42 protein-coding genes and 5 pseudogenes are annotated in these 57671 nt (G+C 38.0%); 11 read left to right on the forward strand and 36 right to left on the reverse strand.

The window, feature by feature from the left end:
• Window positions 1-367: 367 nt before the first annotated feature.
• The 5 genes and pseudogenes from ACFX4I_RS15830 to ACFX4I_RS15850 all read right to left on the reverse strand — a co-directional run bounded on the left by ACFX4I_RS15830 (window position 368) and on the right by ACFX4I_RS15850 (window position 7988).
• Window positions 368-1801, reverse strand: coding sequence for an alanine/glycine:cation symporter family protein (locus tag ACFX4I_RS15830; protein ID WP_309518931.1), 1434 nt, complete (start codon window positions 1799-1801; stop codon window positions 368-370).
• A 151-nt stretch (window positions 1802-1952) separates the two neighbouring features.
• Window positions 1953-2948: an asparaginase gene (locus ACFX4I_RS15835; protein WP_309518930.1), complete on the reverse strand. Its 996-nt coding sequence runs from the start codon at window positions 2946-2948 to the stop codon at window positions 1953-1955.
• Between the two features lie 676 nt (window positions 2949-3624).
• A complete protein-coding gene (locus ACFX4I_RS15840; RefSeq protein WP_377421676.1) occupies window positions 3625-4758 on the reverse strand; it encodes a zinc-dependent alcohol dehydrogenase in 1134 nt (377 codons plus the stop codon).
• A gap of 626 nt (window positions 4759-5384) precedes the next feature.
• A pseudogene (locus ACFX4I_RS15845) lies at window positions 5385-6141 on the reverse strand (GTP cyclohydrolase II).
• A gap of 701 nt (window positions 6142-6842) precedes the next feature.
• On the reverse strand, window positions 6843-7988 hold the full coding sequence (locus tag ACFX4I_RS15850; protein WP_377421678.1) for a glycerate kinase: 1146 nt from the start codon (window positions 7986-7988) through the stop codon (window positions 6843-6845).
• A 976-nt stretch (window positions 7989-8964) separates the two neighbouring features.
• Here ACFX4I_RS15850 and ACFX4I_RS15855 point away from each other — a divergent pair.
• Window positions 8965-10572, forward strand: a complete 1608-nt coding sequence (locus tag ACFX4I_RS15855; protein WP_230303355.1) for an FMN-binding glutamate synthase family protein — start codon at window positions 8965-8967, stop codon at window positions 10570-10572.
• 81 nt (window positions 10573-10653) lie between these two features.
• Here ACFX4I_RS15855 and ACFX4I_RS15860 read toward each other — a convergent pair.
• Window positions 10654-11463: pseudogene (locus ACFX4I_RS15860) on the reverse strand (MFS transporter).
• A 206-nt stretch (window positions 11464-11669) separates the two neighbouring features.
• Window positions 11670-12608, reverse strand: coding sequence for an MBL fold metallo-hydrolase (locus ACFX4I_RS15865; RefSeq protein ID WP_230303354.1), 939 nt, complete (start codon window positions 12606-12608; stop codon window positions 11670-11672).
• A gap of 159 nt (window positions 12609-12767) precedes the next feature.
• Between ACFX4I_RS15865 and ACFX4I_RS15870 the strand changes: the two are divergent.
• Window positions 12768-12929, forward strand: a pseudogene (locus tag ACFX4I_RS15870) (IS1595 family transposase); the annotation flags it as partial.
• Window positions 12930-13079: 150 nt separating this feature from the next.
• Window positions 13080-13574: a DinB family protein gene (locus ACFX4I_RS15875; RefSeq protein WP_230303353.1), complete on the forward strand. Its 495-nt coding sequence runs from the start codon at window positions 13080-13082 to the stop codon at window positions 13572-13574.
• Between the two features lie 452 nt (window positions 13575-14026).
• Here ACFX4I_RS15875 and ACFX4I_RS15880 read toward each other — a convergent pair whose 3' ends face one another.
• The gene (locus ACFX4I_RS15880) at window positions 14027-14620 is read right to left on the reverse strand and encodes a branched-chain amino acid aminotransferase (RefSeq protein WP_377421680.1); all 594 of its coding nucleotides are present in this window, start codon (window positions 14618-14620) and stop codon (window positions 14027-14029) included.
• Window positions 14621-14792: 172 nt separating this feature from the next.
• On the opposite strand from ACFX4I_RS15880, the gene ACFX4I_RS15885 reads away from it, so the two are divergent.
• Window positions 14793-15911: an NAD(P)/FAD-dependent oxidoreductase gene (locus ACFX4I_RS15885; protein WP_230303351.1), complete on the forward strand. Its 1119-nt coding sequence runs from the start codon at window positions 14793-14795 to the stop codon at window positions 15909-15911.
• 699 nt (window positions 15912-16610) lie between these two features.
• Here ACFX4I_RS15885 and ACFX4I_RS15890 read toward each other — a convergent pair.
• The 5 genes from ACFX4I_RS15890 to ACFX4I_RS15910 form a co-directional block, all read right to left on the reverse strand.
• Entirely contained in the window at window positions 16611-17372 is a 762-nt protein-coding gene (locus tag ACFX4I_RS15890; protein WP_377421682.1) for a hypothetical protein, read from the reverse strand.
• A gap of 380 nt (window positions 17373-17752) precedes the next feature.
• Window positions 17753-18691: a glutarate dioxygenase GlaH gene (glaH, locus tag ACFX4I_RS15895; protein WP_377421684.1), complete on the reverse strand. Its 939-nt coding sequence runs from the start codon at window positions 18689-18691 to the stop codon at window positions 17753-17755.
• A gap of 328 nt (window positions 18692-19019) precedes the next feature.
• Complete coding sequence (locus tag ACFX4I_RS15900; RefSeq protein WP_283933022.1) at window positions 19020-19361, reverse strand: DUF3870 domain-containing protein; 342 nt, start codon at window positions 19359-19361, stop codon at window positions 19020-19022.
• A 29-nt stretch (window positions 19362-19390) separates the two neighbouring features.
• On the reverse strand, window positions 19391-20608 hold the full coding sequence (gene lhgO / locus ACFX4I_RS15905) for an L-2-hydroxyglutarate oxidase (RefSeq protein ID WP_309518924.1): 1218 nt from the start codon (window positions 20606-20608) through the stop codon (window positions 19391-19393).
• 14 nt (window positions 20609-20622) lie between these two features.
• Entirely contained in the window at window positions 20623-21297 is a 675-nt protein-coding gene (locus tag ACFX4I_RS15910; RefSeq protein WP_283933024.1) for a GntR family transcriptional regulator, read from the reverse strand.
• A 325-nt stretch (window positions 21298-21622) separates the two neighbouring features.
• On the opposite strand from ACFX4I_RS15910, the gene ACFX4I_RS15915 reads away from it, so the two are divergent.
• On the forward strand, window positions 21623-22018 hold the full coding sequence (locus ACFX4I_RS15915; protein ID WP_230302682.1) for a GyrI-like domain-containing protein: 396 nt from the start codon (window positions 21623-21625) through the stop codon (window positions 22016-22018).
• A gap of 348 nt (window positions 22019-22366) precedes the next feature.
• Window positions 22367-23077 carry a Dph6-related ATP pyrophosphatase gene (locus tag ACFX4I_RS15920; protein ID WP_283933026.1) on the forward strand — a complete coding sequence of 237 codons (711 nt, stop codon included), beginning with the start codon at window positions 22367-22369 and terminating at the stop codon, window positions 23075-23077.
• 596 nt (window positions 23078-23673) lie between these two features.
• Here the strand turns inward: ACFX4I_RS15920 and ACFX4I_RS15925 are convergent.
• On the reverse strand, window positions 23674-24246 hold the full coding sequence (locus ACFX4I_RS15925) for a site-specific integrase (protein ID WP_194719377.1): 573 nt from the start codon (window positions 24244-24246) through the stop codon (window positions 23674-23676).
• Between the two features lie 517 nt (window positions 24247-24763).
• Between ACFX4I_RS15925 and ACFX4I_RS15930 the strand changes: the two genes are divergently transcribed.
• Window positions 24764-24952, forward strand: a complete 189-nt coding sequence (locus tag ACFX4I_RS15930; RefSeq protein WP_309518923.1) for a hypothetical protein — start codon at window positions 24764-24766, stop codon at window positions 24950-24952.
• Window positions 24953-25062: 110 nt separating this feature from the next.
• Here ACFX4I_RS15930 and ACFX4I_RS15935 read toward each other — a convergent pair whose 3' ends face one another.
• The 11 genes and pseudogenes from ACFX4I_RS15935 to ACFX4I_RS15985 all read right to left on the reverse strand — a co-directional run bounded on the left by ACFX4I_RS15935 (window position 25063) and on the right by ACFX4I_RS15985 (window position 40545).
• Window positions 25063-25341 (reverse strand): M20/M25/M40 family metallo-hydrolase, encoded by a 279-nt coding sequence (locus tag ACFX4I_RS15935; protein WP_377421746.1) that lies wholly within the window; start codon window positions 25339-25341, stop codon window positions 25063-25065.
• Window positions 25342-25726: 385 nt separating this feature from the next.
• Window positions 25727-26698: a UV DNA damage repair endonuclease UvsE gene (uvsE, locus tag ACFX4I_RS15940; RefSeq protein ID WP_377421688.1), complete on the reverse strand. Its 972-nt coding sequence runs from the start codon at window positions 26696-26698 to the stop codon at window positions 25727-25729.
• 177 nt (window positions 26699-26875) lie between these two features.
• Window positions 26876-27379, reverse strand: a complete 504-nt coding sequence (locus ACFX4I_RS15945; RefSeq protein WP_377421690.1) for a PCYCGC motif-containing (lipo)protein — start codon at window positions 27377-27379, stop codon at window positions 26876-26878.
• 648 nt (window positions 27380-28027) lie between these two features.
• Window positions 28028-28549, reverse strand: a pseudogene (locus tag ACFX4I_RS15950) (helical membrane plugin domain-containing protein); the annotation flags it as partial.
• Window positions 28542-31505, reverse strand: a complete 2964-nt coding sequence (fdhF, locus tag ACFX4I_RS15955; RefSeq protein WP_377421692.1) for a formate dehydrogenase subunit alpha — start codon at window positions 31503-31505, stop codon at window positions 28542-28544. The gene fdhF and the pseudogene ACFX4I_RS15950, both read right to left, overlap by 8 nt.
• A gap of 189 nt (window positions 31506-31694) precedes the next feature.
• Window positions 31695-33575: pseudogene (pulA, locus tag ACFX4I_RS15960) on the reverse strand (type I pullulanase); the annotation flags it as partial.
• Window positions 33576-33961: 386 nt separating this feature from the next.
• Window positions 33962-36091: an ATP-dependent Clp protease ATP-binding subunit gene (locus tag ACFX4I_RS15965; RefSeq protein ID WP_377421694.1), complete on the reverse strand. Its 2130-nt coding sequence runs from the start codon at window positions 36089-36091 to the stop codon at window positions 33962-33964.
• 629 nt (window positions 36092-36720) lie between these two features.
• Complete coding sequence (locus ACFX4I_RS15970) at window positions 36721-37164, reverse strand: C40 family peptidase (protein WP_283931715.1); 444 nt, start codon at window positions 37162-37164, stop codon at window positions 36721-36723.
• 215 nt (window positions 37165-37379) lie between these two features.
• Window positions 37380-38006, reverse strand: coding sequence for a metal-dependent hydrolase (locus ACFX4I_RS15975; RefSeq protein WP_377421696.1), 627 nt, complete (start codon window positions 38004-38006; stop codon window positions 37380-37382).
• A gap of 499 nt (window positions 38007-38505) precedes the next feature.
• Entirely contained in the window at window positions 38506-39411 is a 906-nt protein-coding gene (locus tag ACFX4I_RS15980; protein ID WP_230302671.1) for a hypothetical protein, read from the reverse strand.
• Between the two features lie 243 nt (window positions 39412-39654).
• Window positions 39655-40545: a selenium metabolism-associated LysR family transcriptional regulator gene (locus ACFX4I_RS15985; protein ID WP_230302670.1), complete on the reverse strand. Its 891-nt coding sequence runs from the start codon at window positions 40543-40545 to the stop codon at window positions 39655-39657.
• Between the two features lie 134 nt (window positions 40546-40679).
• Between ACFX4I_RS15985 and ACFX4I_RS15990 the strand changes: the two genes are divergently transcribed.
• Window positions 40680-41705, forward strand: coding sequence for a YeiH family protein (locus tag ACFX4I_RS15990; RefSeq protein ID WP_377421748.1), 1026 nt, complete (start codon window positions 40680-40682; stop codon window positions 41703-41705).
• A 24-nt stretch (window positions 41706-41729) separates the two neighbouring features.
• On the opposite strand, the gene speD is transcribed toward ACFX4I_RS15990, so the two are convergent.
• The 10 genes from speD to ACFX4I_RS16040 all read right to left on the reverse strand — a co-directional run bounded on the left by speD (window position 41730) and on the right by ACFX4I_RS16040 (window position 52495).
• Window positions 41730-42566: an adenosylmethionine decarboxylase gene (gene speD, locus ACFX4I_RS15995; RefSeq protein WP_283931717.1), complete on the reverse strand. Its 837-nt coding sequence runs from the start codon at window positions 42564-42566 to the stop codon at window positions 41730-41732.
• A gap of 160 nt (window positions 42567-42726) precedes the next feature.
• On the reverse strand, window positions 42727-43389 hold the full coding sequence (locus ACFX4I_RS16000) for an ABC transporter permease (protein ID WP_377421698.1): 663 nt from the start codon (window positions 43387-43389) through the stop codon (window positions 42727-42729).
• Window positions 43390-43405: 16 nt separating this feature from the next.
• Window positions 43406-44323 (reverse strand): osmoprotectant ABC transporter substrate-binding protein, encoded by a 918-nt coding sequence (locus ACFX4I_RS16005; protein ID WP_377421700.1) that lies wholly within the window; start codon window positions 44321-44323, stop codon window positions 43406-43408.
• Window positions 44324-44334: 11 nt separating this feature from the next.
• Window positions 44335-44988 carry an ABC transporter permease gene (locus tag ACFX4I_RS16010; protein WP_377421702.1) on the reverse strand — a complete coding sequence of 218 codons (654 nt, stop codon included), beginning with the start codon at window positions 44986-44988 and terminating at the stop codon, window positions 44335-44337.
• Between the two features lie 12 nt (window positions 44989-45000).
• Window positions 45001-46155, reverse strand: a complete 1155-nt coding sequence (locus tag ACFX4I_RS16015; RefSeq protein ID WP_377421704.1) for a betaine/proline/choline family ABC transporter ATP-binding protein — start codon at window positions 46153-46155, stop codon at window positions 45001-45003.
• A 208-nt stretch (window positions 46156-46363) separates the two neighbouring features.
• Entirely contained in the window at window positions 46364-47539 is a 1176-nt protein-coding gene (locus ACFX4I_RS16020; RefSeq protein ID WP_377421706.1) for an acyl-CoA dehydrogenase family protein, read from the reverse strand.
• Between the two features lie 1073 nt (window positions 47540-48612).
• A complete protein-coding gene (locus ACFX4I_RS16025; protein ID WP_230304146.1) occupies window positions 48613-48840 on the reverse strand; it encodes a hypothetical protein in 228 nt (75 codons plus the stop codon).
• An 882-nt stretch (window positions 48841-49722) separates the two neighbouring features.
• Complete coding sequence (locus ACFX4I_RS16030; RefSeq protein WP_377421708.1) at window positions 49723-50736, reverse strand: bifunctional metallophosphatase/5'-nucleotidase; 1014 nt, start codon at window positions 50734-50736, stop codon at window positions 49723-49725.
• A gap of 47 nt (window positions 50737-50783) precedes the next feature.
• The gene (tatA, locus tag ACFX4I_RS16035) at window positions 50784-50993 is read right to left on the reverse strand and encodes a twin-arginine translocase TatA/TatE family subunit (RefSeq protein WP_230304164.1); all 210 of its coding nucleotides are present in this window, start codon (window positions 50991-50993) and stop codon (window positions 50784-50786) included.
• A gap of 56 nt (window positions 50994-51049) precedes the next feature.
• On the reverse strand, window positions 51050-52495 hold the full coding sequence (locus ACFX4I_RS16040; RefSeq protein ID WP_377421710.1) for an alkaline phosphatase PhoX: 1446 nt from the start codon (window positions 52493-52495) through the stop codon (window positions 51050-51052).
• A 795-nt stretch (window positions 52496-53290) separates the two neighbouring features.
• Here ACFX4I_RS16040 and ACFX4I_RS16045 point away from each other — a divergent pair.
• The 3 genes from ACFX4I_RS16045 (at window position 53291) to ACFX4I_RS16055 (ending at window position 55923) form a co-directional block, all read left to right on the forward strand.
• Window positions 53291-54307 carry a multicopper oxidase domain-containing protein gene (locus ACFX4I_RS16045; protein ID WP_283931723.1) on the forward strand — a complete coding sequence of 339 codons (1017 nt, stop codon included), beginning with the start codon at window positions 53291-53293 and terminating at the stop codon, window positions 54305-54307.
• A 15-nt stretch (window positions 54308-54322) separates the two neighbouring features.
• Window positions 54323-55492 carry a ZIP family metal transporter gene (locus tag ACFX4I_RS16050; RefSeq protein ID WP_377421712.1) on the forward strand — a complete coding sequence of 390 codons (1170 nt, stop codon included), beginning with the start codon at window positions 54323-54325 and terminating at the stop codon, window positions 55490-55492.
• 206 nt (window positions 55493-55698) lie between these two features.
• A complete protein-coding gene (locus ACFX4I_RS16055; protein WP_230304160.1) occupies window positions 55699-55923 on the forward strand; it encodes a twin-arginine translocase TatA/TatE family subunit in 225 nt (74 codons plus the stop codon).
• 269 nt (window positions 55924-56192) lie between these two features.
• On the opposite strand, the gene ACFX4I_RS16060 is transcribed toward ACFX4I_RS16055, so the two are convergent.
• The gene (locus ACFX4I_RS16060; protein ID WP_230304159.1) at window positions 56193-56876 is read right to left on the reverse strand and encodes a C40 family peptidase; all 684 of its coding nucleotides are present in this window, start codon (window positions 56874-56876) and stop codon (window positions 56193-56195) included.
• Between the last annotated feature and the right edge of the window lie 795 nt (window positions 56877-57671).

A 57671-nucleotide genomic window follows, 5' to 3' on the forward strand; every position in this document is an offset into this window, starting at 1 on the left:
ATACCGTAATGTATATTGCCCTGTTGATTCTGATAGCGAACTATTTTTTGTGTTTTTTGTAGCACATGCATTATGAATAACCTCCTTTGATGATTAAGGTATACTGACCTTAGAAAATATAACATTCGGGTCTCCACCGAAGATTCGAACTCCATAACAGATAGCTCAACAATGGCTCAGAAAGTGAACCCTGTGGTAGATTATTTTTTTCGATGAAGTACTAAAAGGACTTTATTCGATTTCATCGAAAAGTTCAATAATAAGCAAGGAAATGTAGTTGAAGCACGGATACTTATTACTTTAAAACAGTCAGAAGGAAACGTATGCGGTGGATAGTTCTTTATGTCTGTCCATCTTTTTTATATGTTTACATGGTCTTCTTTTTAATAAAAGTGTCAGAATCTTGAGAGTGCTCCCAACATTCAAGATTTTCAAGACCTTTAATACTGTCTTTATAAAAAACAGGATCTTGACCAGCTTTTTTCTGTTTCATATAATCACTTAATGCTGCAAAAGCTACTTTTGATAATAAGAAAACAGCAATTAAGTTTACGATAACCATCAAGCCCATAAATAAATCTGCTAAATCCCATACAAGCTCGACCTTTGCAATCGAACCGAATACAATCATGGCGAAAGCGCCTATTCGATATAGAATCAACCATACTTTACTTGAGTGTAAAAATCGAATATTTGTTTCCCCATAATAATAGTTACCAATTAACGAACCGAATGCAAATAGGAAAACAAAGATAGCAAGACAACCTGATGCCCAGGAACCGATATGTTCACTTAATGAAGTTTGTGTAAGTGCAATACCAGTTAGCCCTGGTTGTTTATAAGCATCCGAAAGTAAAATAATAAATGCTGTGCTTGTACAGATGATCAGTGTATCCGTCAATACGCCAAATGCCTGAATAAGACCTTGTTTCACCGGATGACTTGTTTTTGCCGTTGCGGCAACGTTTGGCGCACTCCCCATACCAGCTTCATTCGAAAATAAACCACGTTTAACCCCATTCATGAACGCAGCTCCGATTGAACCGCCTGCTAGTTGTTCAAAGCCAAACGCGTTATTAATAATAAGAGAAAGAATTTCCGGCATTTTGGTAATGTTCATTGCTATGACAAATAATGCCATTCCAAGGTATAACACACCTAGAATCATAACCTTGTATTCAGAAATTTTTGCAATACGCTTCACACCGCCAAAGATAATCGCAGCGAAAGCAAGTGTCATGAGAATCCCTACAGTTAACCGATCTGCACCAAATGAGTTCTCAAAAGCAATTGTTACGGTATTTGATTGTACAGAATTGAATACAAGACCGAAAGAAAGCGTAATTAAAATGGAGAATAATACTCCCATCCAACGTTTGTTCAATCCTTTTTCCATATAATAGGATGGTCCACCACGGAAACCAGTTTTGTCTTTTACTTTATATACTTGCGCTAACGTACTTTCAATAAAGCTGGTTGCCGAACTAATAATTGCAATAATCCACATCCAGAATATCGCTCCAGGACCGCCTAATGCAATCGCAATCGCAATTCCTGTGATATTACCTGTTCCAACACGAGCGGCCATACCGATACAGAACGCTTGAAAGGGGGAAACGCTGTCTTTAGAACCCTTTCTTCCTTCCATTAATACACGGACCATTTCCTTTAACATTCTAACCTGTACAAATTTCAATTTAAATGTGAAATAAATCCCACAAGAAACAAGCATAATAATTAATAATTTTGACCAAAGGAAATCATTCGTTACGCCAATTAGATCATGTAATAATTGTTGCATTTAAACACCTCGTATTAAAATTTACTAGCTTAGAAGATACATGGTTTTTTCACTGTAAAAAAAGATCAACTTCATCAACTGATGAAGTCTGTCCAAAGTCAGGAGTTTATAGCGCCCAAATATTTGAGTTAATAGACTTAATGGCAGTATTTCAAAAATTCAACGAAATATCTGCTGCAATCGTTGTTTCCATCATTTCTTTTACCTTTTTAGGATCTGTTGTTTTTCCTAGCACCCACATCAATTTCGGCACGATTGCTTCTGTGTTCATATTTTTAGAACGTACTACACGATCATGGTCAATTTTCCGGCCAACTTCATATATACTCATGTCTTCTCCTTCTTCTAGACATTGAGTCGTAATGACAACCGATACACCGTGCTCTGTTAATTCAATCAATTTCGCTAAAATGTTGCGCACTTGAAAAGGTACACCACCACTTCCATAGCTTTCCACAACCACTCCTTTATACAAACCTTTTAAGCAGTCAAAAAATTCTGGTTTTATCCCAGGATGTAATTTCACAACCGCCACATCTGTACAAAGTGATGTATCTAATTGAATGTGTTTCTTTTTTTGGATATGAATGGATTTATTATATTCAATATGGTCAGCATGCATCGATGCAACATACGGGTAATTAATACTTTCAAAGGCATCATAGCTTTTCGTTCTAAGTTTAATCGCTCTTGTCCCTTGGATGACTTTGCCGTCAAATACAATATATACCCCACCTATATCTTCACAAGCAAAACGAATGGCATCTGAAATGTTTCGTTTAGCATCTGTTTTACTATACGAAATTGGAATTTGCGAACCTGTAATAACAATCGGTTTTGATGCATCTTGTAACATATAAGAAAGTGCAGCTGATGTGTAAGCCATTGTATCGGTGCCATGAGTAATAATAAAGCCATCGTACTGATCGTAATGATCGTAAATTACATTTGCCAAGTCTATCCAAAACTCTGGTTGCATGTTGGTGCTATCAATGTTCATTAACTCCTTCGTATCAATACGGCAACGTACATTTAATTCAGGTATGTAACTTAATAAATCACCGGCATGCAGTTCAGGTGCAAGTCCGTTTTCTCCTTCAAGTGAGGCTACAGTTCCACCAGTCGTAATCAACATTAATTTTTTCAATGATAATGACTCCCCTATCTATTTACTACAAAATGTTTTTCAAAGAAAGTATTCTATTCGCATGCATTTATTCGATTCGCGTACTTTCCATGTAATTATAGTAACATAAATACAAAAATTCAAGATAAAAATATTCAATTTATGTACCCTAAAACAAAGAATGTTTTTTTTCTTCCCGAATCTTAGCTGAGTTATATTACAAATATTGAATTTATTTCATTAAGATACTTAATTACAACTTAGACGTTTAAGCCTAAAAACCTATACACATCTCCGTGTTTATATGTTTTTAAAGATGATATTATAGTTTTTTCTAAATGTTTTTATATACGTGAATCATTTCGTGAAATAATGTAAAATAATTTTCTTATGCCATTTTAAAATCTTTAATTTAGACAATTGATTTTATCCCATGTCGGATAATATAACGCCTCCAGAATAAAAAACAGTATCCTTAAAGATATCACGCAAAAAAAGCGATCCATCAATTTAAGAATCGCATTTGTTCTATTTAACAATTTCTCATTTAACTAAACTGCCAATTTAGTTCCATAAAGAAAAAACTGCCTTAAAGACAGTTCCGATTTCATGATACCAAAAAAACTTTCCATAACAGCGTTATCGTAACAATTCCCTTTGCAAGACAAACTCTGCGTAATGCCATGCTCCCAGCGGATTATGGTTTTAAAACGACTTTAATACAATCATCCTCACGATTATTAAAAATTTGATAACCATGACTTGCGTCTTCAAGTGACATTTTGTGTGTGATAATTTCCCTTGGGTCAAATTCGTTATTTGTTATTTTTTCAAACAATTCTGGCATTAAATGAATGACTGGAGCTTGTCCCATTTTAAGATTAATATTTCTTATCCAAAATGCACCTAATGGAAATAGATTATAGTTACCCCCGTAAACACCAGTCATTTGCACTGTCCCATACTTCCGGACAGCTTTAGTAGAAATTTGAATAGGTCCTAGGGTTCCGCCCTGCAGTTTGAATTTTTGTTCCAGATACTCTAGGGGTGATTTCTTTCCGTCCATACCTACACAATCGATGACGACATCTGCCCCACCATGAGTAATCTCTTTTAAATGTTCGCCCATATCGGGGTATTTTGTGAACTCAAATACCTCAACTTTGTTCATCTTTTTCGCATGATTGATCCGGTAATCCAAGTAATCGACAGCTATCACACGTTTTGCACCTTTCATCCAGGCAAATTTTTGTACCATCAACCCAACAGGTCCACATCCAAGAACGATAACGGTATCGCCTGATTTTACACCTGCATTTATTACACTCCAATAAGCTGTTGGCAGAACATCCGATAAAAAGAGCAGTGACTCATCTTCCAATTCGCATGATTCCTCGATAACAAAGGGAGTGAAATTTCCAAAAGGGACTTTTAAATATTCAGCCTGACCACCTGGATGGTTACCGAACTTTTCAGTATAACCAAAGTATCCTCCAGAATCATAATGAGGGTTTGAGTTATCGCATTGGCTTTCCATTTCATGTTGGCAATAAAAGCAATGTCCGCATGAAACATTAAAAGGAACGACAACACGGTCTCCCTTTTTTACTTTTGTGACTTCAGGTCCAACTTCTTCTACAATACCCATTGGTTCATGGCCAATAATATATCCGGGGGGTAATGGCATGTTGCCTTGATATAAATGCAAATCAGATCCGCATATAGCAGTAGAAGTAATCTTAACTATAATATCGTCTTTTTTTTCTATTTTTGCATCCTCTACTTGGTTAACTTGTACATGATTTGGTCCTTGATAAGTTACAGCCTTCATAAATGCTTGGCCCTCCTAATTCTAATATTCTCTGTTAACAGTCTTAACTATGTTCAGCAAGGAAAGTAAATAATATACTTAGTCACTCCTAGCATAATTTTTATGTAAGTTAATAAAGTTGCACGGTTTATAAAAAAGGAGCACTGTCTTGATTGCGACGTATTTTGGTGATAGCGTTCGAATTAGTTATTGTAAGTGTATATAGCGTGAAATAATTCGGGGAAATAAATTTCTGGTAACAAACCTTTACATAACCCTTAGTGTACCAATCTGCCCCTTTTGTTGCATAAGAAAGGAGCTACTGACCAGCTTCTAATTATGAAGAAAGGCCCTAGTTCAACAAAGATTATTTTCTATTTTTGCACTTTTCACAAGAAAAGTTGTATTTCTTATAATTCTCGGAATATCCAGGAAAATTATTGCATCGACAGCATCAAGACATAGATAACGGCAGTAATTACTCCAATAACGCACATAAAAGCTGACAAGGAGTTGCTTCAGAAATAGCGATCATATCTATCTTTCCAAATAAAACAACTACAATTCACATTAAAAAAGTAAATTAAGTATATTATATTTTTTTAGTATAGGCCCGGAACAATTATAGGTATAGATGCAGGATAAGGTTAGTCATTTGGACAAATCCTCTCTTCCTCTAAATGACCTGAACGTTTTATCTTTGTCTGGAGATATTTCTCATTAAACTCCGAAATATCTCCCCATAAAGGCTTTCAAACTGCAACCTCCACACCAGCGTTTTTCTGTGCTTCCAGCTTTTTTGGGTTATTGGTTTTATAAGTGTACCGGCTTGGATCTTAGTGCTTTCAGTACTTGTATCGCGTCATTATAGTTTCTGGAATCATCTACAAAACCCAGTTTTTTATTAGCATCAACTGTATCATAGCCATTTTCCTGAAGGATATAAGCCAGTGCTTATTAAAGAGGCAAATTCCTCTTCCTTCATGATTGGCTAGATAAAACAACGCACCCACACCATGTTCCACAATCATTTTCATGGATTTTTTCAATTGATAACCACAGTCGCATCGCATACTGCCGAATATGTCTCCTGTATGACAAATGGAATGCATTCTGATAATGGCATCATCACTATATGAAAAGTCACCATATACTAACACACTTGATTGTTGCAATTCAGCTAAATTAACAGAAGATAATTTCTCAATAATTCACTCATATTTTTCTCTTACTTCGTCACAATTAGCCAACAATACCATTTGAACACTACCGTCTCCCCATATATAAGTTAACTGGTAGTCGAATGGGACCAACTAAATAAATGGCCTTTTTATCTATTTTAATTAACCGAATTTTATCTTCTATAACTGAAAGAACTTTCGAATCAAACTTTGTATGGGACATACGTTTCAATCTTTTTTTGAGTTAGTTTATGCATCGATGCAAAATTTATCCCAATAGAATTTTTCTCAGCTTCTTAGAACTATTTTGCTTTGCATTCGTCCTTTACTCTCCATTTATTCTTATGGATACTTCAAGAAAATGTTAAGGGATTATCCCAAATGACAGCAACATTCCTACCTGTTTTTTTCTGTCTTCTTTCAAGCTTGTCAATTTGAATAATTAACATACTTCTTCTTATTTCAATTATGTATACCTATACTATTGTGTACTGAATGTTCTGTTCGTCAGTAATTAAATAAAATAGGGTAAGTAACTGTCTTAAAACAACTACAATGAATTTTGATAAAGGGAGTTAAAGATAGGAAATCAATTAACACTTGATAAGCAAATCTAGTTAATTTACTATACTCATTCACTTTCACCCCTTTTCAGTTCTTTGAACTAATCTGCCCAGATAGTACATAAATAAAAAGCTGCCTTAATGACAGCTCCGAACTTCAGCTAACGTACCCGTTTGATAAATAGGAAAGGCATCGTCACCAATTTTAAAAAGTGCCCACAGTTAACTAAATATGAATTCTTATAAACCTTGAGGACTGATCTCTTAAGCTAATTATTTATTTCGAACCTATTCAAAAAGTATACAATCGTTTCAAGCTCTTCTTCATTTTTAACTTGAAGCTATTTTAGAAAATAATTAATTACCTCCTATTTTTAATCGCTCCAAAAAAAGTCCGCATTACTTGTTCGGCTGAATTTTCCAACAATTCAGCTCCTCTTTCCATAGCTTCCTTTAATGACATAGGAGCGTTCACTAAACTATGAACACTTGTTACTCCATGTTCATATAAAACTTCAATACCAGTTCCAATCGATCCTGCTAAAACAAATACTGGAATATCGTGTTTTTTGGCTTCTTGTGCAACTCCCATTGGTGTTTTGCCTGAAGCTGTCTGGTAATCAATTTGGCCCTCACCGGTAAAGACACAATCAGCATCGGACAATTTTTCAGCCATTTTCGTATGCTCCAACACAATATCGATGCCCCTTTTTGTTTTTGCTGGGAAAAAGGCTTGAAATGCACCTCCAATTCCACCTGCGGCACCAGCACCCGATTTATCATGCAAGTGTATGCCTGTCTTGATTTCCACCAAATCAGCCCATGATGATAAAGCTTTATCAAGTAATTCAACCATGGCAGGAGTGGCACCTTTTTGAGGTCCGAATACACTTGATGCCCCATCCGGACCGACTAACGGATTCTGGACATCCGAGGCAATCAAAAACTCGGAATCTGCAATTCTGGAATCAAAATCTTCCGTATTAATTTCTGATATCCGCGATAATTCAGCACCCCCAAATCCCAGAGGTTTACCATCTTCATTAAACACCCTCATTCCCAAAGCCTGGAGCATTCCAACACCCGCATCATTGGTAGCGCTTCCGCCTACCGCTAAAATGAACTTTCGACAGCCATCATTCAATGCTTTTTGAATAAGTTCCCCTGTTCCGTATGTAGTAGTGATCAATGGGTTCAACTCATCTGGATCGACTAGGCACAGTCCGGATGCACTGGCCATTTCAATCACGCATGTTTCCTGATCACCCAAGATTCCATATGCTGCCTGAACGTCTTCAAGTAAAGGTCCTTTAACAGTCACTTCAACTTTTCGACCATTCGTAGCTGCCACTAGGCTATCCATCGTACCTTCCCCGCCATCCGCTACAGGAACCAATTCTGTCTCCGCATCCGGCAGTGCCTTCCTGACCCCTCGCTCGATTGCTTTGGAAGCTTCTAATGCTGACAAACTTCCTTTATAGGAATCTGGTGCAATAACAATTTTCATGTTCTGGCCCCCTTTGAATATATTTTTAATTATAATCTTTGGAAATATTTTAATCACCGTTCATTCTATACGAAAATTAGTATGACATGTTGTTTGTTTTTTTTGCTATACCAGTAAGTATTCTGTTATTTTCCCAACTTCCTAAAGTTTAAGATTGCTAAAGGCTTAAACTAACGACCATCCCCTTTTTCATTATAAGTCATAGCTTGTTTGCATGAAAATGAATACCTTTCTGTTATCGAAAACTTGATAACAACTTAAAATTCTATTTGCAACCCAAGAAACTACCATGGAAAATGTCAAATCAATAGATTCAACCGAGATATTATTATTATGGATGATAAAGGAACCATCATCGCCTCAGGAAATCTTGACACATCGTAACTACTGCGGTTTCTGGAATTAGTATCGACCAAAGACTGGATACAGTCATCAAACAATTAAAAGCAAAAGGCTTTGTTATCCGAATCGGTTTGGGCTCAATTGTGGAAAAGGAATCATACAAATCCCATTTTTTCCGGGAAGCTAAATCAGCACTCTTACTAGGTAAAGCAAATCAAGTCTTAATATACTGATATGGAAACAAAGGCACTGTTGGAAAGGATAGATGAGCGGATTAAACGGAAATTTCAGGAAATGATACGAGCACTTATCTGAAAAGTTGGTCGAGACGCTGTAACAATTTTTCCTTAGAAACTTAAATGTCGGGGTATGTGCCCTTAAATACCAAATAAAAAAATCAAGGTAATTACCGGGTATATTCCATAGGAGCTGCATGATGCCATAACTTTGCAGTTAGCCATTTGGGTAAGACAATCGAAAGGAGAAATTGAAGATATTGTAGAACAAGACGGTCTATTTATATTAACTCATTCTATCCCTATTAAATCCTTGCATTGGAAATCTGTATAATTGATCGAATTACCGAGTAGATTAACAATACATGATTTTTTTTGCATATCAGGAGGGATTTTGAATGAGTGGCATCGCAAATATTTTAATTATCCTTGGATTTACCGTTATTTTCATCGTTATCATCGTTTTGGTTTTCCTATTACTTTATATGGTTTTCTTTGACCGCATGCAGAAGCATCATGCAATTTTAAGAAATTACCCCGTGCTCGGGAGAATACGTTACTTTCTGGAAAAAATCGGGCCTGAAATGCGGCAATATTGGTTTAACAGTGATAACGAAGGAAAACCCTTTTCCCGGGATGACTATGAACATATGGTGAAAAGTTCAAAATATTTACGGGATGTAGTAGGTTTTGGTTCAAAACGGGATTTTGATGAAGAAGGCTTCTTTGTTAAGAATAGCATGTTCCCAAAATTGGCCGAAGAAGAAAAATACGATCGAGAAACAAAAGTGACGACTAAACGATACATTCTAATGAAAGACCCGCTTTTCTCACAGCGAGAAGAAAAATGGGGAGATGAAGTATCCTCTGCATTCTTATTGGATGATGAAGATGCCGTGATCATCGGCCCAAACACTAAGCATCCCTTTCGATTAAAAGGTCTTATCGGCATGTCCGCCATGAGTTATGGTTCTTTGGGGAAGAACGCAATCACTGCTCTTTCTGAGGGATTGGCTGCAGCAAAAGGCACATGGATGAATACAGGGGAAGGCGGACTTTCTCCTTATCATTTAACCGGCGGAGTCGATATAATCATGCAAATCGGACCAGCCATGTTTGGGGTTCGTGATAGTATGGGCGAAATGGATTGGGATGAGTTAAAAAGAAAAAGCGAAATACCAGAAATCAAAGCATTTGAAATCAAATTGGCTCAAGGTGCCAAAACTCGCGGAGGGCATATCGATGCTGAAAAAGTGAATCCGGAAATCGCTGAAATCCGTAAGGTCGTTCCGTACAAAGCGATCGATAGTCCGAATCGTTTTCATCAATTCAATGACGTAAAATCCATGTGCGATTTTATTGAAAGAATCAGGGAACATACAGGCATCCCGGTCGGCATCAAAATGGTCATCGGCGGCAATGACAGTGTCGAAGAGCTTGCTAGCTATATGAAAGAAACCGGGAAAGGTCCGGATTTCATTTCATTGGATGGCGGTGAAGGCGGTACGGGTGCTTCTTATCAGGAATTGATCGATAGCGTAGGATTGCCGCTAAAATCCGCGTTGCCGATTTTAGTGTCGACACTGGAAAAATACGGCGTCCGAGATCGTGTTAAAATCATCGCCTCCGGTAAATTGTTCACGCCTGATAGAATCGCCATTGCCCTAGCCATGGGAGCCGACCTTGTTAACATAGCACGTGGTTTCATGATTGCGATAGGGTGTATTCAGACGATGAAATGTCAATCCAATGCTTGTCCTGTCGGGGTAGCAACCACTGATCCGGAACTGCAAAAGGCACTTGTCATCGATGAAAAGAAATACCGTGTGGTCAATTTTCTTGTTACCCTTAGAAAAGGATTATATCGAATCTCAGCGGCTGCTGGTTTGGATTCACCTATCCATTTTCAATCTAAGCACATTAGCTATAAGGATGATAAAGGAATTGTCACATCCCTTGAAGATATCATGAAAGAAGTAAAAGGACAAATAGGTGCAAGGCAATGAAAAAACCACCGCCCAAGTTTGATGGGCGGTGGTTTTCACTTTATCAATAAGTGAAGCCACTTTAAGCTGCTCCAAAATGTATCAGGCATGTAAACGAATATCCCCTTTCTGCTCTTTTTCCTTACCCATCAGCTTTCCATAGCGATAATAAACATAAACTGCAGCTATAAAACCAGTTACAGACAGGAATGCATCAAATATGAAGATGATTGATATATTCCCGCTTTTAGACATCCAACCCGTTACAAGCGGCATAACTATAGAAGCCAATCCAGCAGCTGTTGCCACGATCCCGGTCACTGTTCCTTTTTTTCTCCAGAAAAATTCGGTCATTATCGTAATGGCTAATTGAAAAATCCCCGCAGTGGAAAGTCCGATGAAAAATGCCGTGATGGAAACGATGATCGTACTTTAACCAAAAGGATCGTAAGGATTGAAATAAATGTTATGATCGGATAAATCGTGATAAGCAGACATGAATGCTTTCACCAGTACACTGGCAGAACCAGCAGCTCTTGGGAAAAGCTCCGTTAAACCGGGATATGAACCGGCATCCATTGACGAATTAGCGAAACCTGCAAGGATGGCAAAAACAAAAGCCAAGTGATAATTTGGTGATAATGGAATACCGATCAAGAAGATAGCCATTCCCAATGATGAAGCAATAATTAATGGTTTTCGCCCGATTTTATCTGACAAATATCCCGTAAAGGCATATGTAAGTAATTTCCCCACCCCTATAGCTGCGATGATATAACTTACCCCGGCATAATCTGTATCCCATTGCTCCGTTAAATACGACATATTCGATGCGAGCATGATATTGACCATGCCTAACAGGAAATAATTTATATACACTCCTGATGCTGTTTTCATATACTTGTTCTTCATCTCAAAACTCCCAACCTGTCTTCAGTAAACGTTCTCCGTCGATTAAATATTCATAATAATCTAAAAATAAACATAACATTTTTTCCTTTTAAGTAAACAAAACCGCTTAAACTTTTTCATTAACTAGTATATATAAGAGAGTGTGACTTGCGTTTTGAATGCAAAAAAAGCTCATATGACATGAGCTGGAATCAATGTTCAATATATCAAATGGATTGATAATACCATTTGCCATCACGTTTAAACTTTCTGCATTGGTCGTTCAACAGAAGGTATTCAAGGTGGGCCAATGTTTCACCAACAGCAAACCTGGTTTCGTGAATGGGCAGATTTCCAAATAAGATATGGCAAGCACTTTTTACAGAAATCGGCTCTTTCATGTTTTCATGAATTACATGTAACCTGTCCTGATGGTGGTCCAACAATTCAACAATTCTTTTATTGGCATTTTGAAACGGTTTCCCATGTGAAGGGACGACATATTCAACGGCCAGCTTTTGTATTTTTTTCAAAGAAGTAAAAAACTCTTCCAATGGGTTGCAGAAACCTTTAAACCAATAAGAAATATTTGGAGATACCTTGGGCAATATATGATCTGTCGAGAAAAGGACACTTTTTTCCTTATTGTATAATGATATCAGGCCATCAGAGTGTCCCGGCGTGAAAATCACTTCATACTCATATTTGCCAAAATGCAGCTTCATTCCTTCTTCAAGATGATGATTTACGGTAGGATAGGGTTTTACTTGAGGCATGAATCCACTTTCGTCACTGGATAAGGCGACGGCTACCTCGTCTTCCAAACCACATGCTTTATAATTTTCTTTAAGCAGATTCAGCGAATCCGTTTCCCAATACGTAGTTCCCGCATATTCATCTACTTGTGTCATCCAAACATCCGCACCGGTTAATTGTTGTAATGCCCCTGCATATCCGAAATGATCTGGGTGATAATGGGTGATGATAATATCGGTAATATCGTGTTTTTCGATAATTGGGTTCCATAAAGCCTTTGTCGTTTTGTTATTTAATCCTGTATCAATGATTGTCCACCCTTTTTTACCTTCTGCCAGGAAACAATGTACATGATCCAACCTAAAAGGCATTGGAATGGTAACTTGAGTAACTTTCAATTCATTCAGCAAGTATAACTTCCCCTTCCTATGTAACTTTATTTACATGAACAAAAAATCAAAAAACAAAATATTTAAGTTTATTAAATAAAGGTATATCATTAATCAATTCGACGAATTCTTTCAAGTTCCTTTAATCGATATCCATAGCCATTCCATTAAACTTCAGAAGCGACTAAATATCTAAACCATTATTTGAGCTGGTTCCAATTCTTAGACACCATCAAACATATAAAAGATAACTTTACGATAACCAAAATGGTTTTAGACAGTTGTTCTTTCTCAGTTAACACAACTTATGATAAACTAAGGTTATCAGAATTTTCCAAATAACGGAACGTTTATTGTTCCGTTAAGGGGCCAGTTTAATTGAACAAGGAATTGGCATGACACATTAATTAGTGAGCTCTCTACAACACGCCGCAAATGGATTTTGACCAAATGGATTATCTATTAAAGGGATTAAATTGGAGGGAATAGAAAATGGATGTAAAAACACTTTTGTTACAGCAATGGGCAAGCTGCTTAGATGAAGAAGACTGGTTTCCACCACTTGAAAAAGTGCTAGAGGATATCACTTTTGAACAGGCAATTTGGAAACCAGCTGATGGGGCAATGAATTCCATTTGGGAATTAGTTTGTCATTTACTTTTCTATGAAAAGAGATTTCTGATGCGATTTCTTGGTGAAACAGCGAATGAACCACAGGCAGAAAATAATGATTCTACATTTCGATTACCAACTGAGACGTTAGAAAATTGGAAGGAAACAAAACAAGAATACTTTTATGTTCATCGTGAACTTGGAAAAATACTAGCAAAATCAGAACATGAAGATTTGTATAGACAGATCCCAGGAGAAGATAATTCATTAGTGCTTGAACTGAAGAGTTTAGCAATGCACGACGCATATCATATTGGGCAAATTGTATTCCTTAGTAAAATGCAAGGAGCTTGGGCAGGGAAACGCAGCTTTTAAAAAAGCTTCGTTAGCTTTACAGTTATTCCATTATCGGGGGCTTTAATGGCATAAGAACGGGAACGTCCAAATCGGACGTTCCCATATTTTATACCCGAAAAACAACAATACTACTTAACAAAGCCTAAAAATATAGAAGGATTAAACTTGAGGTGATAAGGGTGCTTTCTAAACATGATTCTATTCAGCGAAATCAACTTGAAATGATTACCATAGATCGACTGATGCCACCGAACCATTTGCGTAAACTGGAGACAGCCATTGTTTCTCTTTCATGTATGACTTGGTGGAAGATATGTATTCAGAGTTATGACACCCAGGTATGATCCAGTTATTATTCTCTATTACTGCTTCAAATCCAATAAAAAACCAAAAAGGTTTCGGAATAAGAGCATTCCGAAACCCTTTTGTCTATAAACTGCCGCCATTAAAATTAAAGGCGGCACCTCGTTTTACATATCTTCCTCGATTGTTTGAACAAGGATAAAAAGAAAATGATAAATTAAATTAAAAGCTTCTTCTAATGACATGTTTTCTCTAAACCCTTTTATGTTATCCAAGGCAAAATTCACGTCCCATAGCCCGTCGCCCTGATTAAACATTAAACTGAACGATCCAATTCCTCCTTGAAGTTCCTTAGTTAAATACGTTTTTAAAACTTCACCCATTTTTTTCTGGAATTTCAATCCGAACATCGCGTTATATGTACCGAAAACATCATCGACTTCTAACGAAAGTGCCTCAACACCGATTAAATCGAACCATTGTGATTCAAAATAAAGGAATTCATCTTTGTTTTTTTTCAAATACTCGATCGGTTGTGATAAAAATGCAGAGTTCTCTTCAGAAATTAATTCTTCGCTCTCTTTATTACTGCGCTCCATATAAGCATCTGTAAAACGGGATGCATTTTCTTTTTCCACTATAATGATTTCATCGGCAATTAATTTATGCTTTTCTACATAATCCTTTTCTTCTTTAAACAACTCAACCTTTTTTTCGATTACGGATTTTGATATGTATGATTCCATTTGTTTTTTTAACATGATTTGTCCTCCTAGTATCTTTTCAAGCTCTCGCAATTTCAATCATAGCATATTCCCTATAGATAAAATAACTTTGTGAAAGAAATTACAATATCGATTGTAGCAATCAATTCGTGTCTTCGATATAGTAGTGGTAAGCGTTTATACATATGAGAGAAATGAGATGTTGAATATGCAAAAAATCATTGTAGTTGGTGCAGGAATTTTGGGAGCTTCAACTGCCTATCAGTTGGCTAAAAATGGGGCTGACGTGATCATTATTGACCGTCAAGATGTCGGTCAGGCAACATCTGCTGCTGCAGGAATCGTTTGCCCGTGGATATCGCAAAGGCGCAACCAAGCTTGGTATCTCCTTGCCAAAAATGGGGCGGCTTTTTATCCCGGTTTAATTGAAGAACTTGAACGGGACGGGGAAACAGAAACTGGTTATGCCCAAGTCGGGGCCATAAGTCTACATACAGATGAAGCTAAATTGAATGCCATGAAGAACCGGGCGGCAAAACGGAAAGAAGATGCACCGGAGATTGGGGCGATCACATTACTTTCCGCAGAGGAGACACGTGCCTTATTCCCGCCTCTTTCCAGTGAATATGCAGCCGTTCACGTGAGTGGTGCCGCGCGGGTTGATGGACGCGCACTTCGTGATTCCTTATTGCGGGCATCACAAAAAAACGGTGCAAGACTTTTGTATGGTGAGGCTATACTTTCATACAACGGTGCACAAGTGACAGGTGTAACACTTGGAGATGAATTCATACCAGCTGATAAAGTGATTGTTTGTGCTGGCGCTTGGGCACCGGAATTACTGAAGCCACTGGGCGTGAATTTTCAAGTCACCTTCCAAAAGGCTCAAATCATTCATCTGGAAACGCCAAATGAAAATACGAATAACTGGCCTGTAGTCATGCCTCCGAGTGATCAATATCTTTTGGCTTTCGATAATAATAAAATCGTTGCGGGGGCTACTCATGAAAATACGGAAGTTTTCGATAACCGAATGACCGCAGGAGGGCTGCAGGAAGTTTTCAACAAAGCCTTGCAAACAGCTCCCGGTTTGACGGATAGTACGTTTGTTGAAGCAAGGGTCGGATTTCGCCCATTCACGCCGGGATTCCTTCCGGTCATGGGTCCTTTACCTGACTGGGAAGGCATAATCGTAGCCAATGGTCTTGGAGCTTCCGGTTTAACAATGGGTCCATATTTAGGCTCCCTATTGGCAAAACTCGCACTTGATAGAAAAATCGAAATCGATATAGAAAATTATGATGTAAGAGGTGCACTTTTCACATAACTTCCAAATCATTACCTATTGGCTTAATGATGAATTTCGACTGATCTGAAAATTATCCAGATCAGTTTTTTTCACATGGTCCTCTCATAAAAAATCAAGGACCTTTAATGGGTCCTTGATTTTAAATACTTTAATTTTTCGAGCAGGGACATTCTTGAGAAAATTTGATGAATTCATCAATTCAAAACTACCGCTAATCTCTATGTACCATTGAACTATATTTGCTTGCGCAGCAAACATCGTTTATACGAAATGGTTTTTCTCTAAAAGAAATTGTTGAAGCCACAAATAACCACCCATACATTTTTTCTCTCATACTTGACTGTTGATGGTTCAGTTACTTACTTTAATCGTATTCAATAAAATAATATATCGATTTATTTTTCCATTTTATGATATGAAAAAATAGGTATCTTCTATTTCAAATTTTTTTCATCTATTTATTAATATCAGGTCCACGTACTTCTTCATAAATAACTTTTAACTCTTCAATAGTAAGTGATTTTAAAAATTCCTCTAGTTCATCCATGTTAATGCCTCCTACAATAAAGAACATTTGTTCTTATTATAATCTCCAAAATATCACTAGTAAATAGTTAATTTTACTTTTAACATCATTAGATGAAATAAAGACCTAATCAAATGTTTCCCATCCTTTAATACCTATATAGAGTTTCATTGAGCATTTAGCCATCCACTTTAACCAATGGTCATTTCCTTTGAAAAATAGTGCTGTAACATCATTTTCATTTGCTCTTTATTTGCTGCAAATTGCTTATGTCGATGACCATTTCCTCCAGATGGATGAGGAAATCCTAGAAGTATGTTGTTAGCATCCAAATAATCTTGACCCGCTAAATAGTTTAAGACCTTGGAAACATTAACGCCTAAAGGAATAATAAGCGGGCATTCAATGGTACCTATTTCGGTAGCAAAGCCTTCCATTATATTTTTTTTAAGCAACTCGGTCTTTAAAATGTTCGGTGTCGTTCCACTGTAGTTTTTCCCGTTATAAAAGACTGGATAGGTTAAAACGGAGGTAGTATGAACGAGGTGACTAGCTTCATTAAAAAGATCCTGTGTGGACGATATGTTTAAGTATGTGTGTAATCCAAGCTCATCTAACATTTGAACCAAATTTTTTCTCATCGTTCCTTCAAAACTGGAATTCTTTTTTACTTCGTGCAGGATCTCTTCATCGCTATGTAAATGCCCTCTTGCATTAATTACGGTAGAATAAGATTTTTTCATTTGATGTAAACCAGGAGTGATTCCGACAATCACCACTTTGGCCCGTTCATTTATATATTCGAAAGGTGCGTAATAGATTTCGAGTTTTTTCTTTTCATCTCTTTCAAGCAAAAATTGTTCGCTCTGTATCATTTTATCTGTATAATCAGCAGGTAAAGCATTAATTAAGTCCTTAAATTGCGTAAAATTAGAAAAATTATTGATTCCCATAAAATACCATCCCCTCTTTCTTCAATTTATTTTGGCCATATCAGTATATCAGAAAAGAAGGTTCGTCAACGAGCACAGGGTGCGTTCTGCGTTATGAAGACATTTGGAAAAGCTATTTTCTTTTGCCGAATGGATTAGCCACTTGTTGTTATATAATGTGGATTTTTCTCTCCAAAATGATGAGAAAATCTTGATAAACATGTATTGGAATGTGCCTGACTCTCTCTTATATAAAAAGCGGATACCCTTCCATTAACAACGTTACTCTTTAACTGAACCTTAAAAAAAAGATAAATTGCTTTCCAACCCTTCGGTTGAAAAGAATTTATCTTAAAAATGGTGTTTGGGGATGAATAAAAATTTGGGTTTACAAAATGAAACTATTGATTGAATCTTCCGCGCTGGCGAAGTAATTCACGGTTCAGGTTCGGGTCTTTTTCAAATGCAGCGCGTCCGTGAAGCCAGAATATATTATTTACAACAACTAAATCTCCAACAGGCAGTTCGAGTTCAAGGACACTTTCATCGCTTTCTAATGAATTGGATAAATCGCGTAAGTATTTGGCTTGTTCGATTGATTCAGGATAAACGAATTGATCGATAAAACATATACCAGGTTTGTTATTATGATTGAAGAAAGTCAATCTTCCAATCTCCTGATCAATGTTCTTGCTTTTTGGAGCCTTATACGTGAATTTGTGGCTGGATAATAGATGATTCACATACATATCAAGCTCTTTCCAATCGTCTAAGTGCAATAAACGTGATTCGCCCCCGCGGGCATTTTGTTCGATCATCTTCATCATTAGTAACCAATCCGTCGGTTCATCTACAAATGTGCCGTCCGTATGAAGAGTAAATAAACGATAAGCCTGACGCAAATACGAATCACTGCTATCCGTGTCTTGAACACTAAAGCGGGCATAATATTTTCCTGACATTGCATCATGATTTGGAGTTCCCAGCAAGTATGAAATGGCCGTTGCAAAAATGACGTATTCATCCGTGTTTTCCGTGACACCCTCCAAGCCTAGGGTGAAGCCGCCGGATTCCCGATCATGAACAATGTTCCGAAGCACTTCACCAAAATCTTCACCCACTTGATCCAATAGATATGAAGCAATGATGAGTCGTGCATATGGTGTATATTCCAGATGCTGAACAGACTGATTATCCTTCGATACGGTTTCTAAAAAAGCGGCAATTGCCTCTTTTGAAATTTCAATATGATACAAACGGCTGGATTGAGGGTGAACTTTCACCTCGTACTTTTCTGTTTTCCTTTCGAACTTAGCTCTCTTTTTTTCTGCAATGTTCATGAATAATTCCTCCTGTTATTTGTAATATAGGTGACAAAGTTAACGGGAAATATAAAAAGCCAGTCGCACATGATCCCAAATAAAATAGGAATCAAACTGTACAACTGGCTTATATTCACTTCACTGCTCTATGCGAATAGAGTCACAGCGAATATGCAGTTTATGTATGATTTATTTTTCCTGTTTCCAATCAATATGATCTTTACACGATCCTGAAAAGGTATTTTCCAAAAGGTGTTAATGTCATAATATTGGCTTAATTTCATTAAAACGTTTTTTCGTAAAATTGTCAACACTTTTAACATATTATTCTGATAAAATCATATTCCTATCTTGGTTGTTTCGATTTATCTCCTGCTTTAATTTGCTGAAAATGGAGATCCAGGTCCTTCAAGGCAGCAATCAATGCATTAGCCGCTTTCCCCCGATAATAAGATTGAATTGATTCTATCGCGTCATCAACACCATCATTTAAACTGATCCCTTTTAATAAACGCCCAATAAATTCACGGCCATGCTCTGTTGCCAGTGTACAGGAAGCTTCCAGGACAACCCCATATTTAGCATCGACTTCTGCAGTGATGGTCAGTGTTTCAAAAACACTCTTCGCTGCCATCCCTTGAGGTAAACGTGCATGACCTGCAATGAAAATTGTTTTACCATTGAACATGAGACTTCTTCCTCTCTCTTTAACGAATTTTATTTTGTCAATACAGATTCCAATAAGTGTGATTGTTCCGGAATGCGGTTAACAACCTCTTTTCCAATTTCAATTGAGGCTGTTGCAGCAGGTGACGGTGCATTACATACATGGATGGTCCGTTTCCCCATTATAATATGAAAATCATCCACCATATTACCATCATCCTGTAACGCCTGGGCCCGTACTCCAGCAGGTGCAGGGATTAAATCATCTTCTTGAATTTCCGGAATTAACTCCTGCAGGCTTTTCGTAAATTGCTTTTTACTAAAAGAACGGACATATTCATCCATCCCTTCCTTCATGAATTTACTAGCCAGTTTCCAAAAACCTTTATAGCTTAAAACTTCAGTTAAATCTTTCGCATTGAAGTCCGTTTTCTTATAACCTTCTCGTTTGAAACTTAGTACAGCGTTTGGACCGGCATCTACTTCTCCGCTAATCATCCGCGTAAAATGAACCCCCAAAAATGGAAACTTCGGGTTAGGTACCGGATAAATTAAATGATTGACAAGGAAGCGTTTTTCGGGCTTCAGTTTAAAATACTCACCGCGAAACGGGACAATTTTCATATCCGTTTTATACCCAGCTGCCGCTGCGATACGGTCACTGTGCAACCCTGCGCAATTAATGACCATTTTTGCCTTAATGGTACCGTTGTTCGTATCGATGATGACATCATCAAAATCCTCGTCAATCTTCTCGACCTTTGTTTTCAGTTTAATTTCACCGCCGCTGCCCCGGATGATATCCGCCATCTTTTCACTTACCTCACGATAATTGACGATGCCGGCTTGCGGGACGCGAATCGCACCAAGCCCGTTAACATGGGGTTCGATTTCCTTTAACTCATCCACACCGATTCTTTGTATAGCCAGTTCATTTTGCAAACCGCGAGAATATAAATCATCTAAAAGGGGCAACTCTTCTGGCTTTGTTGCAACAATGACCTTTCCGCAAATATCATGTTCAATTCCATGCGTCCGGCAGAATTCCGTCATTGATTTGCTACCTTGACGGGCAAACCGTGCCTTAAAACTGCCCGGTTTATAATAAATTCCTGAATGAATGACGCCGCTGTTATGTCCCGTTTGATGATCTGCAACAACAGCCTCTTTTTCAATGACTACCACTTTAGCATTAGGAAAACGCTGGTAAAGTGCCATTCCCGTCGATAAACCTACAATTCCTCCGCCAACAATTGCGAAATCATACACAATTAACACTCCTTTTATTGATGATTTTTAATATTCAGCAACTCCATATACGTAATTAAATTGTTCTTAGTCCGTAAGATGTGAAATTCTACTGCTGCCCTTAGTTCTGCAGGATCCCCTCTTAGTGCCGCTTCATATATCATCCGGTGTTCCCGTTGCGTTTCTGGGTAATAATCAATCAGCAAATTCGGCGCAATGGGTGAGATTCCTAGCGTTTCTACCATTTTTTGAACCCTTGGCCATGGGCACCCTTTTCGGAGGGTTTCATGAAAAGCCGCATTCAAAAGGATATAATGCTCATTGGTTTCATCAGATAACTGAATTCCTTCCATTTCAATCAAAATTCCCTTTAGTTTTTCTTTGTCCTCCTTTGTTAAGTAAGGAAGTGATTTTTCTACTGCAAGGCCTTCAAGCAGGGACCTGGTATGATAAATTTCTTCAATATCATCCCTGGTAATCGGTGTGACGATTGCTCCTTTATGAGGAACCATTTCCACCAACCCTTCCAGTTGAAGCTGTGTAAGGGCCTCACGAATGGGCATCCTGCTAACTTCTAAGCGATCTGCCCATTCCTCTTGGATGAGTCGCTCTCCCTTTTTCAAAGTCCCATTCAAAATCGCTTTCCTAAGACTTTTTGTTACATTTTTAACGATTGTTGATTTATCTCTTCCAGAATTAGCATTATCCAATTCAGCGTCCACCTTTCAATATTGGATACAATTTTAACTATATCAACTATATAAAGCGATTACAATACTGAAAATTAAATAAATTGTATCCAATTTTAAAAATACTGGATACAATTTATTAGGAAAACATCTAATTCACATCTGAAAATAATTTGTGGCACCCGTTTATATTTAACTATTTAAACAACTTTGTACTCCTTTTCATGACCATTAAAATTCACAAATTCCAAACAAGGAACTATAACCGAAACCTAACATGAAAATGTATCAATATGATATCATTGTTAATAAATCCAAATTTATACAAAAAAGGAGTTGTTATTAATTGAGTAAAGAAGTCTATATGATTGGCGAAACAAGGACTAATAATTTCTCGGATAAGGAACTTTTCGAGAAAATCGGATCCCTATGGAGCAAAGCAAATGATCATGATATTGAAAATGATTTGAAATATGGGATATATCATCAGTACGAAAGTAACTATCGTGGCGATTATACTTTAGCTATAGCCACCGAAACCCCTCTATCGAATGAAAAATTGGTCATTCCTGATCAAGTATATGCGGTGTTCGAATGTTTACAAGATGAACATTCCATAGGAGAAACTTGGAAAAAGATATGGCAGCTGGAGGAAGAAAAAAAATTGAACAGAAAATATAGTCTGGATTTTGAAAAGTATTATCCTGATGGAAAAGTGGAAATACATATTGCAATTATATAAGTGATAAAAGCATCTAATATGTGAAATAAGCCATAAAAGTAGATACTTTATTTAGCTATCCTTAAGGGCATGAACCCCGTCACCCGCCGGGACTCATGCCTTTTTATTTCACCTTTATTCACTAGGTATTTGAGAAAATCCTCCTTTAGCAATATGATTTATCTTGTTCAGTCCATTATGTAGTAGTTTCTTAGAGATGGACTTCTCTTTTAATAATAGTTTTTTTGTATCAGAATGCACTAATATTTTATCTTAAAGCTCCAAGCGTGATAAAATCAAACAAATATAGTTGTGAAACATAAAAATTGAAATTGGCAAAAAGTCATTAGAATAAAGGGGAAAACATGAATGGCGGAATTAATCGATTGGAAAAATAGTGCTCGCGGGCATAAATTCATAGCTTCTTTTAGCGGAGGAAAGGATAGTGTCTTAGCTCTATATAAAGCAATGAAGATTGGTGAACCTGCAGGACTGATCGTCATGCTGGAGGAAGAAGGAAAACGTTCCAGATCCCATGGAATGCCTCCGGAACTCATACATGCCCAAGCTGATTCTATAGGTTTGCCCGTATATACTGCAGCTGCCAGTTGGAGTGATTATGAAGAAGTATTTATGAGCCTATTAGAAAAGGCAAAAAATCAAGGTGCTGAAGTGTTAGTAACTGGAGACTTGGATATGCCCGCTCATGGCTGTTGGCATGATAAGGTTACGAAGAATGCTGGATTGAAGCTTGGAATGCCTTTGTGGGAAATGAACCATCGTGAAGCTGTCGAAGAGTTCTTGAATCTAGGATTTGTAACGATCATTGTAACCGTTAATTTATCATTGGGAATGCGAGATGATGATTTAGGGCGAAAGTTAACCCATGAATACGTGAAGGAACTTGAAGCTCGCGGCATTGACCCCTGTGGCGAAGGTGGAGAGTTCCATACCACAGTAATAGATGGGCCTATTTTTAAACAGCCAATTCCTGTTCGTAAATGTGAGATTATTAAGGACGGAGAATATGCTTTTTTGCCTTTGGAGTTAGATAAGATGGCGGATATGAGTACCTTATAACGAACTAATTACCAATATTCCTTTCGCAACCACTCTGTACTGCACCCCAATTATGAGATTTTCTCTAACGATTGAGGTGCAGTTCATCTGATGAGTCCTATAACAGTAGGATAATATCGAGTTATAGTTAACATAACATTATTATAGTAACCTAATTTTGCGGCAACAATTCATTACTGATAACTTTTTGTTTCATTAATTGTTAAACAGGAAAACAACAGAATTTCAGAAAAATAAATGTTTCTAATATACTAAATCGAGTGATTCTTTATAAAAATCAGTACTGTTGATATCAAGAAAAAAAGACTATATATTCTAGTCTTTTTTGAGAAGTCATTCGGTTGATTTAAAACTCTGTTCATTACTCGGCCAAAACTCTTATAATTTTCAAAATCCCCAGTGAAGTCGATTTTCTAGCAAAAGGTGCGTATCCCATTCCGAAAGCCCTTTCACTTCTCCACACCAATGATACTAGTTTTATCTACCCATTCAGCTATATCGAAATAATGTTTACTCTGAAATAACTCCCAATTGAAGGACTGTGATATCCATATAAAAATACTGAGTATACAGGAGTTGCACTTCGTCCTTTTCAGTTAATAATAGAAATCCATTAATGTTTCGTCCATTAAATCCTGTGTGAGTCCTATGTAAATCATCGTATCTTTTGGATTGGAATGATTAAGGATTTGCTGCAGTAAAGCAATATCCTTGAATTTTTGATAATGCAAATAGCCGAAAGTTTTTCGAAGGGTATGTGTACCGACATCCGGAATGTCTGCCATTTCAGCGGCTTTGTTCAGGACCCGATAGGCCTGTACCCTAGTGATTGGACCATTTCCTTTTCGACTCGGAAATAAATACTGTTCATTTTTCAGGTTCGATTTCCGGACATACTTCCTTACTTCCTTTCGAAGCTGAGGATTGACAAGGAATCGCTTAATTTTATCTGTCTTTTGCTCCACAATGACTATATGCGTACCCTCAAGAATATCTTTCACACGCAATTGTAAAAGATCCCCTATACGTAACCCGATGTTTATCCCGATTGAAAACATCATATAATCCCTGTAGCTGCAATATTTTAATAATGACTTTTTCATCTTTTCTATGTGATCCAAGCGGCGTATCGGCTGGACATTCTTTATTCTTTGAGAGGTTGCTTGCATGAATGGCTCATTCTCCTTTCCCCTTCTTTCATTGTACGTGAACAGGTGAAAAAAAGGCAAGTTTTATAAATTTTGATACCCTTATAAACCCTGATTTAACGCGTTTTCGAATGTATCAATAGAGGTCCTTTGTTACATTCGGAATATTCTAATAAAAGTAACCCGATAATCGCTTAAAATCCACCCACCTCCATTAACCGCCTATATAGCCTTATATAGCGTTTTTAACCAAAATCTGATTCATGACTCTAGGGAATTAAAATAACGGCTTTAAAAGCTAAAAATGAAGCTCGTTTTTTCGACTTTTATTATATTTTTTACAAAAATATACAATATTAAACGAGACTGTTTTTCTGATTTTTAATATCGTCTGCTTTCTATATTAATATAAGAGAAACGCCATTTTAAAAAATCCGATTTCCCCATGCTAAGGAATGTTCGGCATTAATTACAATCCATTCCTGTAAAAATAAACGAACCTTGAAGGGGGCTGCGATATCTTCCGAAGGCAAATGAAATGCTGCTCCAACAGACAACGAAAAAATATAGTATTCGCAAAAATAAAAAAGAGCCACTGCACCCAGGTATCCGGATTGTAACTAAAGATAAATTAGCCACCATTCAATCCTTCTTTCTGGTCAATAAGTTCATGGATGGTTCAAAAAGTCAGAGCAGCATTGCTATAATGCTGCTGCAAACTCGCTAAATCCCCCCTGTTTACCCCTTCTTTTAAACTAGTAAAGTTGTTCATGTCTGCTTCTCATTTAAAAAAGTAAAAAATTTGGGCTGCAAGGGCGACACCATATTTCAATGGCATCAAATTAACATGGAATGATGCCATTGAAAACTCTCTTTACCCGCTGTACCTGTTCCCCAATAAATGAAAACAGAAGGAACAGAACTGGATAAGTGGACAAAATCATCGCCGCTCATAAAAGGATTTTCCAATTCAACCATGCTGTTTTTACCAATGCAAATCTCTGCAACGTTTTTCGCTATCTGAGTCATGCGTTTGTCATTCCAAGTGGGAGAGTATCCTCTTTCATATTCATACGTGTACGAACCGCCCCCAAAATTTGTTACCGATTGTAGCAGTTTTCATTTTTTGCATCAAAGGCACCTTGTGTTTCTTTTTTAATCGTTCGCGTCGTGCCGGCTAAATCTACCCGAACGGCAATCGCATTAGATATGCAACCTCCCTGTATTTACCAAATGTTACGACAGCCATAATAAAAAGGGGGTCATGCAGCAGCTCCGCATCAAAGTGTTGATGCTATCGCGATGGCCGGTCAATTCATCTCAAACATCCAAAACATTGTTGCAAGACAAATATCCCCACTTGATATATCAGCATTGGAATTTCTTTTACTATTTTGTTGTTGAAAACTTCTATGTTAACAATAATTACGTTATGTAAACAAAAGATATTTGATAAAGAGAATCTTATTTACTTCCCTTTGTCAAATATAACCCCAATCAATTAATGAATATAAAAGCTGGCATCATCAATGATCTCTATCTCTTTATAACTTTTCAGCTCATCCATCAACTGGAAAAGTGCTCCATCCTTCTGTTTTGCTTCAATCATGCAATCCAATTGCGGTAAGCTTCCTTTAATATGTTGTAAAAATTCCATGAACATACTTGGATCCACATATTCAGCATGTGCTCGAAATTCTTTATCGGACCTTGGACTTGAAATATGCATTTTAGGAGGTAGCTTGGAATTACTCCAGGTATTCAATATTCGGTCCCAATGATCTTTCCAATCTTCACTTGGTAACTGATGTGCGAGGTAATGGTGATAATCAAAAACCATTGGAATGCCTAATTTTTCACATAAATAAAGTGTTTCCGACAACGTATAGGTAGTATCATCATTCTCAAGAATGACCATTCTTTGAATCGATTCCGGAATCAAACCCCAATTATGGATAAACTGCTCTAATGCCTGTACATGCTCGCCATAACCGCCGCCAACATGCAAAACACAGCGGTGCTCTTGATCGACTCCCATTTTTTTTAATAACGTATGATGCATCCTTAATGTTTTTAATGATGTTTTCAGAATATCGATATTTGTACTATTCAAGATGACGAAATGATCTGGGTGAAAATCTATCCTTATTTTTGGGTGGGTTGTAATGAATGTTTTTAATTTAGCCAGTTCTCCTGAAATAGGTTCGAGGTAATCCCATTCTGGAATTTCTGGATGATTGGCTAAAGGGATAAGTTTTGAAGAAAGCCTAAAGAACTGAATATTATTAGCTTCGTTATGAATCAGTAAACGCCAGCAATTATGAAGATTGGAAATTGAAATGCGTTCGAGCTTCCTTATCGCGGCATCCCTGTCCTTAATTTTCGAAAACTGAGCAAAAGTCATCGTTTGGGATGGTGAACAATTTGGAACATGATTACTCATGGCTACATAACCAAGGCGAATTAATGTCAATGGGATAGCTCCTTTACGGTTTTATGGTTATTGGAAGTATTCCCCTTTGCAATCAATATTATATATGTAAGCAAACATCCCTCCAAAAAATTAAAATGGCCTTTTTCCGAATGATTATCGGACAAAGGCCATTTTTCCAAATATCATTTTCATGCTAGAATTTCATACTTTTTTTCTTTACACTTCAGGGGTCGGGGTCGGTTTGGCATATCCACTTTTATATTTATCATCGATTTTATTCCGGATCTCTTTGATGCTCATACCATCATTCAAGTCCAATATGGATTGAGCTGCTATTTCTAAGCAAACTCCGCATTTCGTCCCGTGGTCATCCCAAACCACTTCACCATTTTTTTTATTCTCATGGATAAAACAATCGTAATTATTTTTATGGTTTGCTGACTCTCCACAACCGCAGTAACAAGGTATTTTTTCAAGTAAATCTTTGTTTTGAGCAACAGCTAAATAGATTGTCTTCATATCCTCAGGTTTATCAGCCAAGAAATCCGGTGCTATTTCCTTACTGCTGGTCTCCTCCTGAAGATCTCCTGATACCGTATGCTCTGAATGTCCTTCATGACTGCTTTCTTTTTGAGCAGCACTTTCCTCTTCTCCTGAACAACCTGAAAGTATTAAAGAAGTACAGATTCCCAAAAATATTGTCATTAATTTTAGCTTCATTTATACACTCCTTGATCATTTTATACTCCCATTTTATGGCACACAAGGGATTTCTACAAGCATTAGGTTCCTAAATATAAGGATTTAAAATGACAAGTATACTAAAATGCCTTTCTGGTACGACTTCGTGCATATTTATAGATATTAACCACACTTTAAGAAAAAAAAAGAAAGAGGTGTCCTATTCTCACCTTTCCGCCACTTTTTGATTAAGTGTATGTATATGTTTGTTTCACTAATGATTGACTTTATTATTTGTATCAAATAAAAATATATTAATAAAAGGCTAGTGAGAAAAATTTTGATAGTAGTTTATTACCTCACTTACCTTTCGAAAAAAGCCGATGATTTCCTATAAGGGAATCATCGGCTCGGCTTAAATATTTTGGTGGGAATTCGTCACCATCACTCAAGATAAATTCCATATCGTTCGCGAATTTACTTACGTTTCAATTTTCCGAATAAGAACGAGGAAGGTCCTTATTTCTTACTTCTCGATAAGGTTAGCGGAATGGTTATGAGTGAAACTCCTGCTGCAATCCAAAACCAGCTGGTATTTCGTTTTTTTCCTCTTCCGCCTTTACTGGGTATACTTGATCCGTATGATTTTCTGGTGGTCGGCCGTTCTATGTCTCCTGTTTCATTCGCTTTATGAAATTGCTGATTCTCTGGTAGTTGGGTGGTTCTTTCTAAATCGCTTGTATCTTCTCCCATTCCTTTAAGGAAGGTCATCAGAAATGCCATGGCTTGTTTGACTTCTTGGTCATTCAAGGAACGCAGCATTGCTAGATAGCTTGGCTTATCAGGAGTTTTATCAGCTTCGGCCACACGGGCAATCCCTGAATTGACTTTGAGGATAAGCGGTTCAAGCTGCTGAACATTAAGTGTTCCTAAAGTGCCAAGAATGAGAAGGAGATTTTTTAGCGTATTTGCCGTTTCTGGGGTGTCTGCTGTTTTGACCAGAATGTTTAGCACTTTGTCCCCTTCCTTTAACAAACTGTTAACCATTGATAATATCCCACGATCCTGCATACCTTTCATGACATCAAACGTTTCTTTAATCACTTCTTTATTTTCCAAAAGGGTACGCTCTATATCCTCGAGTTCGATTCTTCTTCTTTCTTCATCGCTTAAGGTGATTCGATTGATCACTTTTGTCGCTTTAGCCACGGTTCCTCTCCTCCTTTTTGATTTTCAAGAGGTCACCAGGGAATATATAATCTTCGCGGGCCCATTTTTTTTGTACTTGTACACCTATCTGTGGTTGTGGATTACCATTACGATGGTTGATGCTCGGCAATGGATTATCTCCTTTGACCCTGAGCACTTCCATTTTTGCCTGCACTTCCTTATAGGCAGGGGTATCAGTATCTTTATCTGAATGGCTGCTTGTCAATTGGTTGATTGCCCCATCACGTGAATCGTTCATTGGCAGATAAACCTCTTTACCTTTTACACGGTCCGTGATCAGGCATTGCACTTTTGCATTTCCATATGGTGAAGTAAGCCGAACAAGAGTGCCATCCTCAAGCCCTCTATCTTTTGCCAATTCCCGGGATACCTCAAGGAATACTTTTGGTGTTTTGGAAGTGATGCCTTTTGATTTATAAGTCATGTTTCCTTCGTGGAAATGTTCCAACAATCGGCCATTATTCACATGGATATCAAACTCATCCCCAAAGTCAATCGGTTTGGTCCATTCGACTGGAAATAACCTTGCTTTTCCATCGGGGAAAGGAAAAGCTTCCGTGAATAAAAGCGGCGTATCTTTACCATTTGGTGCCACTGGCCATTGAAGACTTTTATATCCTTCCAAGCGTTCATAACTTACTCCAGCATATAATGGTGATAGTTTAGCTGCTTCATCCATGATTTCACTTGGGTGCTCATAATTCCAACCTGCTCCTAACGAATTAGCTACATTCATAATGATTTGCCAATCAGGCTTTGAGTCACCCAACGGTTCAAAGACTTGATATAGACGTTGAATACGGCGTTCGGTATTCGTGAAAGTACCTTCTTTTTCAAAGCTTGGGCTTGCTGGGAGGACGACATCCGCGAATTCTGCCGTTCTTGATAAGAAGATATCTTGTACCACAAAGAATTCCAATTTTTCAAATGCTTCATGAACATGATTGATATTGGAATCGACCAGACCCATATCTTCACCTTTTAAGTACATTGCTTTGAGGGTACCTGCATGAATCCCTTCGACCATTTCATGATTATTAAGGCCAGGGTTTTCGGGTATTTTGGCACCCCAGATATTTTCATATTTCGCGCGTACATTTTTGTCCGTTACTTTTTCGTAACCTGGCAAGCGATCCGGCATACTGCCAAAGTCGCTGGCTCCTTGTACATTGTTATGTCCGCGTAAAGGATAAGTACCTGTTCCAGGTTTACCGTAGTTACCTGTTATGAGCAATAAATTGGAAATTGCAGTACTCGTATCGCTTCCTCCGCCATGCTGTGTAACGCCCATGGCCCAAAGCGATGCAACGCTCCCCGCTTCATGAATGGCTTCTGCAAGCGTAATTAAATCTTCTTTAGCTACGCCTGTTACCTTTTCCGCATATTCCATTGTGTAAGGTTCTAAAGTGTTGATGTATTCCTCCATCCCATTTACACGATTTTCCACGAAGTCTTTATCTGTCCAACCTTTGTCGACGATATATTTAGTTACGGCCGACAGCCATATGATATCCGTTCCCGGAGCAGGCTGAATGAAGAGGTCAGACCGTTCAGCCATTTCATGCTTTCTGATGTCCGCCACAATCAGCTTCTGTTTACCTAGTTTATGGGAACGTTTGATTCTGGTAGCCAAAACGGGGTGGGATTCGGATGTATTCGAGCCTATGATCAATACAAGTTCGGACTTTTCGATATCCTTTATGCCCCCTGTATCCCCGCCGTATCCAACCGTTCTGAATAGTCCCAAAGTCGCCGGTGTCTGACAATACCGGGAACAGTTATCCACATTATTGGTGCCAATGATTCCCCTTGCCAGCTTTTGCATTAAATAGGACTCTTCATTGGTGCATTTGGAGGACGTTATGAAAGCCATCGAATCAGGTCCGTAACACTCTTTGATTTCGGTGAATTTACGGGAAATCAATTCAAGGGCTTCTTCCCATTCAGCTTCCCTGAACGCATCTCCTTCTCTAATTAAAGGTTTTGTGAGTCTTTCTTCACTATTCACGAAATCCCATCCGAATTTCCCTTTTACACAAGTCGAAATTCCATTTGCAGGTGCCTCAACTTGCGGTTCGATTTTTAGGATTTTACGATCTTTGGTCCAAACGTCAAAGCTGCATCCTACCCCACAGTATGTACAAACCGTTTTCGTCTTCTTGATCCTTGCATCCCTCATGGCTGATTCCATATCTGAAATCGCTAAAATCGAACCATATCCCGTTTCTACATTTTTCGTGATTTCTATCATGGGGCGAAGAGTTTGTTTAGCGATGCCGGTTAAAAATCCGGCTTCCCCTTCCAGTCCTTTTTCCATCATTGCATTACACGGACAAACTGTGGAACAGTGTCCACATGACACACATGAAGATTCATTGATTGGAACATTATTATCCCAAATGACACGTGGGCGTTTAGCTTCCCAATCAATGGTCAATGTTTCAGTGACCTGTACATCTTGACAAGCTTCAACACAACGGCCGCAAAGGATGCATTGATCCGGATCATATCGATAAAATGGATTTGACCGATCCACTTCATAAGGTTTTTGATCAAAAGGAACACTTTGATGATTTACCTTCATTTCCTTAACAGTATTGTGTATTTCACAAGTGCCATTATTATAATCGCAAACCGTACAATAAAGCTCATGGTTATACAATATCTTGTCCATCGCCATGACCTGTGCTTCTTTTACATCTGGTGCAACTGTATCGATTACATCCCCATTCTTAATCTTAGTGGAACAAGACCTTACAAGTTCTCCATTAACGCTCACTAAACATGTATCACATGTTTCGATAGGACCTAGGCTAGGATGGTAACAAACATTCGGGACTTCAATCGAGCTATCCGTCAGCATTTGTAAAATTGTTTGATTACCTTCCAGGCTGGCCTCTGCACCATTGATTTTTATCTGTACTTTCTCTGGCAAAATAATCGCTCCCCTCTTAAAAAACGATAAAATTCATCATTAAGTATTTTCTACCCCCGCACATTTTTTCTCAAACTTGCGAAAGAAAATAATGGAAGACTTCATTTGACCAATAATTTTCATATCCGAAAATGAAATAAAGTCGAAGTGAGACCTAGTATTCACTCACTTCGACTTTATTATCATTGGTTAGAGTTTGTGTTTTAGTACAAACGAACTTAAAGGGGCAACGGTTATCTGACTCCCTTTAACCCTTTCTATTACTTCCAGGCCCGCCCGCTGACCATCCACTAAAACGGACCAATCACCTTCGTGGGGAAGAGAAATGGTTATCGCGTCCCAATTTGCATTATGAATCACTGCAATTTTGTAATCCTTATGTTTTAAAGTAAATGCAACCGCATTTGGCGGAGCATCAATGAATTGTAAGTGCTCCTCAATTTCTTCGGGTGTGCTTAACCTAAAAACAGAATGATTTTTCCTGAGCGAAATTAGACCTTTCATATACTCCACTTCCCGATCTAACTCCGCTCTCCTTTTCCAATCCAGCCGGTTAATCCAATCGGAAGATTGATAACTATTTTCATCCCCATCCTTCGTGCGCATGAACTCTTGTCCAGCATGTATCATGGGAATTCCTTGTGACATTAAGACGACGGCCGAAGCTAATTTATGCATCTGTTTCCGTACCTGTTCTGTCGCATCAGAATTAGTGATGAGAAGCTTATCCCATAAAGTATAATTATCATGTGCTTCCACATAATTGATCACTTGATCTGGTCTTTGATATGTTGCTATATCTTCGTCATATTTCAAACCACCAGCGATGCCCTTTTTTATAATATCTTCCATTCCTGGTTTGCCATTCACAAATCCTTTATCATGTTCATTCATTACAAACCCTTTTAAACCATCACGGATCGCATCGTTAAAATGAGCGATTCCAGGCATTTTAAAAGCATTCTTTTGATTTGCTTTCAGCTCTTGGGCCAGGGGGGTGTCCATATCCCAGCCTTCTCCCAAAACAATGAGGGTCGGATCAATTTCTGCCAGTGCCTTTTTCACTTCATTCATCGTTTCCACATCATGAATCCCCATTAAATCGAAACGAAAACCATCAAGGTTAAATTCCTTCGCCCAATAGGTTACGGATTCAATGATGAATTTTCGCATCATTTTACGTTCAGACGCGGTATCATTTCCTACACCAGTTCCATTAGATAAGGTGCCGTCTGCGTTATAGCGAAAAAAGTAAGTGGGAACGAGTTTATGGAAGTTTGAGTCCTCCACTTTATAAACGTGATTATATACAACATCCATGATTACTCGTAAACCGTGATCGTGTAAGCCTTGAATCATTTCCTTTAACTCCCGGATCCTTACTTTTGGTTGATACGGATCAGTCGAATAAGAGCCCTCTGGAGCGTTATAATTCTGTGGATCATATCCCCAGTTATATTGTGGTTCATTCAATTTCATTTCATTGACTGTAGCAAAATCGAATATCGGGATAAACTGAACATGGGTAACACCTAGATCTTTAATATGATCAAGACCCGTTTTCGCTCCTTCTGGACCTTTGGTGCCGGCTTCAATCACTCCTAGGAATTTACCTTTATGATGGATTCCGCTTTCAGGATGAATCGACAAATCCCGAGTATGCAATTCATAAATGACTATGTCCTCAGCTTTTTCGAAAGGTGGTTTATCCCGAGTCCACCTTTTAGGGTTCGTATCATTTAAATCTATCACGACTCCTTTATTACCATTAACAGTAACTGCACGAACATAGGGATCGACGGCTTCACTCCAGGTTTCTCCCACTCTCACTTTATATGTATAAATCAAACCATCCTGATCTCCGTTCAGCTCAATGGTCCAGGTCCCCTTTTCTGAACGAACCATCTGAATCTCCATTCCATCTGTATCATCCCAATGTTTGTAAGTGACTAGCTTAGCTTCAGATGCAAGTGGTGCCCATAATCGGAATGCCGTTTTATCTTTAAGATAGGAATTTCCTAAATCTTTGCCTTCATAGAAATATAGTTCATCCAATTCCGACGGGTTTACTGGATCAATATTTGCAATCGGCAGAAATTCCAACTGATTTTCCGCTTCATTATCCATAGGTTTTCGATTATTTTTATTTTCTTCTTCAAAATAAGAAAGTGAATCTTTAATAGGTCATTCCTCCATTGAAATTCCCATTTTAGAACAGGAATTATTAATTTTTATAATCATGAGCGAATCTTCCCTTATGGTATGATTCCACAGGCAATTCCCATCAAAACATTCGATCGGCAAATTATGTCGAAAATTCAGAAATCTATATTTAATCGAAAACTGCAAGTCAATTAGCTGAACATTACCTATCATTTTATGAAAAGTGAATCCAAAAAAAATAAAAAAATGCCTCCATAACAGTTTTACGGTCTTGGAGGCATTTCTAGTACTCTTTATGGTGTTTTAATAATTTTCACAGAGGTATCCTCAACAACTGCAGTGAAGTTCTTTACTTCTGGCTGCTCAAAGATAAAGTCAGTGATGCCATCTTCGAGCTGTTCTTGAAGAACACGGCGGAGCGGTCTCGCCCCGAAAGCTGGGTGATATCCGAGTTCAATTAGTCTTTGTTTCGCTTCATTAGTTACATCTAAAGATAAACCATTTGCAGCAAGTGTTTCGTCTAGCTCGTGAATCATGATATCAACGATTTGCAGAAGATCTTCCTTCTTCAATGCCGAGAATTCAATGATGCTATCGAATCGGTTCAAGAATTCCGGTTTGAAGAAACTGCCTAAAGATTGTAGGATTGAAGCCTCTTCCACAGCTGAACTTGTACCGAATCCCATTACTTTTTGCTTCTCACCGACCCCAGCATTACTCGTCATGATAATCACGGTATCTTTAAAAGTAACGGTCCGCCCTTGACTGTCGGTTAAGCGGCCATCTTCCATGATTTGCAGGAACATATGCAATACATCCGGATGTGCTTTTTCGATTTCATCCAATAAGATGATACTGTAAGGTTTGCGGCGAACTTTTTCCGTCAATTGTCCGGCTTCCTCATGCCCTACATATCCAGGAGGAGAACCGATTAATTTAGAAACACTGTGTTTCTCCATGAATTCACTCATGTCAAGACGAATCATCGCTTCTTTGTCCCCGAACAATTCCTCAGCAAGGGTTTTCGCCAATTCGGTTTTACCTACTCCTGTCGGCCCAACGAAAAGGAAAGAACCGGTAGGACGATTTTTGGATTTTAATCCAGCACGACTTCTTCGAACGGCCTTGGAAACCTTTTTGACAGCCTCTTCCTGCCCGATTACTTTTTTCATCAGCTCCTCTTGGAGATGAACCATTCTTTCTTGCTCATCTTCTTGGAGCTTACCTACAGGTATACCAGTCTTTTGTTCGATGATATTTTGAATGTCTTCAACGGTAACGGTTGGCTTAATTGCATTTTCCCCAGCCTGCAAGGACTTTTCCAGTTTTTCTTCTTCATCACGAAGAAGGGCAGCTTTTTCATATGCTTCTTCTTTTAAAGCCATTTCTTTTTCTTTATAAATTTGCGCCAGACGCTCTTTCATGTTTTCTACCTGGCCGTCTTCGATGGTCAAGTTCAATTTGGAACCAGCTTCATCCATTAAGTCTATTGCCTTATCAGGCAGGAATCGGTCTTGAATGTAGCGGTTCGAGAGTTCAACAGCCGCTTTTAGGGCTTCCTCACTATATGTTACACCATGATATGATTCATAACTATCTTTTAAGCCATGTAAGATGACCAATGCCTCAGCCGTTGTCGGCTCATTAACGTGTACAGGCTGGAAGCGTCTTTCAAGGGCACCGTCTTTTTCAATTTTCCTATATTCGGATAAAGTGGTTGCCCCGACAAGCTGAAGTTCGCCGCGTGCAAGTGCAGGCTTCAAGATATTTCCTGCATCCATTGATCCTTCGGCTGAACCCGCTCCCACAAGTTGATGAATTTCATCGATGAATAAAATGACATTTTTCCTTTCCTGCAATTCGCTGATCAATTGCTTCATTCGTTCTTCGAATTGCCCTCTAATTCCAGTATTCGAAACAAGGGACGCTACATCAAGCATATATACAAGCTTATTACGTAATTTAACAGGCACTGAACCTTCAACAATCGCTAAAGCAAGACCTTCGGCAATGGCTGTTTTACCGACACCAGGTTCACCGATTAAAACGGGATTATTTTTATTACGTCTATTTAGAACTTCAATGACGCGTTTGATTTCTTCATTTCTTCCGATAACCGGATCGATAAGTCCTGCTTTAGCAGCATCGGTCAAATTGCGGCCATACTCCTCAAGCAATCCTCCGTCCTCGCCATGTTCAGCTGAATCCGGTTTTGGTACATCATTATAATTAAATGGATTGAATGAATTTGGAAATCCATTATATTGGAATTTCCCTGTATCCATTCCGCCCATTGCTGCTCCAAGTTTGTTTCGCTCTTCTTTATAACAAGTGGAGCACAGTTTCACATCATGCTCCTGACCATTCATATTTAGATGAACTTGAATATTTGCTTGGTTTACATGGCATTTTTCACAAAGCATGTAGTACTCCTCCTTTTAAAAATTGAATTCACAATAAATCTTTGACCTTCTTTGACTTTCTGACTTTATTATACATTGACCTTCTTTGACTTTCAATAATTTTGTCTGGGAATTTTTTTGCAATAAAAAAAGAAATTCCTTCGATTTGGTTTGCTAAGCATATTAAATTATCCATTTCCAGTCAAATAAAAAGATTTTATGTATGCCTCTTAGTACATTCAGATATTATTGAACACCCACTTCAGGATAACCATAACGTAATCTATTAACAAAACATCAATTTCCTTTTTCCTTGTCCGTATGCCTCATCCACTCTTATTTTAAAACAAAAAAAGAGACTTCAATTAAAGTCTTTTTTATAGCCAACAAGGGCTCGGATTGGTCTCATCCTGATCTATTAGATTGAAGAAATTTACGACACTTCTGCCGAATAACTGGCTAGCCAAGATCCCACGACGCTTGCTTTGATGAGGCTAGGCAGACAGACGGAAAGGGAGCGGATTTCTTAAAGCAATTTGAACGTTTTTAAAGAAAAAAACTGAAGGCTGACTCAATTATTTCGAGCTTGCCTTCAGTCAGAGACATCATTAAGTCTCTTTGTTTTTTATATTAAGTGTGATTTCCTTCTATTATATACGTTTCGCACCAATATACTTTGGCTTCCAATAACTATTATTGGTTTTAGCGTATGAAACTCCTTTAGATGATGATGAGTGTATGAATTCATTGTTTCCTATGTATATAGCCACATGTGTAGGTTTTTTCGCTTTATTTGGTGCAAAAAACATTAAGTCACCTTTTTGCAGGCTTTTAACTTTCTTTCCTTTTTTATATATGTCAGCCGCGGTTCTTGGTAAATTCTTACCAGCCTTTTGATATGAATACTTCACTAAACCGGAGCAATCAAAACCTGAAGAAGAAATGCCACCCATTTTATATTTTGTACCTAATTCACTTTTAGCCACTTTAATCGCTTTTGTATGATATGAAGCAGCTTCCACTTGGTCCCCAGCAAAAGATGAGGTTACAAGCATGATAGCCAATGACAATCCGACGACAATTTTCTTAAACAAATTATTTTACCCCCTGATGTGATTTGCTAAACTTAATATACTAGAATAGGTATATCACTCGCATCACAGGATCTTTACAAATATGTTACATTTAGTAGATTTAGGAAGAATGACCATATAAAACATAAAAAAAGCCGAATCAGGTGTCCCTTCAATTTAAAGTCAAAGCACCTTTACTTTACTTCATAGAAAAAACAGCGGTAAGAAAACCACTGTCAAAATTCTTTTGAGAAAAATGGAAGAAATAACTTTACCCCACGTTTGTTAAAAGGTAAACATTTCAAATCCGCAATTAAATGACTTATGTATCCTAATAAACAAGTAGTGAAAATTCCGTCAATCCCCATAAAGGCTTCGAATTGATGGGCCACGATGCCAAAGAAAGCCATACCTGCAATCGAATGTGTATAACTTCTATGTGGTGTAAAGGATGCTAGGATAATATAAACTCCTAATAGCCACAGCCAGCTTTCCTGCAAAGATAAACCGCCGCCTAAAACCGCTAATCCAGTCAAGGTCAGCATATGCCTTTGTCTGATGAAAGATGAAATGATGATGATTCCGATTCCTGCCCCTACGCCGATCCATTTTTCCGTTTCAGAGCCTTCCAAAAGACTATAAATGATCATTAATATTCCAATCGTTTGTGCTATCGTTCGAATAAACTTATGTGAGAAGGTAATCCTATTACTTAACTTCCCATCAATATCCATATCGGGCATAAGGCCTGAAACTCCCCCAATGCCAACCAAGAATAAAGTGGTAGTTGGATCTGTTTGAAGTGCGTTTGCCGTCAAGAATCCAACTGTTGCCCCTAATGCCATGTGTGCTGTACCGTTCACTGTCTCTCTCCTGTTCCACTAAGAAGTAATCTCTATTCCCAAGAAACGAATGTTTGTTCGAATCCCAGTATTCTAACTATACAATATTTTGGGGGGAATTACTTTATTTTTTATAAAAAAGCCGTAGTAATCAATAATTTGAGCTTATAAATCCCTCATTCTAAATTAAAATCAATTCTTCTAGAAAGTCTTTAATTCCTTTTTTTAGTTAATTTTCATCACTTAAAACCGCAAAATATTTTTCTGTAAATTGTAGTTTTTCATGAAATTTTATCCAAAATATGAATATACTAATCTATAAGGGGAGTGATTCAGATAGCTTTTTTAAATGCCTTCAATAATTTTAAAAATGGGAAAAAGTCCAAGAAAATTAAGAACATGAATTTTCGGGAACAGCATGTAAAGAAATCGTCTGAGCTCATTGGTAATAATGAAATTGTCCAAAATATAATTAACAATCACCTTTCCAAAAAAAATAACCACTTGTAGGGTGGTTTTTTTAATTATTATGTGAAATCGATTCATTCTTTTCCAGCTTCTCACTCCCATCGTAAATATAGTGATACTGTAAATAGTAATCGTATATGACGTTTTGCAGGATCTTAAGCAGTGATTTATCGAATGTATCGAATTCAGTTTGGTAACTATTTAAGACAGTGACAAATTTCCCGTCCATATTTTCGAAATAATGGATAAGAAAGTTCTTGTAATATTCACTATCACTATTGCTTTTATTCGTAATGCATGGATCGCCGGTTTGAATGGATTTATCAAGCATCGCTTTGATGGATTTTGGCAGCTTTGCTTTTTTGAACTGGTTCAGGGTATAGATATCATAGGTAAATGAAAGTCCTAATTGATCGGAATAAAAATCTACGGCACAGTCCAATGTATAGATTAAGGGTGTTTTAAAGTCCTTGCTGTTGGCAATTTCCTCTGATATCTCCAATTGATATTCCTCGGATGTTAAATACGCAGCAAATTTCATTTTTGAACTGCTCATGCTGAATACTTCATAAACGGCTGCATCTTGTTTTTCAATTTCAATTTCGATATTAAAAAATTTAAAGTGTTTTAAACGGTAAAAAGCAATCGGTGCTAATAGGAAAAGCAATATCCAAACAAGGTAAAGAAATAACGTGTTAAAGATGATTTGATAAAATTCAGAAGTTACGATCGGTTCGATGATTAACGATATCAATGTATGTTCAAAGCCCTGAGAAATAGGAGGGGCAGGTACAACAGCTTCCTCTGGCTTTTTCAAAGTTTGGATACCTAAATGAGCCATCGCAACTAGCGTATAAACAAAAATTAAAATTGTCCCAATCACATAAAATTTTGGCATGAAACCTATAATCCTGTCGAAAACAGAAATTCGCTTATCTTTCTGCTCGTCTATAGCCAATGTGGTTGCTCCTTTTAAGATTATTAATATCAGGAAAAGTCTACAGGGACTTAGAACATCCTGGAGACTACCTATTTAATTTATATGTTTCTAATTAAGTGAAAATACGTAAAATTCGTATAATTATTGACATATTCCAAAATACTTTCGACGTTTTCATTAAAATTAAAAATATTTCGTCGTTAAAAATGCCCAACCTCTTCATTGAAAATGAAAGGATGAGCAAAAGTTTAGGTGATTTATTTAGGACTGGCCCCTTATCGCAAATTCTTCGACCTTCCTTAAAAACAACTCCATGGCTTTTGAGGCTTCGAGGTCTAACTTTTTCACGATCGAAAAAGGTCTTATAATGGGTTCATTTTTCAAATGAAAGGTTTTCAATTCATTGGACTTCAGTTCTTTTTGTACAGTCAATCGTGATAACAGGGCAATGCCAAGCCCAGCCATCACCGCTTCTTTCACTCCTTGGATACTGGTGAAAATAAAGGTTTTCTTTATATTTAACTCCAGGCTTCTCAGAAGTTTATCGGAATATGTACGGGTTCCCGATCCTTGCTCCCTAAGCACCCATGTTTGGTTTTGGAGCAATGTGCCCTCGATGAGATCCATCTGTGAAAGTGGATGAACCGGTGGGACGACGACAATCATCTCGTCATTCATGAATGGTCTGACATCAATATCTTTATAATCCGTTTCACCCTCAATCAAGCCTATATCAAGCTTATTCGAACGTATTCCTTGTATGACTTCATTAGAATTCGAGATGATGATTTGTATGTCCACCATCGGATATTGAGCCGCAAATTCTGCTAAAACTTTTGGAAGGTAGTATTCCCCTATCGTGAAGCTTGCACCTATTTTCATCGTTCCGCTAACCACGTTATTAAATTCATTTATTTCTCTTATTGCTGTCTCATAATGATCAAGCATTTGCTTTGCATGTCTATACAAAATTTTTCCCGGCTCTGTTATTTGTACTTGTTTGGGAGAACGATAAATTAATTTCGTTCCTAACTCATTTTCCAGATTTCTTATGTGAAGACTGACTCCTGGCTGCGACAAGTTCAGAATGTCCCCTGCTCTTGAAAAGTTTTTCTGTTCGATAACGGTGACGAATACTTTTAACGGATCCATAGTTACCTCCCTTATTTACCTATGTGTTTCATTTTATCATAAGTGAAAGTAATCATTGAAATAGCAAAAATATATTTCACTTATTTTTAATTAAGCTTTAAAGTTAAGGCATCAACATAGATGGAGTGATCACACTGGAACAAACAAACGTCGAAATTAAAAAACTTGAATTTACAAAAGGAATAGCATTGACTTTGCTAATTGCCATTGCTGCAAAATACTTAGCAGAGCTTCCATTCCTTCATATAATGGGACAGTTAGTCATTGCGATACTGATTGGTGTTGTTTGGAAAGCGATCATTGGCGTCCCAGCTTATACCGTTGCAGGGACAAATTATTCAAGTAAAGTCCTTTTAAGAATGGGCATTATTTTATTGGGAATGCGCCTGAACCTAAAGGATATATTTAATGCCGGTCCGAAAACATTTGCAGTGGGTGCCATTTGTCTTGGATTTGCTATATTAGTAGTTTATGGATTGACGCGTCTTTTTAAAGTTGAGAAAAAGCTAGGCATATTGACAGCTTGCGGAACGGGAATTTGTGGAGCTGCTGCCATCCTGGCAATTTCCTCCCAAATAAAAGCAAAAGAAAAAGATACTGCAATAGCAGTAGCGACGGTTGCTGTTTTAGGTACAACCTTCACTTTCGGTTATACAATCCTATATCCATTATTGGAGTTATCCGATCAAGGATACGGTATATTCTCGGGAGCGACACTACATGAAATCGCTCACGTGATCGCTGCAGCAGCGCCAGGGGGGAATGAGGCAGTCGATTTGGCAGTCGTGGTCAAATTGACTAGGGTGGCCCTGCTCATTCCCGTTGCCATTTTAATCGGTTTCATCATGAATTGGAAAGATCGATCAAGAGATAACGGAAAGAAATTTTCCTGGAAGTCCATTCAAATACCTTGGTTTATTTTTGGGTTTTTGTTAATGAGTGCCCTTTATTCTACAGGTGCAGTTCCTGAACCCATAGCCGATAAACTTGTTATGCTTTCCTATATCCTCATGGCTATGTCCATGGCAGGACTAGGATTGAATATTGACCTCGTGACGTTTAGTAAATATGGCGGTAAACCTTTTATAGCTGGACTGATCGGCTCTATATTATTGACTTGTCTCGGGTATGTATTAGTTCAGGTTTTCCATTTAAATTAACTTTTCAAATAAAACAAGCATCCCTTAATCGGCATGCTTGTTTTTTTCTATTGGATGCGGAACATTGGCACCATAAAAAATTTCATCCATCTCCGTTCGAAGCCTTTCTATAATTTCTTGCCTTTCTTCTGTATTCAGCTTTTCCTCTGTATAGCCGAATAGGTAATTATTAATATCGAATCTTTTCAGCTTACATTTTGTATGGAATATATTTTCCTGGTATACATTCACATCAATCATGTCATATAAACCCTTCACTTCATCAGGAATATAGTTTTGAATGGAATTAATATCGTGATCAATGAACAATTTCCGCCCATCTTTATCTCTCGTAAAGCCTCTTACTCGGTAATCGATCGTGATAATGTCGGTATCGAAAGAATGAATGAGATAATTAAGGGCTTTAAGAGGTGATATTTCCCCACAAGTAGAGACATCGATATCGGCCCTGAATGTGCTAATGCCTTCATTTGGATGGAATTCAGGGTATGTATGTACGGTAATATGGCTTTTATCGAGTTGCATGACCACATTATCAGGTAAAGGCCCTGGTGATTCTTCATAAGTTCCCGTAGGTACTTCTACGACAGGACCTTCCGAAACAAGAATGGTTACACTTGCGCCTTGAGGGACATAATCCTGTTTGGCTGTATTTAAAACATGTGCCCCTATTAAATCAGAAACATTGTGCAAGATCTTCGAAAGCCGCTCTGCATTATATTGTTCATCGATATAATCCAGGTAGGCCTCTCTCTCTTCCCTGGTTTTTGTGTAACAAATATCATACATATTAAAGCTTAAAGATTTCGTAAGATTATTAAAGCCATGAAGTTCAATACGCTGCTCTGGTGTAAGTTTCATGATTGATTCCCCTTATATTTTTTTACGACTACCCTTATAGTTACCCTTTTTCTAAAATAAAAAACTAAGTCTGCCAGTCTAAGCTTCTGACTTCTAATCGGTAATTGGCATTTCTGGCCATGGAAAAGCCATTGCATTAACATGCAATGGCTCTTTAGGTTTAGGCAGTATGAATTTTTTTCTTTTTTATCGGTGAAAGAATTCGTTCCAGCCAGCCGAGTATAAGATCTGAGAGAATGGCCATCAATGCAGTCGGAATTGCTCCTGCAAGTATAATTGCCGTTCCATTTGAAGCATTCGTTCCCCTGACAATGATATCCCCCAGCCCGCCTGCGCCTACGAATGTACCGACCGCGGTTACTCCAATTGCAACGACAAGCGCTGTACGTAAGCCAGCCATGATGACTGCCAGAGATAATGGCAGTTCGACCATTCTTAGTAACTGGAGCTTCGTCATCCCCATTGCCTTGCCAGATTCTAAATAAGCATGATCTATACTTGTAATTCCGACATAAGTGTTCCTCAAGATTGGCAGTAAGGAATATAAAAACAATGATAAGATAACCGTATTTGTTCCTAACCCCATTACTAGCATCAGGAGAGCGAGCATAGCCAATGCTGGTGTGGTTTGTATCACATTCGTTATCGAAAATACCCAATTGCTCAATTTCTTATGTTTCGCAATGAAAATGCCAATGGGGATGGCTACAATTGCTGCAAATAAAACTCCATAGGCAGACATTAAAAAGTGGCGATAAAATTCAGTTAGTACATACATCCAATTTTGGGAATAATAAGTTCCCAGCTGTTGCAAGATTTCCATTAGTGTGCACCCCCATTTATTCAAAGTATTTATGTGCTTTAAGGAATTCCGATGCTACGACCGCTGGCTCCTTCAAGTTCCCATCAACTTCATAGTTCAGTTCCTGCATGGTTTCAGTAGTGATTTCACCAATTAACTTGTTAAGTTCATCTTCAATTTCAGGATATCGTTCCAATAATTCTTTGGTTACTACCGGTGAACAGTCATATGGAGGGAAATATTGTTTATCATCTTCCAAAAGCTTCAAATCATTAACCTTAATCCGTCCATCTGAGGAATATGCAAGGACAATATCCATCTGACCATTTTTGACTGCATCGTATACCAAGCCAATCTGCATCGGATAAGTTTCCCCAAATTCCAATCCATATGTATCGACGAACCCTTTATAACCATCCCCTTTTCTTTTCAGCCAAGCACTATCTACACCTAACCTTAAATTATCTGCATCCTTTTCCAGATCCGATATTTTCTGATACCCCTTTTCCTCTGCCAATTCATTTGAAATCGTAAAGGCATAAGTGTTATCGAATCCGTAAGAATCAAAAAATTTGAACCCATATTGTTCTTTGAATTCCCTTTGAACAATTTCCATCGCCTTTACTGGATCCTTTTCAATTTCCTGCCCCAGTACACTCGTTAAATCAGTCCCCGTATATCGAGTTGCGGCTATGTCTATGTCACCGGTCTCCATCGCCTTTTGCTGAACGAAATTGGAACCTAGATTTTTAATGATTTTCGTATCAACTTCCGTATTCCTTTCAAGGAGTTGAGCGATCATGTTCGCCAAGATCTCGGATTCGGTCATGCTTTGGGCACCGATCTTTACAGTAGTTTCAGAAGAGGACCCTAAACCAGGCAAGGAGCAGCCAGTGATCACTAATGAACAAACTAAAAGGGTCATGAAAATTGTACGTCTCATTTTTTTATACATGGTAATCCTCCTCAAGCAACTTCCTTCATACCTTTCAATCCTTTTGGTACGACTTTTCGTTCAATGATCGAGAATACATAATCCACCAGGATAGCCATGATGATTACCGGAACTGCACCTGCGATGATATATTCTGTTTGGTATAAATTCAAACCGATAAAAATGTAATCTCCAAGTCCCCCGCCTCCAATAAAGGAGGCTAAGGTGGCCCATCCAATTAAATAGACGGAAGCCGTACGGATGCCAGCCATAATGACGGAAAGTGCAAGCGGGAATTCAACGAGACGAATTCTCTCCCAGCTTGTCATCCCGATGCCGCGTCCGGATTCCAGCAGATTTCCATTTACGCCTTTAATGCCTGTGTATGTATTCCTGAGTATGGGTAATACGGAATAGAAAAATAACGCAATGATTGCGGGTGTTTTTCCAACTCCGAGGAAAGGAATGAAAAAGGCTAGGACCGCTAAGCTCGGCAATGTCTGCATAATGTTTGCTAATCCGATTATTATCGAAGCGCTCCTTTTCATTCGGGTCAACATGATCCCTAGTGGTATGGCAACTATTATTCCAAGGAAAACAGCGATCAAGGATATATATAAGTGCTCCCACGCCTTATAAACCAATTCTTGCCAGTTCGTTTGTAAAAAATCGAGCAAAGTTTCCATCTCATTCACCTCCTAAAACATTTCTGCCATTTCTGCCATTTGACTTTCTTCCTCTCCCCAGATGCTGTCATATACGATGTCCACCAATGTAGCCCTAGTGACAATTCCGACCAAATGTTTATTGTGGTCAACTACCGGCACGTATTTGAATCCTCGTTTTAAAATCTTCTGAACGGAATCGCGGATTAAAGTATCCTGTTTCACTGAATAGACATCAGTATTGATGACTTCACTAATAAATTTAGCCTTTTTTCGATATTCACTGATCGTTTCAACATCCACGAACCCTTTTAACACATTTTGCTCATCGACTACAAGTAAAGAATCTACCCTTTTCTCGCGCATGATCGTAATAGCATCTGTAAGGGATTTTTCCTCTGTAATGGATATTGGATTTCGACTCATGATCTGTTCAACCAACTCAACATTTGGCCTTGTTTGAAGCAGGCGATCTTTGCCGATGAATTCTTCCACAAACTCATTGGCTGGGTTTCTGAGAATTTCATCCGGTGTTCCCACTTGGACGATTTCACCAGCTTTTAAGATGACGATCCTGTCAGCTAGTTTAATGGCTTCATCCATATCATGGGTAACAAAAACGATTGTTTTATCAAGTGTGCGCTGTAGATTTTTAAATTCCTCCTGAAGGGCATCGCGGGTGATTGGATCTAGTGCACCAAAAGGTTCATCCATTAAAATGAGTGGAGGATTGGAAGCTAGTGCTCTGAGAACGCCTATCCTTTGTTGCTGCCCGCCGCTCAATTCGTAGGGATATCTTTCCAGGTATTCAGGTCCCATATCGACAAGCTGCAACAATTCCAGTGCGCGTTCCTTTTTTTTCTGTACATTCCATTTAAGAAGTTTTGGAACGAGGGTGATATTTTCAAGAATCGTCATGTGAGGGAAAAGTCCGATTTGCTGGATAACGTACCCGATCTGTCTTCTTAGCTCGACTGGATCTTTATCCATGATATTTTCACCATTAATAAGTATCTTGCCTTCCGACGGTTCGATAAGACGGTTAATCATTTTCATTGTCGTTGTCTTACCGCATCCACTCGGACCAATAAAGCAAATGAACTCGCCTTTTTTAATATCCAATGATATATTTTTTACAGCTTTTTTTCCTCCCTTATAGATTTTCGATACATTTTCGATTTTTAACATAACAAGCACCTCCATCATTCGCATACAATTACAAATTTTACAAATATATTAATTTTTTATTTGCACAGTCTCTTGTACCCATATAACAAACTGTATAAACCTTTTATTTAAAAAAACTAGTTCGTTGGAATTATATTGAATAAATGGTATAAAAAAACCACCTCATGTTAATTGAGGTAGTTGAATGATTTATAAAATTAACGATGAATTAAAACCCAATATTTTTAGCAATCAGGGTTTTTACGGTTTCATCTGTCCCTGTAAAGAATGTTGTCAAAGGAATGTCCCGGTGACGCTGGGCAATTTTATCGTCTCCTATATTTCCGTAGCCATCATGTAATTGCATGCACTTATCGGATATTCGCTTAGACATCTCCGTTATCCAATATTTAGCCATCGATACTTCAACTATGATATTCTCCCCAGTCATATGTTTACAGATTAAACCATCAACAAACGTTCTTCCCAGATGAATATCTGTCGCTATTTCAGCAATGGTAAACTGTGCATTTTTAAATTTACTTATTTTCTTATCAAATGTTTTTCGTCCTTTTATAAAATTCATCGTTAAGTGAAGCATTTCTTTCGCTGAAATTAAAGACACGATCGTACATATTATTCTCTCCTGCTGCAGTTTTTGCATGATATATGAAAGACCCTTCCCTTCCTCTCCAAGGAGGTTGCCAACAGGAACTGAAGCATCATCGAAAAATAGTTCGGCTGTGTCTGAGCATCCCTGAACTGTTTTACCAAGCTTTCTTCCCCGTGAAAATCCTGGCGTATCTTTATCAACGATCAGTAAACTGATTCCGCCCTCAGAAGGAACAGTATTAAGATCAGTTTTGCATGCCACTATCATGAAGTCGGCTTTAAAGCCATTTGTGACAAACGTTTTGGCTCCATTGAGAATATAATACCCATCTTTTTTAATCGCTGTGGTTTGAATATCCCCTAATTCCGAACCTATTCCCGGCTCTGTCAATGCAAAAGCTGAAATCAATTCACCTGTAATGAATTTTGGTAAATATCTTTGTTTCTGATCTATTGTTCCGAATGAGGCAATATAAGGGGCTACAACATCAGAATGAATTGATATTCCTCTTAACGCTGATCCAACCATTTCCAATTCCTCTACCAGCACAACTGAATATCCAAAATCTGCTCCTATTCCACCGAATTCCACATCAAGCCATGGACATAAAAATCCATTATCTCCAATCTTTTTCCAAAATGAGTGAGGAATTCCCCCCTCCTTTTCCCATTGATCATAAAAGGGGACAGCCTCCTTGACGAGAAATTCGCGAATTGATTGTTTAAATAATAAGTGTTCTTCCGCTAGGAAGGAACGAGAATCATCCTTATTGCTTGCCATCGTGCTAACCATGGGTTAACCTCCATTCTCTAACGATTTTGCACTTATAATCCACTAACATAATCAAGTTAAATATCCAGATGTAAACGGTTACAAACACAAATATTAAACTGTTAAAATGACCCACAATATTCTTGTTCAACAAAAGTATTGAATTCCCTTTTATAAATCTATTTTTTACCATTATAAATCTTGTTTTTTTATTACTTAGCTGCTTTGAATATGGGTTTATTATGTATTCTGTCGAGGTTATTTTTGGAATATAATTGGTATTCATTTAACAAAAATTCATTTTTTAATTGCATAATAAAATGGGTGTTGTAACAGAGGCTGTTACAGCAATAAACCAGCTAAAGGATGTCAATATCTTTGTTTGTTCTCCTCTGCTGTTTAACGCCCTCCCAGCAGTTTCATAGCTTCGCTTATTATTCGATATCTAAGTCCCAACCAACCCCCAACATGTTTCTACAAGTAGGGGGCGGACAGTTTTCTTCACGAAATCATGTCCCACGCACCCGTACGTCCTGCCCTGGCTACTGATATATTAGAATTTATTTTAAAAAAAGAATCCCAAATAATTTCCATTCGTTTATATTGAAGCTTGAAATAAACCCAAGTATCCTCTCAAACTCATTTAAGAGTGTTTTGCATTTTATCCGTAGCACTTATCTATGTAAAAACAGGTGCGAAAGTAAATAAATTAAACTTTACATAAAGCAAAAAATACTCTGGAGTATATCTCATCCCAGAGTATTTTTTATGCTATACTACTTTTTCATTTAACCGCCTCTTTTCCTTATCCGGTATAAAAGCAGTAAACTTTGGAAGCAATAATTTGTATTTCTTCCCCTGTATGTGGGTTTCAAGTTCGATCTGCTCGGCCGTACACCTCAAATGTACCAAATCTAATCAAATTAGAGCTCATCAAAGTAAGGACTCGAGATCTATTACACTAACATTCCTCCTGAAAGCTTACCAAGCAAGTTTTCACATGAACTTTGTGATGGCCTTGCACAATTACTGTGGTCCAACCGCTATATACCTTCGCCTTCTATAATGTTTATTCTCTATTCCGTCACAAATTTTTATTCTTGGATTTTCCCATTAATGACAACACACTTCCCATTTGTAGGTTGCTTTATCATCCTTCCATCCTTGATGTATACAGTGTAAGTATTATTGACTTTAGCATCTAATCTTGCTAGGTCTCCCGTTCTTGCTATGATATTTTTGACAGCTTCCCTCTTTAAATTATCCATGACTTTCTTTTTCCATTGTTCCCGTTTGTTTTTTTGCTTATTTTCATCAACCATCAGGATCCCATCCTTTTTGTTTGATTTATGTCTTCTCCGATAATAGTGTATTATATTTTTATCATCTTGTTACCTTTATGCTTTTCCGTCTTTTTTTATTTTATAACGTAACAGATTAGTAAAGAGGATATAAATAAAATGGCTCGCGCTAGTGATAACAGGAAAAGAACACACATAAAAACAGGATGCAACTGAATGTTGCACCCTGTCTGAAAAAGGGGTTTGCTTCATTTCGAATCAGCATAAATTCTCTGCGATAAACACCTCATCTACATTAGAGTAAATACTGGTATGTGACTAGAGTTTATCATCCAAAGCAACCATCCCCTATATCTTAAAAGTTTTATCAACTTTCAAAGCATAATTGACAATTATTAAATGAGTTTTCTGCTTTTACGTGCAAGCGAACCATCTCCTTGCTCGAAACGATTTTTAATGAAGCTTCCAGTAGTTAAGTTAAACGTCTTTAACTGACACCTCATTTACTAAATGATATGAATCATACGTAAATCACTAGCCCCTTCTTCTTTATTTATTATGACCATCAGCGAGCAAAAGATAATTGGTTTTTTATGGATATCAACAATTATTTAAATCAAGTTATTCATGGTAGTTTAAGTACAAATCCCTCGCAACCTCAATGGCATAACAAATGATTAGTTCCGTAACCATCCTTTTTATAAAAAAACAGCGGATTTAATCTAAACGACACAGATAAAATCTACACTAAGTTCAACGTTCTCCGAGGATAGGGCGGAAATGCGCGCAAAAATAAAAAGGCCGGCAGTCGTTAGTTTTCACAGACTTTCTGCACACGCCCTTGCATTCTTACTGCATAAATTAATAAAGAAACGACAAAGCATTATGAAGACTTCATTTGGATTATTGCGCATTCAACTCTGAACGATATTCGTCTATAATCGCTTGAATCTCCGAATTGGCTGGGACATTTGTGACGTCGTAGAGGAAACCATCGGATTCGACTAACGTCATTTTGCCGTCAACAACTTCAAAAGTCAAATCCAGGCGGCCCAAATAATGTTCTTGTTCTCCGCCGGCTTGAGTAATTGGCACCATCACCTCTCCGTTGAATTCGTATTCGGGCGTTTGGATGACCTTGTGTGTATCTGCGCCGATTACCGCTGAAACTCCTGGAACCTGAGCCAACTTGTGGTCTTCAGTGTTTCCGGCATGCGAAAGGACAATATTAATGTCGGACTTTTCACTCACTTCAGGAAGCAACTCATTCAACGATTCAACCGGTTCGATGAAATCGAGGTCTGCAACATCATTCCAACCGCGAATTTCCGGCTTCATCGAAGTAAGGCCGATCATGCTGACTTTAACGCCATTGAAAGAGAAACTCTTCCAAGGTTTAACATTCTGAATGTACTTTCCTGTTTCCCTTTCAATGACATTACCAGTAAGGATGGGGAAATTCACGTTGCGGTGGTAATTCTTTAACTGTTCATAACGGCTGTCCTGTGTGCCCTCTCCTGCAGGGTAAACGCGGAAGTCGTTGTTTCCGAGAACCATTGCATCATAGTCCAAAGCTTTCAAAAGAGACGTCTCCAACTCTCCTTGACCCGCCTGAAACTCGCCGCGCAGGAAGACATCCCCGCCATCGACGAGAAGCAGATTCTCCTCTTCATTGCGCACATTTTCAATGATGGTGGCATACTTCGCAATAGAATTGTGATGAATGGTTCCATCATCCAGCGTGACGATGTCATCCAAATGACCATGAAAGTCATTCGTCTGGAGAATGGTGAGTTCAAACTTCTCTCCCTCCTTGAGCTTTTCCCCCGCATCTGCTGTAACGGGCTTTCCGACAAAAGCAGCAGCCATCGTCAGCGAAAAACAACCCTTCAATAAATTCATTCCCATTTTATTCATACTATTTCCTCCAAGCAATTACTCAATTAAATTGTAAAACAAGTTATTTAGTTTCCAGTCTTTTCGGTTTTCTCAAGAGCGACTAGTTTAGTTTTTTCTTCAGTGTCATTGTTGATCAAATCATTTGTTGCTTTTTTAAATTCATTTAAAGTTTTCCCGAAAGCACTTCCGATTTCAGGTAATTTAGAAGGACCAAAAATGATTAACGCAATGACTAGAATGAGAATTAGGCCAGGAATGCCGATACTAGATAACAATCTTCTCACCTCCTAAACCATGATGGTTTGTTCGTACTCAAAAATGCGATCATTACTTATAAAATTGGCATACCATGACGCTCTAAAGCTGCTGCTTCTAATATAGACATGCCTTGTTCATCTGCAAATGCAGTAAGTTTATCCGAAACAACAGGAGCAAGACTTGTTGGCGGTTGAGCCTGGTTCATAGCTCGTCTACGGGTAGAATTTCTGCGTGCAAATGGTCCCCAAATCGCAAAGGTAATACCTGGTGTTTGCATATTTACAAAGAAAGTATTTCCATCTGGAGAAAATGTAGGGCCAGCAAATTCAGAACCGTTCATCATATTTTCAGCGAAAGTATAAATATTTCCTTCAGGAGTTAATCCGACAATACGATCATTACCGCCACCATCTTCGGCGATCCATAAATCTCCCCAAGGTGTGATTGTAATGTTATCTGGTGCTTCTAAATCATTTTTATCCGTAGACTCATAGAATAGTTCTAAGGTGTTTGTCGCTGGCGTGTAGCGATAAACACGGCCAAGGCGTGCTGAACCTGCACTTGTATCATCAAACCATAAAGTACCTTCAGAAAAATAAGCCCCTTCTAAGCGACTAAATTGAATACAGCCTTTTTCCTTAGCGTCTTGCTGTGCGATTTCAGGATTTAATTTTTTCCAAACAATCCCGAATTTTTGTCTAGTACTAAATTGACTTGCAGCTGCAGCTGGTAATTCATCAATCGCTGCTGCTTCAAGTGTCCCGCCCTTTTGCAGAGAACCTAGTTTTTGACTTCGGTCATTTGGTGTAAAACGGTACAAAAAGCTTGGACTTGCGTCTTCCGTTAAATACCAAATCCCTGTTGAAGTGTCAACATGCCCAGCTTCATGGGAGAAATAACCCATATCACGGATCGGTGTTCTTGACATTTCGTTTTCAGGATCAAGCGGATTTACTTCAAATACAAAGCCATGTCCCATATCACGAGTTTCTTCCATTGTTAACCAGGTATCCCAAGTCGTAGCTCCACCCGCACAGTTCCGGATTGTACCTGAACTTGATACATACTGATCAATGACTTTATTATTTTGTCCAACGATTAATGTGGTTGTGCCGCCTGCAGCACCAGCGCTCCAAGGTTTTTTTCCGTTTACAGGGTAATCAGAATTTGTCCCATTTTCATGGTTTCTAACAAGAATGGTAGTACCCTTCTCCCCTTTATAGGCAGCCATTCCATCGTGAGCAGAAGGGACAAGGTCACCATTAGGCATGACATCACCAGTTCGTGAAAGCATTTTGTAATGAAATCCCCTTGGCAGATCAAGAACTCCATTTGGATCCTTTACTAGCGGGCCATATCCACCAAAACCGCTTGTTGGATTGCTAGATTCCACTGCAAATCCTTTTGTAGCTCCCGCAAGAGAAAATACCCCAGTTGAACCAAGTGTTAATGCTAATGTACTCATTCCACCAACTTTTAAGAAATTACGTCTGTTTAAACCGCTATTGCTAGATATCATTAACATTACCTCCAAAATTTTTTTGAGGGATGCTATATTCCTTATAGCAAACTCTACCATTAAAATTAACAGACCTTTTTAAATGTTCCGTTAACTCCATGTGATTTTATTACTTCGCATGATAAACAAGTCAAAAGTCACGGTTTATATGAAAAAAATGGAGGTTATTATCACATTTGTAACTTGCATAAGGTGGAAATTGATGGTATGAGTCTAAATTCGAGAAAAAACTAAGGATTTTGTCATAAAAGAATTGATGCAGATTATTAAAGCTTATTAATAGTTTGTAAATAATGCACTATAACAAACTTGTTAACCCGATTATATTACCCAAAACTAGTTAATTTTTGGAAAGGGGAATCGGTTAAAGACATGCTTAACATTAGAAATCTATTATTGACAGGGGAATTGAAAATCGAACTGGGAAACGAAGTGCGAGGCTATAGAAACTAAAAGCAGGGATTTTGACTGGAGAATACAGCAAGCCTTCGATTCAATTAGGGAATATATTCAAAGTTGGCTGTACGAAATCCATAGGTTTAAGAAGATTACACAGTTAAATGAAAGGACACTTATTGTAGAGTCTCCGATTCATAAGAGCACATATAGTTTTATTCAAAGATGCTTTAAAAAAACACCCCAGTCTTAATACGGTTGAATATCCCCCACCTGAGCAATAATTTAATACGAATATAGCCTAAAAAAAGAGTTGACACAAAACTTGTACCTAGCTTAAAGTATAGCTTATACAACAAAAAGTTTCCTTGAGGAAACTTTTTAGAAGGGGGTCAAGTAATGTCGGATGAGAAAAAGGTTTCCCGCAGAGATATTTTAAAGATGGGGACTGCTGGTGCGTTTGGAATAGCCGGATCTTATTACTTAAATAAAATGGCACAATTCCCAACTGTGGCTCAGGCAGCCAATGATTCGTCTCACAAGAATGGCAATCATTCCAATCATGCAAATATGAGTGATCAAACAAAAACCACAGGTTATAAAATGGCAGAACGGCTCCTTACAGAGTTTGATTATGGAAAAGTCACCAAGCTGCCAAACGGACAAATACTCCGGGAATATGAAGTCGTGGCAATTGATAAAGAAATCGAAATTGCCAAAGGAATTAAATTTCCAGGCTGGACGTATAACGGAACAATTCCAGGACCATCTTTTCGTTGTACCGAGGGGGACCTTTTGCGGTTTCACTTTATTAATAAGGGCAGCCATCCCCACTCTATTCATTTTCACGGAATCCATCCTCCAGAGATGGACGGTTTAACTTCCATTTTTCCTGGCCAAAAATTCACGTACGAATTTGAAGCGAAGCCATACGGATTACAAATTTACCATTGCCATGTACTCCCGCTAGCCCGCCATATCCATAAAGGCTTATACGGTAATTTTATTATTGATCCAAAGAAGCCAAGAGAGCCTGCATTAGAGTTAAACATGGTAATGAATGGATTTGATTTGGATTTAGACGGCGAAAACGAGTTTTATACAGTGAATGGCTATGCCTTCGCATTTATGAATCACCCTATTAAAATCAAAAAAGATCAACTTGTAAGGATTTATCTTAGTAATTTAACAGAATTCGACTTATTAAATTCGTTTCACTTGCATGCGAATTACTTTACTTATTATCCAACCGGTAGAAATGATAACCCCTCTCAGTTCACAGATACCATCATGCAATGTCAGGGAGAACGTGGAATTATTGAAGTTCGGTTTCCATACAAGGGAACATATATGTTTCATGCCCATGTAAGTGAATTTGCTGAGTTAGGCTGGATGGGATTCTTTGAGGTCGAGTAAAAAAGGAGGGATAATATGAAGGGCAAATGGCTAATTACTGTTTTAATACCGTTAGTATTACTTATAGGGGTGCTAGGATGGGTGCTAAAGAATGGAGCAGGTGTAGAAAAAGATCCTGCAGCACCGATAGAAGTCTTGAATATTGAACGCATCAAGGTAACTAAAATCGGTTTCGAATTATCTGTTAGTAATACTGGACCCAAACCATTAACGATTTCTCAAGTGATGGTTAATGATTCGGTGTGGAATTACAACGTCTCTCCTCAAGCAAAACTTGAACGATTTGATGAGGGAAAGGTGACCATCTCTTACCCATGGGTGGAAGGAGATCCACATACCATTAAGTTAATCACAGAGAATGGGATTATCACGGAAGGTGAAGTTGCAGCTGCCACACTCACTCCAGAAACCACCTGGAGTAACTTTCTTAATTACGGCTTAATCGGCTTTTACGTTGGTATTGTCCCGATTACATTGGGGTTGTTGTGGTATCCCTTTATGAAACGCTTCTCGCGAAAATCCATAAATGGGATTCTTGCCCTTACCGTTGGGCTCCTTTTATTCTTATTTGTTGGGACTCTGGCTGATGGATTTGAAATCGGTGCAGAAGCACCTTCAGTCTTTCAGGGAAATATGGTTGTCATAATTGCGGCTTCCTTAACCTTCTTATTATTGATCGGTTTTGATCAGTATCAACAAAGAAAACAAGAAAAGAAAGGATATCATCCTTTTGGTCTGGCTTTGTTGATGGCTACCGGAATAGGGCTTCATAACTTTGGAGAAGGTTTGGCAATTGGTTCTTCCTTTGCACTAGGTGAAGCTGCTTTAGGGACCTTTTTAATTATCGGGTTTACCCTGCACAACATTACGGAAGGGATTGGAATCGCTGCTCCTTTATTAAAGACCACACCTCGATTTAGAGACTTTCTATTACTGGGAGTTATCGCAGGTGCACCCGCCATTGTAGGTACATGGGTTGGCGGATTCATCTTCTCACCAATTTGGGGAGCTTTGTTCCTAGGTATTGGGGCAGGGGCAATTGTTCAAGTAATTTATGTAATAACAAAAATGCTCATTGAAGATCATAGAAAACATAATGAAGCATCTGTTTCATGGTTAAACCTTTCGGGATTCGCAATTGGACTATTAATCATGTACTTTACTGCATTTTTTGTGAAATTTTAAGATGCCTAAATCTTGTTTGTACGCATAAACAATTCGAACGTGGTAGAGCTTTGGGTTCAACATTGAAGAGGAAAGAAACGGTAATTAAAATAAATCTAGATTTAAAAAACTTGATAAGAAATTGGATTCAAACGATTTTATTTACTGGGGTTATTCTAAAAATGAGCTAACGGAATTACAAAATTTAATTACTTGGGGGAAGCATTATGTTTCAAAGTATAGGTATACCAGGTTTAATTTTAATACTTGTCATTGCCTTGATAATTTTTGGACCTAAAAAGCTGCCGGAAATCGGTAGAGCCTTTGGACGTACTTTAACTGAATTCAAGAGTGCTACCAAGGGATTAGTAAATGATGAAGATAAGGATGAAGGGGTAAATCCTGAGTTAACGACTGTTGAAAAGAAGCAGGATAAATCAACAGTTTCATAAGGAATGGATAGGCGAGGCAACTCGTCTTTTTATTTTTCATTTTAAAAGGATACATCCACCCATGAAAACAATGAAATAAATCTTATTGAACATTTGGAGAACTTGGCCCACGTTACTTAATGCATAGTATGGATTTGTGGGGTTTAATGCTAGCATCCTTATTTGATTGATAAAGATCACATAGGATTTCTCAGTATCGTAACCTATTGGTAGAACAATTAAAAAAAATAAAAGCCAGTCTCTAAAAAAAGAACTGGCAACTTTCTCTATTACATTCTTTTTGCTCCTAAATATCTTTTCTTCCAATAACTATTATCCATAGAGGAAATGCTTACACCATTTGATGAGGAGCTGTGTATGAATTGATTACCACCGATATAAATACCAGCATGTGAGGCACCAGGTTTATAGGTTTCATAAAAGACCAAATCTCCAACTTGTGGTTTGGACACCTTTGTACCCTTTTTATAAATATCAGATACCGTTCTTGGTAAAGTAACATCTGCACCTTTATCGAAAACGTATTTTAGGAATCCGCTGCAATCAAAACCTTTTGGTGTAGTTCCACCCCATACATACCGTACATTCAAATGTTTTTTTGCTTCTTTCACTATCGCAGAAGATTTATTGCTTGCTTTATTCACATTAGCTACGGTGGAAGTCTGCTTTTTTACACCCAATGCTTTATATGTATTCGGACCTACAATACCATCAGCTTTTAAGCCTTTATTTTTTTGGAACTTTACAACTGCACTTTTAGTAACCGTCCCAAAATATGTAGTTGTATTCTTACTCTTAAAATATTCTTTTTTCTTTAGAACCTCTTGTAATTGCTTTACTTCGGTATGGGTCATTCCACTTTTTAATGTACGATCGCCCAATGCAGCATTACTAACCAACGGATTTGATAGTAACAATCCAGACACGACAAAAGATGCTATAATTTTTTTCATATTCTCCCCCGATAAAATCTCTTTTTTTATAATTTTATCAGCTTTAAGTGACACACATATTTACCTAATTTTACATTATGATTACAAATTCATGCAAAAAGTGTGCAAAAAATACAAAATAACTAAAATATCCCTAAGATTCTTTTTCTTTCTTATTTTGAATTTGATTATAAATTATACTTTCAAAAGGCCGCTAGTCGAGTAGAAGGGAACCTCTCTACCTTACGGTTGATTGTGTTCCTGCCCCCCTCACAGAACCGTGCTTGCGCTATTCACGCACACGGCTCCTCCTAGTTACCATTCACAAAATGCAGCTAATCTCTCAGATTCAGATTTTGCTAATTCTGCTATCCATAGTAGTTTTGTTTCCATTTATCCCTACCTCCGAGTGTAGTAAATGTTTCCCTAGTATGGTCGATAACTGGTAGCTAGCCTTTCCTCCATCGGCATTACCCAACTTCATTGGTACTACGCTGCTATCCGAATCCCTACACAGCATTTGGTTTCCTTGCTTTTTATCGCTTGTACACCATACTCTTCTAACAAGAAAAGACCGGTAGGGTCTCCCGAGTTGCCGTATCATATCGATGTGTAACGTGCCAAGGTCTCTGACTACAGAGAGGTTTTATCCATCTTGCCCTTAATGAAGGATAAAAAGTAGCTTTCTGCTGTGCGCAAAGCATCAGCCCTCTCGGTTTACTAACATTATGGAGCTCAATCACTTCAACCATTTGGCTTTCGGCCCGCCACCTAACTGTCTACGCTTAAAGACTAAAGTTACCTTTAGCCCTCCAA

Source organism: Peribacillus sp. YIM B13472 (genome assembly GCF_042788005.1).
Taxonomy (GTDB): Bacteria; Bacillota; Bacilli; order Bacillales; family DSM-1321; genus Peribacillus; species Peribacillus simplex_E.

What these genes read in the sequence shown, in the direction of transcription:
- glaH (WP_377421684.1), bottom strand. Translation starts at nt 18,691, where the DNA reads ATGAACATTGCAGAAAAAAAGAGAGCTAAGTTCGAAAGGAAAACAGAA.
- ACFX4I_RS16025 (WP_230304146.1), bottom strand. Translation starts at nt 48,840, where the DNA reads ATGGTTGATGAAAATAAGCAAAAAAACAAACGGGAACAATGGAAAAAG.
- ACFX4I_RS16045 (WP_283931723.1), top strand. Translation starts at nt 53,291, where the DNA reads ATGTCGGATGAGAAAAAGGTTTCCCGCAGAGATATTTTAAAGATGGGG.
- ACFX4I_RS15830 (WP_309518931.1), bottom strand. Translation starts at nt 1,801, where the DNA reads ATGCAACAATTATTACATGATCTAATTGGCGTAACGAATGATTTCCTT.
- ACFX4I_RS15920 (WP_283933026.1), top strand. Translation starts at nt 22,367, where the DNA reads ATGGCGGAATTAATCGATTGGAAAAATAGTGCTCGCGGGCATAAATTC.
- ACFX4I_RS15890 (WP_377421682.1), bottom strand. Translation starts at nt 17,372, where the DNA reads ATGGGAATCAATAATTTTTCTAATTTTACGCAATTTAAGGACTTAATT.
- ACFX4I_RS16015 (WP_377421704.1), bottom strand. Translation starts at nt 46,155, where the DNA reads ATGTTAAAAATCGAAAATGTATCGAAAATCTATAAGGGAGGAAAAAAA.
- ACFX4I_RS16050 (WP_377421712.1), top strand. Translation starts at nt 54,323, where the DNA reads ATGAAGGGCAAATGGCTAATTACTGTTTTAATACCGTTAGTATTACTT.
- ACFX4I_RS15930 (WP_309518923.1), top strand. Translation starts at nt 24,764, where the DNA reads ATGCTGCTCCAACAGACAACGAAAAAATATAGTATTCGCAAAAATAAA.
- ACFX4I_RS16060 (WP_230304159.1), bottom strand. Translation starts at nt 56,876, where the DNA reads ATGAAAAAAATTATAGCATCTTTTGTCGTGTCTGGATTGTTACTATCA.
- ACFX4I_RS15880 (WP_377421680.1), bottom strand. Translation starts at nt 14,620, where the DNA reads ATGTTAAAAAAACAAATGGAATCATACATATCAAAATCCGTAATCGAA.
- ACFX4I_RS15855 (WP_230303355.1), top strand. Translation starts at nt 8,965, where the DNA reads ATGAGTGGCATCGCAAATATTTTAATTATCCTTGGATTTACCGTTATT.
- ACFX4I_RS15840 (WP_377421676.1), bottom strand. Translation starts at nt 4,758, where the DNA reads ATGAAGGCTGTAACTTATCAAGGACCAAATCATGTACAAGTTAACCAA.
- ACFX4I_RS16055 (WP_230304160.1), top strand. Translation starts at nt 55,699, where the DNA reads ATGTTTCAAAGTATAGGTATACCAGGTTTAATTTTAATACTTGTCATT.
- ACFX4I_RS16030 (WP_377421708.1), bottom strand. Translation starts at nt 50,736, where the DNA reads ATGAATAAAATGGGAATGAATTTATTGAAGGGTTGTTTTTCGCTGACG.
- ACFX4I_RS16005 (WP_377421700.1), bottom strand. Translation starts at nt 44,323, where the DNA reads ATGTATAAAAAAATGAGACGTACAATTTTCATGACCCTTTTAGTTTGT.
- ACFX4I_RS15925 (WP_194719377.1), bottom strand. Translation starts at nt 24,246, where the DNA reads ATGCAAGCAACCTCTCAAAGAATAAAGAATGTCCAGCCGATACGCCGC.
- ACFX4I_RS16010 (WP_377421702.1), bottom strand. Translation starts at nt 44,988, where the DNA reads ATGGAAACTTTGCTCGATTTTTTACAAACGAACTGGCAAGAATTGGTT.
- ACFX4I_RS16040 (WP_377421710.1), bottom strand. Translation starts at nt 52,495, where the DNA reads ATGATATCTAGCAATAGCGGTTTAAACAGACGTAATTTCTTAAAAGTT.
- ACFX4I_RS16000 (WP_377421698.1), bottom strand. Translation starts at nt 43,389, where the DNA reads ATGGAAATCTTGCAACAGCTGGGAACTTATTATTCCCAAAATTGGATG.
- ACFX4I_RS15850 (WP_377421678.1), bottom strand. Translation starts at nt 7,988, where the DNA reads ATGAAAATTGTTATTGCACCAGATTCCTATAAAGGAAGTTTGTCAGCA.
- speD (WP_283931717.1), bottom strand. Translation starts at nt 42,566, where the DNA reads ATGAAACTTACACCAGAGCAGCGTATTGAACTTCATGGCTTTAATAAT.
- ACFX4I_RS15900 (WP_283933022.1), bottom strand. Translation starts at nt 19,361, where the DNA reads ATGTTCAATGGTAAAACAATTTTCATTGCAGGTCATGCACGTTTACCT.
- ACFX4I_RS15985 (WP_230302670.1), bottom strand. Translation starts at nt 40,545, where the DNA reads ATGGATCCGTTAAAAGTATTCGTCACCGTTATCGAACAGAAAAACTTT.
- ACFX4I_RS15875 (WP_230303353.1), top strand. Translation starts at nt 13,080, where the DNA reads ATGGATGTAAAAACACTTTTGTTACAGCAATGGGCAAGCTGCTTAGAT.
- ACFX4I_RS15885 (WP_230303351.1), top strand. Translation starts at nt 14,793, where the DNA reads ATGCAAAAAATCATTGTAGTTGGTGCAGGAATTTTGGGAGCTTCAACT.
- ACFX4I_RS15965 (WP_377421694.1), bottom strand. Translation starts at nt 36,091, where the DNA reads ATGCTTTGTGAAAAATGCCATGTAAACCAAGCAAATATTCAAGTTCAT.
- ACFX4I_RS16020 (WP_377421706.1), bottom strand. Translation starts at nt 47,539, where the DNA reads ATGGTTAGCACGATGGCAAGCAATAAGGATGATTCTCGTTCCTTCCTA.
- ACFX4I_RS15945 (WP_377421690.1), bottom strand. Translation starts at nt 27,379, where the DNA reads ATGAAGCTAAAATTAATGACAATATTTTTGGGAATCTGTACTTCTTTA.